Origin of the sequence: Rhodococcus sp. 66b, assembly GCF_002076325.1 — a bacterium.
In the GTDB taxonomy this organism is placed as follows: domain Bacteria; phylum Actinomycetota; class Actinomycetes; order Mycobacteriales; family Mycobacteriaceae; genus Rhodococcus_F; species Rhodococcus_F erythropolis.
The window spans coordinates 1-56037 of sequence record NZ_MUZB01000016.1 but is presented as its reverse complement, the minus strand read 5'-3'; the positions used below and the strand labels follow the sequence as shown (position 1 = coordinate 56037).

At 60.0% G+C, this 56037-nt stretch carries 59 protein-coding genes and 2 pseudogenes (1 of these 61 only partly in view); 26 read left to right on the top strand and 35 right to left on the bottom strand.

The annotated features are described in order from the left end of the window. A protein-coding gene (locus B0E55_RS25825) for a GAF and ANTAR domain-containing protein (protein ID WP_080910750.1) crosses the window boundary here: on the top strand, window positions 1-720 show its 3' portion. The gene continues 48 nt to the left of window position 1, outside the view; only the last 720 of its 768 coding nucleotides appear in the window; its start codon lies off the left edge, out of view; its stop codon occupies window positions 718-720. A gap of 349 nt (window positions 721-1069) precedes the next feature. Here the strand turns inward: B0E55_RS25825 and B0E55_RS25820 are convergent, their stop codons facing one another. Next, window positions 1070-1825, bottom strand: a complete 756-nt coding sequence (locus tag B0E55_RS25820; protein WP_192713074.1) for an ANTAR domain-containing response regulator — start codon at window positions 1823-1825, stop codon at window positions 1070-1072. Between the two features lie 1013 nt (window positions 1826-2838). Here B0E55_RS25820 and B0E55_RS25815 point away from each other — a divergent pair. The 3 genes from B0E55_RS25815 (at window position 2839) to B0E55_RS25805 (ending at window position 4401) form a co-directional block, all read left to right on the top strand. After that, window positions 2839-3300, top strand: coding sequence for an Hsp20/alpha crystallin family protein (locus tag B0E55_RS25815; RefSeq protein ID WP_080910748.1), 462 nt, complete (start codon window positions 2839-2841; stop codon window positions 3298-3300). Window positions 3301-3472: 172 nt separating this feature from the next. Continuing rightward, entirely contained in the window at window positions 3473-3820 is a 348-nt protein-coding gene (locus tag B0E55_RS25810) for a hypothetical protein (RefSeq protein WP_080910747.1), read from the top strand. Window positions 3821-4101: 281 nt separating this feature from the next. Continuing rightward, complete coding sequence (locus B0E55_RS25805; RefSeq protein WP_080910746.1) at window positions 4102-4401, top strand: hypothetical protein; 300 nt, start codon at window positions 4102-4104, stop codon at window positions 4399-4401. Between the two features lie 332 nt (window positions 4402-4733). Here B0E55_RS25805 and B0E55_RS25800 read toward each other — a convergent pair whose 3' ends face one another. From B0E55_RS25800 to B0E55_RS25790, 3 genes are all read right to left on the bottom strand, one after another. Further along, on the bottom strand, window positions 4734-5597 hold the full coding sequence (locus B0E55_RS25800) for a phytanoyl-CoA dioxygenase family protein (protein WP_080910745.1): 864 nt from the start codon (window positions 5595-5597) through the stop codon (window positions 4734-4736). Window positions 5598-5838: 241 nt separating this feature from the next. Beyond that, window positions 5839-6141 (bottom strand): hypothetical protein, encoded by a 303-nt coding sequence (locus tag B0E55_RS25795; protein WP_080910744.1) that lies wholly within the window; start codon window positions 6139-6141, stop codon window positions 5839-5841. Window positions 6142-6179: 38 nt separating this feature from the next. Continuing rightward, complete coding sequence (locus tag B0E55_RS25790) at window positions 6180-6851, bottom strand: GAF and ANTAR domain-containing protein (protein WP_108912741.1); 672 nt, start codon at window positions 6849-6851, stop codon at window positions 6180-6182. A 190-nt stretch (window positions 6852-7041) separates the two neighbouring features. On the opposite strand from B0E55_RS25790, the gene B0E55_RS31555 reads away from it, so the two are divergent. After that, window positions 7042-7293, top strand: a complete 252-nt coding sequence (locus B0E55_RS31555; RefSeq protein ID WP_133053443.1) for a hypothetical protein — start codon at window positions 7042-7044, stop codon at window positions 7291-7293. A gap of 697 nt (window positions 7294-7990) precedes the next feature. Here B0E55_RS31555 and B0E55_RS25785 read toward each other — a convergent pair. Beyond that, entirely contained in the window at window positions 7991-8617 is a 627-nt protein-coding gene (locus B0E55_RS25785; RefSeq protein WP_080910742.1) for an FMN-binding negative transcriptional regulator, read from the bottom strand. Between the two features lie 158 nt (window positions 8618-8775). Between B0E55_RS25785 and B0E55_RS25780 the strand changes: the two genes are divergently transcribed. Next, window positions 8776-10107, top strand: a complete 1332-nt coding sequence (locus tag B0E55_RS25780) for an aminotransferase class I/II-fold pyridoxal phosphate-dependent enzyme (protein WP_198538452.1) — start codon at window positions 8776-8778, stop codon at window positions 10105-10107. 636 nt (window positions 10108-10743) lie between these two features. On the opposite strand, the gene B0E55_RS25775 is transcribed toward B0E55_RS25780, so the two are convergent. Together B0E55_RS25775 and B0E55_RS31975 are read right to left on the bottom strand one after the other, a co-directional pair. Continuing rightward, the gene (locus B0E55_RS25775; protein ID WP_080910787.1) at window positions 10744-11349 is read right to left on the bottom strand and encodes a hypothetical protein; all 606 of its coding nucleotides are present in this window, start codon (window positions 11347-11349) and stop codon (window positions 10744-10746) included. 148 nt (window positions 11350-11497) lie between these two features. Then, on the bottom strand, window positions 11498-11653 hold the full coding sequence (locus B0E55_RS31975) for a DUF6131 family protein (protein ID WP_192713055.1): 156 nt from the start codon (window positions 11651-11653) through the stop codon (window positions 11498-11500). 591 nt (window positions 11654-12244) lie between these two features. On the opposite strand from B0E55_RS31975, the gene B0E55_RS25770 reads away from it, so the two are divergent. The 4 genes from B0E55_RS25770 to B0E55_RS25755 all read left to right on the top strand — a co-directional run bounded on the left by B0E55_RS25770 (window position 12245) and on the right by B0E55_RS25755 (window position 16778). After that, window positions 12245-12676 carry an ATP-binding protein gene (locus B0E55_RS25770; protein ID WP_133053442.1) on the top strand — a complete coding sequence of 144 codons (432 nt, stop codon included), beginning with the start codon at window positions 12245-12247 and terminating at the stop codon, window positions 12674-12676. Between the two features lie 722 nt (window positions 12677-13398). Beyond that, on the top strand, window positions 13399-15744 hold the full coding sequence (locus B0E55_RS25765) for an ATP-dependent DNA ligase (RefSeq protein WP_080910740.1): 2346 nt from the start codon (window positions 13399-13401) through the stop codon (window positions 15742-15744). 71 nt (window positions 15745-15815) lie between these two features. Then, window positions 15816-16478 (top strand): superoxide dismutase family protein, encoded by a 663-nt coding sequence (locus tag B0E55_RS25760; protein ID WP_080910739.1) that lies wholly within the window; start codon window positions 15816-15818, stop codon window positions 16476-16478. 72 nt (window positions 16479-16550) lie between these two features. Beyond that, window positions 16551-16778, top strand: coding sequence for a hypothetical protein (locus B0E55_RS25755; RefSeq protein ID WP_080910738.1), 228 nt, complete (start codon window positions 16551-16553; stop codon window positions 16776-16778). A 188-nt stretch (window positions 16779-16966) separates the two neighbouring features. Here B0E55_RS25755 and B0E55_RS25750 read toward each other — a convergent pair whose 3' ends face one another. Further along, window positions 16967-17734 (bottom strand): GAF and ANTAR domain-containing protein, encoded by a 768-nt coding sequence (locus tag B0E55_RS25750; RefSeq protein ID WP_080910737.1) that lies wholly within the window; start codon window positions 17732-17734, stop codon window positions 16967-16969. 177 nt (window positions 17735-17911) lie between these two features. Further along, window positions 17912-19378 carry an aminotransferase class I/II-fold pyridoxal phosphate-dependent enzyme gene (locus B0E55_RS25745; RefSeq protein ID WP_080910736.1) on the bottom strand — a complete coding sequence of 489 codons (1467 nt, stop codon included), beginning with the start codon at window positions 19376-19378 and terminating at the stop codon, window positions 17912-17914. A 147-nt stretch (window positions 19379-19525) separates the two neighbouring features. On the opposite strand from B0E55_RS25745, the gene B0E55_RS25740 reads away from it, so the two are divergent. Further along, the gene (locus B0E55_RS25740; protein WP_080910735.1) at window positions 19526-20578 is read left to right on the top strand and encodes a C45 family autoproteolytic acyltransferase/hydolase; all 1053 of its coding nucleotides are present in this window, start codon (window positions 19526-19528) and stop codon (window positions 20576-20578) included. Between the two features lie 33 nt (window positions 20579-20611). On the opposite strand, the pseudogene B0E55_RS25735 reads toward B0E55_RS25740, so the two are convergent. The 3 genes and pseudogenes from B0E55_RS25735 to B0E55_RS25725 form a co-directional block, all read right to left on the bottom strand. Next, a pseudogene (locus B0E55_RS25735) lies at window positions 20612-22406 on the bottom strand (molybdopterin-dependent oxidoreductase). Between the two features lie 45 nt (window positions 22407-22451). After that, on the bottom strand, window positions 22452-23168 hold the full coding sequence (locus B0E55_RS25730; RefSeq protein WP_080910734.1) for a GAF and ANTAR domain-containing protein: 717 nt from the start codon (window positions 23166-23168) through the stop codon (window positions 22452-22454). A 395-nt stretch (window positions 23169-23563) separates the two neighbouring features. Beyond that, window positions 23564-23764, bottom strand: a pseudogene (locus B0E55_RS25725) (hypothetical protein); the annotation flags it as partial. 281 nt (window positions 23765-24045) lie between these two features. Here B0E55_RS25725 and B0E55_RS25720 point away from each other — a divergent pair. Next, complete coding sequence (locus B0E55_RS25720) at window positions 24046-24282, top strand: hypothetical protein (RefSeq protein WP_080910732.1); 237 nt, start codon at window positions 24046-24048, stop codon at window positions 24280-24282. A 66-nt stretch (window positions 24283-24348) separates the two neighbouring features. On the opposite strand, the gene B0E55_RS25715 is transcribed toward B0E55_RS25720, so the two are convergent. After that, the gene (locus B0E55_RS25715) at window positions 24349-26121 is read right to left on the bottom strand and encodes a thiamine pyrophosphate-requiring protein (protein WP_080910786.1); all 1773 of its coding nucleotides are present in this window, start codon (window positions 26119-26121) and stop codon (window positions 24349-24351) included. Window positions 26122-26411: 290 nt separating this feature from the next. Here B0E55_RS25715 and B0E55_RS25710 point away from each other — a divergent pair, with 290 nt between their 5' ends. Beyond that, window positions 26412-26741: a hypothetical protein gene (locus tag B0E55_RS25710; RefSeq protein ID WP_080910731.1), complete on the top strand. Its 330-nt coding sequence runs from the start codon at window positions 26412-26414 to the stop codon at window positions 26739-26741. 4 nt (window positions 26742-26745) lie between these two features. On the opposite strand, the gene B0E55_RS25705 is transcribed toward B0E55_RS25710, so the two are convergent. Together B0E55_RS25705 and B0E55_RS25700 are read right to left on the bottom strand one after the other, a co-directional pair. Beyond that, entirely contained in the window at window positions 26746-27570 is an 825-nt protein-coding gene (locus tag B0E55_RS25705) for a SigB/SigF/SigG family RNA polymerase sigma factor (RefSeq protein ID WP_080910730.1), read from the bottom strand. Further along, complete coding sequence (locus B0E55_RS25700; protein WP_133053441.1) at window positions 27525-27950, bottom strand: ATP-binding protein; 426 nt, start codon at window positions 27948-27950, stop codon at window positions 27525-27527. Before B0E55_RS25700 ends, B0E55_RS25705 begins: the two co-directional genes overlap by 46 nt. Window positions 27951-28169: 219 nt before the next feature. On the opposite strand from B0E55_RS25700, the gene B0E55_RS25695 reads away from it, so the two are divergent. Both B0E55_RS25695 and B0E55_RS25690 read left to right on the top strand, forming a co-directional pair. After that, entirely contained in the window at window positions 28170-29204 is a 1035-nt protein-coding gene (locus tag B0E55_RS25695) for a Ppx/GppA phosphatase family protein (RefSeq protein WP_080910728.1), read from the top strand. 272 nt (window positions 29205-29476) lie between these two features. Further along, window positions 29477-29839 carry a hypothetical protein gene (locus B0E55_RS25690; protein WP_133053440.1) on the top strand — a complete coding sequence of 121 codons (363 nt, stop codon included), beginning with the start codon at window positions 29477-29479 and terminating at the stop codon, window positions 29837-29839. A 220-nt stretch (window positions 29840-30059) separates the two neighbouring features. Here B0E55_RS25690 and B0E55_RS32295 read toward each other — a convergent pair whose 3' ends face one another. Both B0E55_RS32295 and B0E55_RS25680 read right to left on the bottom strand, forming a co-directional pair. Beyond that, a complete protein-coding gene (locus tag B0E55_RS32295) occupies window positions 30060-30287 on the bottom strand; it encodes a DUF6480 family protein (RefSeq protein ID WP_080910726.1) in 228 nt (75 codons plus the stop codon). Window positions 30288-30433: 146 nt separating this feature from the next. Next, the gene (locus tag B0E55_RS25680; RefSeq protein WP_080910725.1) at window positions 30434-31087 is read right to left on the bottom strand and encodes a UdgX family uracil-DNA binding protein; all 654 of its coding nucleotides are present in this window, start codon (window positions 31085-31087) and stop codon (window positions 30434-30436) included. Window positions 31088-31301: 214 nt separating this feature from the next. Between B0E55_RS25680 and B0E55_RS25675 the strand changes: the two genes are divergently transcribed. Then, complete coding sequence (locus B0E55_RS25675) at window positions 31302-31913, top strand: flavodoxin family protein (RefSeq protein ID WP_080910724.1); 612 nt, start codon at window positions 31302-31304, stop codon at window positions 31911-31913. 160 nt (window positions 31914-32073) lie between these two features. Here the strand turns inward: B0E55_RS25675 and B0E55_RS25670 are convergent, their stop codons facing one another. Beyond that, entirely contained in the window at window positions 32074-33447 is a 1374-nt protein-coding gene (locus B0E55_RS25670; protein ID WP_080910723.1) for a cytochrome P450, read from the bottom strand. Window positions 33448-33709: 262 nt separating this feature from the next. Between B0E55_RS25670 and B0E55_RS25665 the strand changes: the two genes are divergently transcribed. Both B0E55_RS25665 and B0E55_RS32290 read left to right on the top strand, forming a co-directional pair. Further along, entirely contained in the window at window positions 33710-34138 is a 429-nt protein-coding gene (locus B0E55_RS25665) for a hypothetical protein (protein ID WP_133053439.1), read from the top strand. Between the two features lie 64 nt (window positions 34139-34202). Further along, a complete protein-coding gene (locus tag B0E55_RS32290; RefSeq protein WP_080910785.1) occupies window positions 34203-34457 on the top strand; it encodes a hypothetical protein in 255 nt (84 codons plus the stop codon). 961 nt (window positions 34458-35418) lie between these two features. On the opposite strand, the gene B0E55_RS25650 is transcribed toward B0E55_RS32290, so the two are convergent. From B0E55_RS25650 to B0E55_RS25645, 3 genes are read right to left on the bottom strand one after another with little or no spacing between them, the layout of a single operon-like run. Further along, window positions 35419-36138: a metallophosphoesterase family protein gene (locus B0E55_RS25650; protein WP_198538451.1), complete on the bottom strand. Its 720-nt coding sequence runs from the start codon at window positions 36136-36138 to the stop codon at window positions 35419-35421. Further along, window positions 36135-36398 (bottom strand): BON domain-containing protein, encoded by a 264-nt coding sequence (locus B0E55_RS31385; protein WP_108912739.1) that lies wholly within the window; start codon window positions 36396-36398, stop codon window positions 36135-36137. The genes B0E55_RS25650 and B0E55_RS31385 overlap by 4 nt, the downstream gene beginning before the upstream one ends. Before the next feature lie 34 nt (window positions 36399-36432). Beyond that, the gene (locus B0E55_RS25645) at window positions 36433-37050 is read right to left on the bottom strand and encodes a nucleotidyltransferase (RefSeq protein ID WP_108912738.1); all 618 of its coding nucleotides are present in this window, start codon (window positions 37048-37050) and stop codon (window positions 36433-36435) included. Window positions 37051-37695: 645 nt separating this feature from the next. Here B0E55_RS25645 and B0E55_RS25635 point away from each other — a divergent pair. Continuing rightward, window positions 37696-38748: an NAD-dependent epimerase/dehydratase family protein gene (locus tag B0E55_RS25635; protein ID WP_080910783.1), complete on the top strand. Its 1053-nt coding sequence runs from the start codon at window positions 37696-37698 to the stop codon at window positions 38746-38748. Between the two features lie 16 nt (window positions 38749-38764). On the opposite strand, the gene B0E55_RS32675 is transcribed toward B0E55_RS25635, so the two are convergent. Further along, on the bottom strand, window positions 38765-39067 hold the full coding sequence (locus B0E55_RS32675; protein WP_080910720.1) for a DUF3349 domain-containing protein: 303 nt from the start codon (window positions 39065-39067) through the stop codon (window positions 38765-38767). A 290-nt stretch (window positions 39068-39357) separates the two neighbouring features. Between B0E55_RS32675 and B0E55_RS25625 the strand changes: the two genes are divergently transcribed. Further along, entirely contained in the window at window positions 39358-39822 is a 465-nt protein-coding gene (locus B0E55_RS25625; RefSeq protein WP_080910719.1) for a DUF4383 domain-containing protein, read from the top strand. Window positions 39823-39892: 70 nt separating this feature from the next. After that, the gene (locus B0E55_RS25620) at window positions 39893-41377 is read left to right on the top strand and encodes an FAD-dependent oxidoreductase (RefSeq protein ID WP_080910718.1); all 1485 of its coding nucleotides are present in this window, start codon (window positions 39893-39895) and stop codon (window positions 41375-41377) included. 37 nt (window positions 41378-41414) lie between these two features. Here B0E55_RS25620 and B0E55_RS25615 read toward each other — a convergent pair whose 3' ends face one another. From B0E55_RS25615 to B0E55_RS25580, 8 genes are all read right to left on the bottom strand, one after another. After that, the gene (locus tag B0E55_RS25615) at window positions 41415-41627 is read right to left on the bottom strand and encodes a hypothetical protein (protein ID WP_080910717.1); all 213 of its coding nucleotides are present in this window, start codon (window positions 41625-41627) and stop codon (window positions 41415-41417) included. A gap of 198 nt (window positions 41628-41825) precedes the next feature. Beyond that, window positions 41826-42329, bottom strand: a complete 504-nt coding sequence (locus B0E55_RS25610) for a TspO/MBR family protein (RefSeq protein ID WP_372507624.1) — start codon at window positions 42327-42329, stop codon at window positions 41826-41828. A gap of 156 nt (window positions 42330-42485) precedes the next feature. Beyond that, window positions 42486-43043, bottom strand: coding sequence for a type 1 glutamine amidotransferase domain-containing protein (locus B0E55_RS25605; protein ID WP_080910715.1), 558 nt, complete (start codon window positions 43041-43043; stop codon window positions 42486-42488). Window positions 43044-43089: 46 nt separating this feature from the next. Beyond that, window positions 43090-43278 (bottom strand): hypothetical protein, encoded by a 189-nt coding sequence (locus B0E55_RS25600; RefSeq protein ID WP_029538629.1) that lies wholly within the window; start codon window positions 43276-43278, stop codon window positions 43090-43092. An 84-nt stretch (window positions 43279-43362) separates the two neighbouring features. Further along, a complete protein-coding gene (locus B0E55_RS25595; RefSeq protein ID WP_080910714.1) occupies window positions 43363-44199 on the bottom strand; it encodes a glycosyltransferase family 2 protein in 837 nt (278 codons plus the stop codon). Between the two features lies 1 nt (window position 44200). Further along, on the bottom strand, window positions 44201-45208 hold the full coding sequence (locus B0E55_RS25590) for a glycosyltransferase (RefSeq protein ID WP_080910713.1): 1008 nt from the start codon (window positions 45206-45208) through the stop codon (window positions 44201-44203). Next, complete coding sequence (locus tag B0E55_RS25585; protein WP_080910712.1) at window positions 45208-46332, bottom strand: glycosyltransferase family 4 protein; 1125 nt, start codon at window positions 46330-46332, stop codon at window positions 45208-45210. Before B0E55_RS25585 ends, B0E55_RS25590 begins: the two co-directional genes overlap by 1 nt. Further along, complete coding sequence (locus B0E55_RS25580; protein WP_070160372.1) at window positions 46329-47381, bottom strand: glycosyltransferase; 1053 nt, start codon at window positions 47379-47381, stop codon at window positions 46329-46331. Before B0E55_RS25580 ends, B0E55_RS25585 begins: the two co-directional genes overlap by 4 nt. 1044 nt (window positions 47382-48425) lie before the next feature. Here B0E55_RS25580 and B0E55_RS25575 point away from each other — a divergent pair. The 4 genes from B0E55_RS25575 to B0E55_RS25560 all read left to right on the top strand — a co-directional run bounded on the left by B0E55_RS25575 (window position 48426) and on the right by B0E55_RS25560 (window position 51631). Beyond that, window positions 48426-49886, top strand: a complete 1461-nt coding sequence (locus B0E55_RS25575) for an aminotransferase class I/II-fold pyridoxal phosphate-dependent enzyme (protein ID WP_080910711.1) — start codon at window positions 48426-48428, stop codon at window positions 49884-49886. A 487-nt stretch (window positions 49887-50373) separates the two neighbouring features. Next, entirely contained in the window at window positions 50374-50628 is a 255-nt protein-coding gene (locus tag B0E55_RS31965; protein WP_198538450.1) for a hypothetical protein, read from the top strand. A gap of 175 nt (window positions 50629-50803) precedes the next feature. Continuing rightward, a complete protein-coding gene (locus tag B0E55_RS31960) occupies window positions 50804-51112 on the top strand; it encodes an ANTAR domain-containing protein (protein ID WP_198538449.1) in 309 nt (102 codons plus the stop codon). A 90-nt stretch (window positions 51113-51202) separates the two neighbouring features. Further along, window positions 51203-51631: an ATP-binding protein gene (locus B0E55_RS25560; RefSeq protein WP_080910710.1), complete on the top strand. Its 429-nt coding sequence runs from the start codon at window positions 51203-51205 to the stop codon at window positions 51629-51631. Between the two features lie 140 nt (window positions 51632-51771). On the opposite strand, the gene B0E55_RS25555 is transcribed toward B0E55_RS25560, so the two are convergent. Beyond that, a complete protein-coding gene (locus B0E55_RS25555) occupies window positions 51772-52563 on the bottom strand; it encodes a SigB/SigF/SigG family RNA polymerase sigma factor (RefSeq protein ID WP_029256707.1) in 792 nt (263 codons plus the stop codon). Window positions 52564-52696: 133 nt separating this feature from the next. Continuing rightward, complete coding sequence (locus B0E55_RS31715; protein ID WP_153212855.1) at window positions 52697-52834, bottom strand: hypothetical protein; 138 nt, start codon at window positions 52832-52834, stop codon at window positions 52697-52699. A gap of 375 nt (window positions 52835-53209) precedes the next feature. Between B0E55_RS31715 and B0E55_RS25550 the strand changes: the two genes are divergently transcribed. Continuing rightward, the gene (locus B0E55_RS25550) at window positions 53210-53509 is read left to right on the top strand and encodes a MerR family transcriptional regulator (RefSeq protein WP_051119175.1); all 300 of its coding nucleotides are present in this window, start codon (window positions 53210-53212) and stop codon (window positions 53507-53509) included. Here B0E55_RS25550 and B0E55_RS25545 read toward each other — a convergent pair. The 3 genes from B0E55_RS25545 to nadE all read right to left on the bottom strand — a co-directional run. Continuing rightward, window positions 53488-53862: a hypothetical protein gene (locus tag B0E55_RS25545; protein ID WP_058037999.1), complete on the bottom strand. Its 375-nt coding sequence runs from the start codon at window positions 53860-53862 to the stop codon at window positions 53488-53490. The genes B0E55_RS25550 and B0E55_RS25545 overlap by 22 nt on opposite strands. 740 nt (window positions 53863-54602) lie before the next feature. Continuing rightward, a complete protein-coding gene (locus tag B0E55_RS25540; RefSeq protein ID WP_029538621.1) occupies window positions 54603-54902 on the bottom strand; it encodes a hypothetical protein in 300 nt (99 codons plus the stop codon). A 619-nt stretch (window positions 54903-55521) separates the two neighbouring features. Further along, window positions 55522-56037 (bottom strand): ammonia-dependent NAD(+) synthetase (gene nadE / locus B0E55_RS25535; protein ID WP_080910708.1); only part of this gene is annotated, 516 nt, incomplete at its 5' end.

Here is a 56037-nt window from a genome sequence, read left to right as displayed (position 1 = left end):
GAACGCGCGCGCGGTCGCGAGCCTAAACTCATCGATCGTCTCGAACGATCTCTCTCGACACCAGCGGGTTCGCCCGATCGGGTTGTGGAGTTGATGGCTCGATGCACGGTAGCGGCTGTGGATTTGGTTGTCGGTGTTGACCACGCCGGTGTGACAGCGTCCTTGGATAGTGAACCGTTCACCGTTGCCCCAACCGATGAACGTGTAGAGGACTTCGATCGCAAGCAATACCTTCTCGATGACGGGCCGTGTCTTTCTGCGTCGCGCACGGGACGTTCGGTACGTATGTCGGTCGAGCAATTAGGCATTCAATGGCCGGCTCTCGGTGTTGCTGCGCGTAATGCCGGTTTGACCGGTTTCCTTGCGGTACCGCTGTTCAACTCCGGATTGCCGGTCGGGTCGTTGAACATGTATTCGCATTCTGCCGTGGCGGACACGGACCGGGACCGCGATCTCGTCCTTGTCATTGCCGAGTACCTGGGAGCCGGACTCGATGCCATCGCAACAGACAATCGACTCGAACGCGCTGGCGCAGCGCTGCGCCGAGGAATCGCGTCACGCGCTGAGATCGAACGAGCGGTCGGAATTCTGATGGTGCGCCGAGACACCGATCCCGAGACCGCTTTTTCCGAATTGGAGGCTGAGGCGCGTCGCGAATCTCGGCACATACGAGACGTTGCACGTCAGACGATCATTTCGGCGGATGACGACCGCCCCTAGGGGCTTCAGATCGCGCAACCAGGACACCATGACCGGCGTTCCACGGAAGCCCCCGATGGGCGAAAGATCACCATCGTTCTGATGCGTCCGATTTTTCAAGTACACGCTCGTGAGCAGTGTCCTGCGTCTGCGATCAGTCTGTTTTGAATCACGTCCGCAACTGCCCCTTCCTACAGATGAGCCGGACTGTCACGAGCAAGAGTTCCCCGCTGTTACCTGTCGATAACTTCTTCGGCGACCACGACCGCCTCTGCCGCGCCCGCGGATTTCCATGGACGAGCTGTGCCCGACGAATCGGCACTCGAACAGACAGTCAGGAAAAGTACTTCGCCACAACACTCTTGGGCCATCACGTCTCGACGGTACGCACATTCGCCAACAAATCCTCTGCCACCGTCCACAGTTTCGTGTTGGTACGTTGGGATTTGTCGACCAACATTGCGAATGCCGCATCCGCATCGACACCATGCACCGCCATCAACACCCCCTTCGCCTGATCGATCACTGCCCGCGACTCGAGCGCACGCTCGAGTTGCGACGCCAGTTGCCGGGCACCCCGGTAACGTTCGGTGCTGCCGATCGCATAGCCGGCAGCGGTGGTGAACAAATTCATCAACGCCACCTCCGAACGAGCGAACCCGTCCGCACGGCTTCCGTACACGTTCACCGCCCCTGCACGCACTCCGGGCTCGAGCGGCGGCAGCGGGATCGACAGGAAACTTTCTACCCCGAACCGCCGCGCTTCCGAAGACAGGCCCGGCCACCGCTGGCTCGCCGCAACACGGTCCGCCACCACGATCTCTGCGCTCTCTGCGGCCTCGACACACGGACCTTCCCACGACCTGTACTGAAGCTCGTCCACCATGGCGACCTCGCGGGACGTCCGCGCCGCCGTCGAGGGTGTTCCTTCTTCGTCGAGGACGGTCACCCCTGCCATATCGGCATCCTCGATCAACTCCACCGCATGCTCACACAACCGCCGCAAGTACTTTTCGATGTGTTCGGCCGGATCCAGCGCCCGATACAGATCTTGTAACGCTTCGGCAGCAGCATCGAGCGGAGGAAACCAACGATCACCGCCCGCGGCGCTTCGCACGACATCCATCTCACACCTCATCCGATCCCACGAATGGCACACGACAAAAACGTGGGCAGGAACCGAATCCCGGTTCTCACCAGTGACGAATGCCCGGATACCACTGCCACAAAACTCGACAGGGATGCACAGGCCTTCGGCCACAAAAACCGAAAATGGTGGGTTCACCGGCGTCGAGGTGTGAGTGCCTGTCCGTGCAGGACGATCTTTCGAGGATGACCCCGGCGAGTGGACAGCCGGAAGTTAGGTCGCCGGGATGCGTCACCGAAAACGCTTCGAGTACGTCGGACCAGAGGTATCCCGCACGCGATGAGCGCAAATGTGTTCCGTTGATGCAATCCCTGGGCGCACGGAGTGCGTTGACGAACTCATGTGATGCGCGAACCAGATTCAACACACGCCGGCCGCGTCAGCGTAGCGACATAGCGTGGTGTTCACGCCACGGGTGAGGAGCGGAGACCTAGCTGATGACACCGCATCGGAGGCAGTGGCGGGTGGCCGCGGCCAGTGTTGCGGCGTTTGGATCCGGTTGGCGGAAAGCCGATCAGGCGGCCTCGACTTCCAATGTGTCGTTGCAGTGGTTCGTCGGTGTGGGGGGCTCATGCTCTATCGTTGCACGCACCCCTCCCGGATGCTCCAGTGCGCAAACCACATTCGGTGCACTGCCTACGTTGCGGCGCCATTCCAAGGCTGGCGCTCTGGCTCACTGGGTCAGGCTCAGATTCCTGTTCTGCTGGGCAGCAACATGATTCCACTCCGGTAAGTACGATCACGGTAGGCGTTGCTTGCGGGCCAAGTATCCGGCCACGCATCCCACTCCTGCGTCCACCAGGGTGGAGGAGAGCACCATGCGCCCGTGCCTGACCTGATGGCACGGGGGACCGTGACGGAGACCTCTCAGAATTGGCACTCTCAGTTGCAGAGTGCTAATTCGTGTGGTTATCATGTTCTCGCACAGTAAGTTCGGTCAACCGCCACAGTGGCGGAGACCTTTCTTTTCACGACATGGGAGGTGTGTTGCTGTGCTTCGTTTCGATCCTTTCACCGACATCGACGCGATCACCAAGTCCGTACTCGCCGCGGGAACCGGCAACGGACGCAGTCCACGGTTCATGCCGATGGACCTCTACAAGGTCGAGGACCAGTACGTCCTGCACGCCGATCTTCCCGGCGTCGACCCAGGATCAGTGGACGTCCGCATCGACGGCTCGACCCTGACGTTGACCGCGCACCGCACCGCCCTCTCCGAAGAGGGTGTGAGCTGGCTGGCGAGTGAGCGTTTCGCTGGAACCTTCAGACGGCAACTGTCCATCAGCGACGACATCGACGCCGAACAGATCGTCGCCTCGTACGACAACGGCGTGTTGACGGTGACCTTGCCGATCGCGGAGAAGGCGAAACCGCGGCGGATCGAGGTCTCCTCCGGACCGCCCTCACGTACCGAAACCATCGAAGCGACAACGCAGGTCCAGGTCGAAGCCTGATCCTACTGGCCCGGACAAGCGTTCCACGGTGGGGTGGGTTCCGAAGACATGCGTGCTCGGGGCTCACTCCACCGCCCTTTCGGTCCCACCCGCCGTTCGCCACCCACTTAGCCGTAGGCCGACCGGTACACCCTCCACACGAGAGAATCAGCACGAGAACCGCTTAGCTGCCATGACTGCATCAACCCTCCCTCCGCACGAACAATCCGACAACACGGCCAACACCGAATCCCGCCCGCACACCTCGCCTGATTGGTGGGATCACCACCGCCCGATCACCAGTGACGAATACAGCGACATGGCGTTGATGCTCGGCGCCCTCTCGATCCTGACGTTCTGGATGTTCGGCCTCGGCATCCTCCTTGGTGCCGCTGCCATCGGAACGGCACTGACAGCGCGCCGACCCAAGACACCCGGGCAGCACCCCAACGCCCGTCAGGGAATCGCCGGAGTCCTCACCGGCATCGCCGGTGTCGCTTTCGGCATCATCTTCCTCACCGCGGCACTCCCACACCTGTAGTGGAAAAAATAGGTGTTGTATCGCGGCAAAGTGCTCGCCCCACTAGACCCGGGTGATGATATCCATCGAAGCATTTCGAACCCTGACATGCCCAGACCCAGCTGTCGAATCCCTGCTGCGCACCACCGTAACGCGGCAAGCGCTCCCGAGGTAGCCGGATCAAACTGGTGGACTAGATGCACGAAGCATTCGCTAGGTCGAGGGCGCGAACACTCACACGCCAAAGCGATGCGCACCGCTATCGGAAGGTGAGTCGATCGGAGCGCATTACAGTTGCAGTCATGTCTGTGAACATCGACATCCGTTTCGGCTTGTATAGCCTCGCAGCGGAAGATGCGGCACTGGCCTACACGTTGTTCGAGCGAGCGATCAGGGAAAATCAACTCGAACGTGACGTGACCATCTTCAAACAAGAGAACGCCGACGGGACCCGCGACGTGTACGTCGTGTCGCAGCATCCCGTAATCTTCAGCGGATTCTACAAGTGGCGCTCTACCTTCGAGGAGTCATTGCAAAGCCGCGTCGCGGAGGCGATCCCACCCGCACGAGTGGCATTCGACTGGCAGTACCCCGATGAGTAGTGAGGTGGATCGAGGACCAGGACTAGACCGGCCGCTGATCGGACGAGCCCCTGACTGCAGCATCGGGGGAGAGTTGATGACCCGCTAATTCCATGTAACCGCACTACGAATCGGCTACACACGGCGCGGATCGTCTCCATTTCTCGGTGACGACAGACCCTCGGGGAGTGCCCTTCCTGACGCCGTCGGTGCGCACTGTTCTTACGTACAGCACGGCTGAGAAAACAGTCTCGGGCTAATACGGTCTGCCATCGACTTCGCCGCCAGGAACTGTGCGCCCATCTACTAACATCCCTGCCTTTCGGCCGTGAAACCTTCTGCGCTGCAGATTACTATGGCCGAAATGCCAGGAAGTCCGGTCGCGGCTCCGACCCGGAGAACGGCTTCCCGAGTGCGTTCTCGACACTGTTGAAAACGACGAATATGTTCGCCCTCGGCGCCGGAGAAAGGTTTCCCGACGACGCATGAAGAAGGTTACTGTCGAACAGGGTCATCGACCCCGCTCCTCCAGTCAGCACCTCAATACCATGTCGGTGGTAGAGCATGGTGATCATTTCCTCCGACGGGACACCGACACGCGGGACTTCTTCGACCAAAGACTCTTCGAAGTATCGATCCGGTGTCGCGCCTGCGCATTGAAGAAATGTTCGATGCGACCCGGGCATCACCATCAAGGGCCCGTTGAAAGAGTGATTATCGGTCAATGCGATCGACGCGCTCACTGCACGGGGTGTCGACATGCCGTCCTCCGCATGCCATGTCTCAAAATCGGCATGCCAGTAGAAAGCCCCGCCGTGAAATCCGGGCTTCGAGTTCAGTCGGCTTTGGTGAACGTAGACCTCGGAACCGAGTATCTCGCGCGCGAGGTCAACCGCGCCGGACTCCTCGACTGCGGCGTGGACCACCGGACTCAAGTTCAAGATATCGAAGATCGAGCGGACCGAGGTCGATGCCTTCTCACGCACGATTCGTTTGTCGTCGATCAGGGCGGGTTCGGCGCCCAGTCGCTGGACTTCACTCAGGCATCTACTGATGGTGTCCGGATTGAGGACGCCCTCGCGCACTGTGAACCCGTCTTGCTCGACATCGCGATGTTTCAGTCGCATCTGTTGGTTCCAGACGACGGGATCGGCCCGGTCCAGTTCGGCGGAGGCGGTTGAGATTCTTGTGGGATACCCATCATTGGTGAAAGTCATCAGTTCGGTCTGCTCCTCGTTACTCGACCCACAACCCTGCGTGATACGCACGCCAAGATCCCGGGACACATTCCTCTCTGGACGTCACACGAGACTCATCGTCTAGAACACTGCCGTCAGACGAGCCCAAATCCATTGAAAACCAACGGCTCTTGTCGATGGGAACCACTGGCATTAGATTCCGAGTACTGACCAGCTAGCACACGCGCAGCACCGCTGTAGCTTCAGCTCGGCGGCGAACTCATCGGACCGAAAACTGGTCAGCGTCCGGAGCGCTGTCGCGTAGGGAATTGAGTTGGGTGGCGATCGAGCTACGAATCTGCTCGGCATTGATCTTGAGGTCTCCGAACGGAATCGGATCCAGTGAAACACCATCGATGACCACTTTCCCGACAATTCCGACAACCGAACCGTCCTCGCGGTAGGCAATGGCCTGACCTGCAGCAATTACCTGTTCGATCACGGAGCCCTGATCGAACCCACGACCACCGCGATATACGAGAACGTCTGCGTCCTCGTCTCGAACCGACACGAACCAGTCCACTCTGCCTCCTCATTTTCCAACCAGGTGTTGCCGCGTTGTCAACCGCAGACGACATCGCGCGACATCCCGCCCTGCCACTTGTCAGTGTCGAAACGATCACCAGCGATAACGCCCTGCGCGATCGCAGTGATGCGGCGTTGCCGCGAGAACGCCCGCGCGCGAAGCCGCACCATCGCCTCGTCTACCGAAATCTTGTGGTACGCAGCAAGTATTCCGCAGGCGACATTCACGTTTCCACGGCGGAACACCCCGGCATCGCTTCCCGAGCTCAATACATTGCCTGGAGCGAGTTCGGCGAGCACTGCACGGGCGATCTTGTGTGCGAACAACCGACACGTCACGTCCTCATGCGCTGCAAGGACGGCCGGGGAACTTCCATAGAGCTCGAGTACCCCGAACGGTGACCCACCACCCCCGAGCGGGTAGGCATAGACCCTCGCCGTACCGAACCCCAACACCTGGGCTGCGAACAGTGGCCACCGCGCACGCGCCGCGCCTCCTGAAATGTCGTCGTGCAGTTCGGGGTTGTCGAAGCGGAAAGCATCCAGGCACGGGCCTTCCCCGAGAGTGAACTGCGTTTCGTCGATTTCCTCCGCGACGCCGTCGCTGGCGTACACGAGATCTCGCGTCGATGCGGTCGCGAAAACAGCGACACCGGCACCGTCGATCCCTGTCTCGCGGACGAGCTCACTGACGAGCTGTTTCGTCATCTCGAATGGCTCCGACGGAGGAAAACCCGAGGGAGAGAGCGAAATCGACATCGACGGACTTTCCCGAGCGTAAATCCGCTCGCGTTGCGTTGGTGCAGTTTTCTCCAAAACCTATTGGAATACGGCATCTTTCAGAATGCACATCCTCCCAAGTGCCATCGCGGCAGGGGGCAGCAGCACGTTGTCGGCAATGTATCGCAACACTGTCCGGCCCTTTTCTGACCCGGATGGCAAGCCTGATCAACTGCACCCATTTAGAGCTTCTTCCCTCATCTGCGTGCCTTCAAACAATCGTGGGTATGCGCTCAAGATCGAGACTATTCAGCAGCATCTTCAGGAGAAAGACGCGCAGCAAATGTCAGCAATACTCGGAAGCTGGCGCGCGGCCAACTGCCAGAATGGTACTGCTGAAGGTCAGCAATGGTGTGGTCGGGCGGCCTGACGGATTAGCCGTCGAAGGAGCCGCTCTTGTCCTCGGAAACGCATGTCCAACAATGCGCAGCGCTGATATGCGCCTACATCACCAACGACGATGAGGCATGCGAGCCCCTTCGGGACGCCACAGACGTGACATACTGGCGATGGTACGAATCTGCGACAATCTTGTGTGCGATAGTGCTGAACCTGATCGCATTCAATCTCGGCAGTCGCCGCTTCACCGTCATCGATCGCTCCGCCCCTGAGCGGCAGGAGAGCTTCCCGGTCGCAGATATTTACCGCACGCGACGACGGCCACGTAAACGGGCACTGACGTTGGCGATCCGCCCCCGACGGCACTTCCACCGCGTATTCGAGCCCGGATGCTCCATACGTTTGTCATCGAAACCTTCACCCGCGCAGATGCGCCCGTCTCCCTCCGTCGCCGCAGACGATGAAGGGTCGATTCATCGTCAGGACCGCGAAAACTTCTGCGCCCTTCTAACGGCGGGGCGGGAGGGTACACAACACGATCTGCGCCGCGTCGGCACGTTGACATCACCAACGTGGTTTCCTAAGCATGCTCATCGCGCTCGCTAGGCATTTCATCGCATGCCATACGCGTCGTCGGCCCGTTGCGCAGCGCGCGCCAACGCAAAACCTGGGGCACGGCCGGACCTCGGCGCGAGAGGGCGACTTCGCCGGCCCGCCGCCCGAAATGTTCAGGCCTCGTCGAGACCTGCGGCGATCATCGCTGCGGCCGTCTCTCGTTCGGAGTGTGTGCCTTGCTCCAATCCCCGGATGACGCCGGAGCGATCTTCAGGGGAGCGGTTCTGGTTCATCTTCGCCTTACCGTAGACGCGATCGATCTGCAGTTCGAGCCCCACAATTCCTCGTAGTTGCGCATCGATGAACTCCTTCGGTGCGTCGGTGACCGTCCACTGCTTCTGCCTACCGGACTCGTGCTGGGTGGTCAGCGCCGTAACATGCTCGCGCAACCATTGATCATCGTCATGCGTCACCAATTGCCCGTATATATAGAGAACTTCGTAGTTCCACGTCGGGACGACCTTTCCGTGCACGCGCTTGCTCGGGTAGTACTCCGGTGACACATAGGCGTCAGTGGCAGGTAAGACGATGACGGTCTCTCCCCCGTTTGCATATCGCCAGTGCGGATTCGCGCGCGCGATGTGGCCTTCGACCGAGTGATTCTCCGCGTTGTACCGCAACGGGATCGACGTCACTTCGAGGGATTCTGGGCCGGGGGTGATCAGGTGGCCGAAACCTCCAGCCCGCAACGAAGCATCGATCGCCTCATCCGAGAGACGAAACTTTCCGGGCAAGATCATGAAAACTCCTTGTCGTTCCTGTTCGCGGTGACTACTTCCGGCGATGTGTTCGCTAGACGATCCGCCGCACTCGTGCACTCAATCCAGCCAGCGCCGCTTGTCACGTGACAATCCAAACACGGGTTACTATTTTTGTCACGTGCCAATAAGATGACCAGGTGATCAACTCTGTGGCGGACCAGGTGAGGCTCTATGTCGTCCGCGGGACAGCGGGCGAGATTTCCGAGGGCATTCGCAATCTCATCAGTGCTGGGGTACTGGCTCCAGGGGATGCGTTGCCGCCCATACGGGCCTTGGCCGACGATCTCGAGGTTCACCGGAACACAGTTGCCGGAGCCTATCGCTTGCTCGTGGCGGCGGGAGTTGTGGAGACACAGGGCCGGCGCGGCAGCTTCGTGCGAGCCATACCGTTCCTGGAAGGAGAAGGCGGTATCGCTCTTCCTGGCAGCGTGGATCTCGCCAGCGGAAATCCTGATCCGGCATTGCTGCCTGATCTCAGAGCCTCGTTGGACCGGACCACTTACACGCCCCGGTTGTACGGCGCCGCAGCCACCGAGCCTCTACTCGATTCCTGGGCACGTTCCTCGATCGAGGACGAGGTTCCAAGGCCGTGCTCGATCACCATCACCAACGGTGCCGTTGACGCGGTCGAGCGACTGTTGACCGCTCATTTGACCCGAGGTGACGCCGTCGCGATCGAGGATCCGTGCTTCCTGGCGAGCATCGGAACGCTCAAAGCCAACAGCTTCCGAGCGGTACCGATGGACATCGACACTTCGGGTATTACCCCGCAAGGGCTGCTGCGTGCTCTCGAAAGTGGTGTGCGCGCGATTATTTGCACCCCTCGTGCGCACAACCCCACCGGGGTCAGCATGAGCGCCGACCGAGCGGCGATTCTCGGAAGCATCCTGGCCGAGTTCCCTCACGTTCTGGTAATCGAGGACGATCACTTCTCTGCCGTGTCCAGCAATCGGTACTGTCGGCTCGCTCCGATGAGCACGACGCGGTGGGCGCTTGTTCGTTCCGTGTCGAAATTTCTCGGGCCCGACCTGCGCGTGGCAGTGGTCGCCTCGGACCTCGACACCGGCATTCGGCTGAGCACTCATCTCCGGTCGGGCGCCAACTGGGTCAGTCACCTGCAGCAGCGCTTGAGTGCTGAACTGCTGAGTGATCCGACGGTGATCGACGGCCTCGCCAATGCTCGCGCTGTCTACGAGCGCCGCCGAACCCTTCTGAAATCTGCACTGTCAGAACATGATATCGAGGTTCCTGACACTTTCGACGGACTCAATGTCTGGGTTCCGCTGGATCGGGATTCCGCACCGATTGTCGAGCGACTCGCCGAGTCTGGCTGGCTCGTGCGGGACGGAAGTCAGTTCTCGGCGACGCCGGGTCAGTGCCACCGGGCACTTCGTGTGACCGCCTCCACCATCACCTCCGACCACGCGCGTGAGTTCGCGAACGCCCTGGCCGGAATCCTGAAGACCTGAGGTGGTCCCAGCGAGCCCGATACGGATTCGTTTGGTCACCGCAGTCTGCATGCCGATTGACACTCGTTGTTGGGCAGGATGGTTTGTAGGCCACTAACTGGCATGGGCCCTTTCAGCAAGTCTCGGCAATCCGAAATCCGCGAAGGACGAAACGCTTCGCGCCCGGGACCTTTCCCATGAAGGTAAGCTCTGCACGGGCGAGTCGAATATCGAATATGTCGTTGTCGATGTCGCAGCCGTCGGCAGACCTCGAACCCCCGAGAGCCTCAGCGAACAACCGTGTCCAGCACTTCCTCAAGTACGCTCAGTAGCGTTCTGGCGGCTGTTGCCGAGTCCGATCCACATCAATGAGGCGAATCGAAAACGACTGCGCCGGACCTGGGCGCCCTGATATCGGAAGCCCCCTCGCTGACGTGGGAGAACCCTTAGCGTGCACTCGCGCCATCACTGCCGCGAGCTGAATTGGGATTTAACTGCCCAGCACACAAAATCGTCTTTGCCGCTTCATTTCTTTCACCCGCGTGTAATGCTGCGGGCATGACGACGCTTGTTGTTTGCTGCCTCTGCCGGACAAGGACCGCAAAAAGGGACATCGAGCCCGGTGGGCGCCAGGAGTGAAACCTCTACAGAGAGCACTCATTCAGAGGAAGCGCTGCCAAACGGCACCTGTTCTCGTGCGCGTACAACATCACGATGACTGCGCAGCGACAACCGTCCGACCGCTGCTGCTCCGAGGAACAAGATCACCGCACCGAGACCCTCGAAGAATGCCAACTGCTGCACAGCCCTCATCGCGGGCTCGGTCGCCGACGGCGCCCCCACCTCCCCGAGATGCAGCACCGGCGCCAGTGTCGGGCCAACGATGAACCATGCGCCACCCACGACCGCCAACCACGCTCCGAGGCTGGCGACAGCGCGATTCGCACTCAGCAACAGCAAAATCCCACCGATGACAGTGACCACCCCGGGGAGCACTTCGAGCCAACCCCGACCCGAGGTCCACGTCCATGCTTGATCCGGCACGAAGGAGAACGAGAAGTACGGTCCCACAAAGGGAATGAGCGCTCCCCAGACCCCGAGGACAATCAGCAAGATGCCGCTGACAGCGCCCCGACTGCGCGGCACCCACATCCGACCGGGCGGCCTCACATCGTGAACCGTTCCGGTCACGGGCTCTCGGCCGTCCACTTCGTCGGCGCGAGCGTCCTCGCGCTCTTCTCGGGATGCCTTCCGATCGAACATGTTCCACTCCTCGCCCGTGACATGTGAGATGCGCAACGAACATGGGCTGCCCGACAACCGAGAGCCCTCCAACCCCGCCATCCTCGAGTTTGACTCACAATCAGACAATCGGATGTCGAGATCGGGCCTGGCGTCCAGTGCCGCAGGGTCAGTAATAGTGCCGGCGACCACCTACGGCATGTCCGGCAGCACCAAGCGCAAACAGAACGACCCCGACGACAACGAGAATGATGCCGATCGTCCACAGAACCGAGATCCCCGTCAAGAAGCCGACGATCAACAACACAACTCCAAGAATGATCATGGCATCCTCCTTCAGCCGATCACCCCACCGAGGGCGACGTACCCGCTCGCCATACTCCTCAAACAACGTCGACTTCCCTAGCAGCACTGTGAATTCCTACCGTCCTCCCGCCATTTGCGGACCGCCGAGTCTGCGTTGTCTGCTGAGATCGGGTCGTGGATTTTGTCCCGCGTAGGCGGATCACTCGTCCTCGGACTCGAAATACGACCCCTTCACCCATCTCCCGTGCACCGCACTGATTCGAGCTGCGGCAAACGAAGTTCGTACAGGCAGACGTACCAATGGCTAACTCGATGAAAAACACAGTTGCACAGGGGGTACTCGCGGTGCCAATACCGGCCGACTGCCTGCGCGAGATCAACTGCCACGTGAGCATGAAGGAACCGTCACGCAAACCTACCGAGCAGTAATGAACCGGGACACTCGCAGCGCTCAGGGGTATCCACTCAGTCCATGCCGGCCCACTGTCCACGAGTTTGGCGCCGACGTCCTGCGGGTATTTGAACTGCGGTTGCGTGTCCCATTTCCAGGGCGCTACACGCCATCGCGGAGCCGCAACGCCTATTCTCAGGTAACAGGAGCATGGTTCACGTGACGTCTTTCGAGCGGGCGAAGGTTTCACCTTTGTTCTCCCCCTCTCTCGCGATCCCAGCCTCCGCTGACCAACTGCCGGTCCTGCGAGCCACCGTGCGCACGGTCGCCGCCCAATGTCGCCCTTCGTTGGACGCACTGGCGGATCTGGTCCTCGCCGTCAATGAGGCCGCGACCATCCTCATCAACCACGCAGGACTGTCGAGCGTCCTGGTGTGCGCCTTCGCCAACGTCGCAGAGCCCACCAGGCTGCGAATCACCCTCAGCGCCAACATCACCCTTCCAATCGATGCCAGCATTTCCTCATTCGAATGGTTCGTTCTGAAGGCGCTTGTGGACCACGTCGGACTCGACCAAAAACCTGGCACCAGCGGCGGTGGTGAGCTGTCCGCCACGATCATCATGGAGAAAGCCCTTCAGACCGGCCCATGAACACATGTCTCACACCGGAGCCGATCCGCAATCACCAGAGAGAATTTGGTGCCGCTCCATCGTCGCGACTAATCCTTTGCAATGTCGGAGCGAACTCCAGAGTCCTTGCAGACCATGAGATCCGCAATCGGCATGCGCGCTACACCCAGTAACCCCGCCGTCCACCCCAGGACGCCCGCCGTCCACCCCAGGACGATGGCCACACTGCATGCGGGAAGCCCCCCGAATGCACCCAGTCTGCGTGTTGCGGCGCGCCCGCCGTTCGTGGCTTACCTCGCTGCACTCCGCTGCAGCAGCCAATTTTTCAGAAGTTCCGCAAGGATGATGTTCAGGAGGCGACAGAACAGGTTCGGGCAACATCAGCAGCGGCATTCGGCGCGTGGGATACATTCCCCTCACCGCCGACGCCTTTCTGCGTCGTAGTCCTTTCACCGGGAAAATGACGAAATGTGTAGCGGGCACCTCGTTTCCCCAGAATATATCGCCTCGAGCTTCGCGATCCTCGGATTCGGTCCACACCAGAAGTTCGACATCATCGGGACCCGTTGGCCACTCCTTCACACCATCTCCTCGCCTGGCGCCCGGGCCTTTCGAGTGTAAAACGCGGGCAACATACGCCTGCATGACCGACTTTCGCACCCTTCCAGCGTGTTTCGTTGTGCGTGGATCGGCTACCACTTCCACATAGGAAACCGAGGACCGCAAGGAGGTAGATTTCCGCGATGCCGGCAACAATGATCGATGGACACAGACTCAACCTCACCCATCTCGACAAGGTGCTGTACCCCGATACCGGGACGAGTAAAGGTCAGGTGATCGAATATTTGAAAGAGATCGCACCGGCAATGTTGCCTCATCTCTCGCAACGTCCCGTCACAAGGAAACGCTGGCCCGATGGTGTCGACTCGGACTACTTCTTCGAACGGCAAGTCCCGCCATCAATACCGCAATGGGTGCCGCGGTTCTCTGTGCACCACCAAGACCGCACTGTCGACTACCCCCTTGTCGATTCGACTGCAGGCTTGGCTTTGATGGGCCAACTCGCCGCGCTGGAACTTCATGTGCCGCAATGGACTGTCGTCAAGGGTAAGCCAGGCCCAGTTACCCGGTTGATCTTCGATCTCGACCCTGGCGAGGGTGTGGAACTCTATGACTGCGCGCGCGTTGCCCTCGCAGTTCGAGAATATCTCACAGCAGTAGGGCTGTCGTCGTATCCGGTGACCAGTGGGAGCAAAGGCATTCACGTGTACGCCGAGCTGATCACGACTCTAGACTCGGAACCGTCGCAGTTCGCCCAGAAGCTCGCCAAGCAACTCGCCAAGGACTGGCCGGAGCTGGTGACCGCGACCATGGCGAAAACCGAACGTTCAGGCAAGGTATTCGTCGACTGGAGCCAGAACAACCCTGCTAAGACGACCGTGGCACCGTACTCGCTGCGGGGTCGAGCCGAACCGACTGCCGCGGCGCCCCGGGATTGGTCCGAACTCGAAGAGAAAGGCCTGCGCCAGTTACGTTTCGACGAGGTACTCGAACGATGTCGAAGCGACGGCGACCTGTTGCCGAAGTCTCTGGACTCGCTCCGCACCTATCGATCCAAACGTCATCGAGGCCAGACACCCGAGCCGATGCCAGAACAGTCGACCGACGGGCACGGGTCGGATTCCCCCGACGAACCCAGCTTCGTCATCCAGGAACATCATGCGACCAACCTGCACTGGGACTTCCGACTCGAACACGACGGTGTTCTCGTCTCGTGGGCGGTGCCGAAGGGGGTCCCGGCCAAACCGGGAACCAACCGTCTCGCCGTTCAGACCGAAGACCACCCGCTCGACTACCGGATGTTCTCGGGAACCATCCCTGACGACCAGTACGGAGGTGGACGGGTCGAGATTTTCGATTCCGGTAGTTATGTCCCGATCAAGTGGGAAACGGGGAAGCTGGTATTCGAACTCCACGGCGACCGGATACGTGGGCAGTATGCACTGATCAATACCAAGGCCGATCAATGGTTGATGCACAGGATCAAGAAGGCCGACGAACGGCCGATACCTTCCGGCGATGGCGAACAGCCGTCGAAGGGGGCGACCGAACACGGTGCCCCACCACGCGGTCTGCAGCCGATGCTCGCCACCCTCCGTCCTGCTGATTATCTGGAGACCCTGGCCGCCGGCGAGTGGTCCTTCGAGGGCAAATGGGACGGAATTCGGGCGGTCGGTGAAGTATTCGACGGAAAACTTCGACTGCACAGCCGTTCTGGGCTCGACCTGACATCCACTTATCCCGACCTCGCTTGGATCGGCCCGGCTCTCGGCGAACACGCCGCAGTCCTCGATGGTGAGATAGTCACACTGGACGCGCACGACGTCACGAGTTTCGCTGCTCTGCAGAACCGAATGGGCCTGCGACGAGCAGCCGATATCGAACGTGCGGCGAAAAAGTACCCCGCGGAGTTTTTCGCGTTCGACATCTTGTTTCTCGACGGAACTTCACTGATGAAGAAGAAGTATGTCGATCGGCGCCGAGTACTGGACGAGCTCGTCGCCTCGTGCGAGGGGCTCACCGTGCCCGCTCGGCTGAAGGGCAATGGCGAACACGCCCTGGACGAGAGTCGCCGCCGCGGCTGGGAGGGAATCGTCGCCAAACGCAATGATTCCCCGTACCTGCCAGGCCAGCGTGGACGATCCTGGGTCAAGGTGAAGAACCAGCGCACCCAGGAAGTCCTGGTCGGTGGCTACCGGCCGGGCAAAGGTGCTCGCGCCAACAGCCTCGGTTCGTTGTTGTTGGGTGTCCCCGACGAGGACGGGCTGCGCTACATCGGCCGGGTCGGTACCGGATTCACCGAATCGGCGCTCGAAACCTTGAGCCGCACGTTGAAACGCATGTCGCGCAAAACCAGCCCCTTCTCGGCCGAATTGAAACCCGCCGAACGAAAGGACGCAGTGTGGGTGACGCCGCGGCTGGTTGGCGAGATCGCGTTCACCGAATGGACGACGGCAGGTCTGGTCAGGCATCCGACGTGGCGCGGACTGCGACCGGACAAGGGTCCGGACGACGTACGGTTCGAATAAGCGCCGGCATCCTCAGCGAGGGAAAACCGCGGGCGACGAATGGGTGCGGCGCGAGCGGGTACTGCCAAATCATGCAACCACGACGGACGGATCTACGCCGCTCTACAATTGTCACAGGCCTCTTCCTCGTCGCGCTGGTCGCGGCCGGATGCGGCGGTAGTGACGACTCGACCAACGACAATGCCACTGTCGAAACACCACCCGCTCCGCTAGACCTGACAACGACGGTTCCCAGTTTTCTTCCGGGTCTCGACGGTGACGTGTTTCGGGCACCCGGTCAGGCGAGTGACGACGACGCTTTCACCTACGACGAGGTTGTCGTTCCTGTGGGGTCTGCGGTCCACGTCGAATCCGAGAACGAGGGTGGCCGCACGACCGTCACATTCGAGGTCTCCGGGCTTGCCCCCGAGCGCGATCTGGGTGTACACGTGCATACACGGCCGTGCGGCCCGAACCCGGCGGACTCCGGGCCGCATTATCAGAACAACGTGGATCCGGCGGCAGCCGCCCAATCACCATCGACCGATTCGGCGTACGCCAACCCTTCCAACGAGGTTTGGCTCGACATCACCACCGATGCGAACGGTAGTGCTCACTCGTCAGCCACGGTCGACTGGAAGTTCCGCGAAGGTGAGGCGCGGTCTGTGGTGATCCATGCCGACCGGACGAAGACGGCGTCGGGAGAGGCGGGCATGGCAGGTAATCGGCTCGCATGCATCGACGAAGACTTCTGAGCAGGCGAAGTCTTCTACACGCACTGTCAACCGTTAGTGCACCACCGCGTGCGCAACGAAAGGGGAACCTCGATGTCCGAGTCGAAGAAGGACCCATTCCGCCCGTCGTCGAGTCGATCCGAGCAGCACGACGGCTCGACCCCTGCGGAGAAGGCAGCGATTGACCAGGATCTCAGCGAACTCGTCGACAATCTCGAGGAACAGGTGGCCGCGGAGCGTCATCAGGAGGGTGTCCCGGGCAATCGTGCCGACCGCAAGGACAGCCCACCCATCGACACCGGTGACAGGGCGCCCGACTGACGAATGGTTCCGATGATCCCCAGCACTGGCTGAGTTCGTCGACGGAAGCAACGCCTCCCCGACTGGCCCTTTCACGCGTGGGAGGGAATCAAGCGGAGGTCGCCCGGCAAGACCGGCCGGGGCGAATTATCGCCACTCTCATGTCGCGGGCCGGCTCCATCGCGCTCCGGAGGGCGATGTCCCACCGATCACTGCGTGGTCAGCGATTTCACGACCTCTGCTGCGAGCACGGCCACCCGGATGTTCCGCTGCTGGGACTGTTGCACAAGAACCTCGAATGCCCGATCCTCACTAATCCCGTGCAGCGCCATCAACATCCCCTTCGCCTGATCGATCGTGGCTCGCGTCTTCATCGCCGCTCGGAGCCCGTCGACTTCGGACCGCCACTGCTCAGCCCGACGCGCATTCCACACCGCGCCCTCGACCGCGGCCACAAAGACCTGCAACAACACCTCGTCGATCTCCGTGAAACCGTGATCACCGAAACCGTACAAATTCAGCGCACCTACATGACGCTCGTCGATTGTCAACGGAGCCGACAGGAAACTCGCCACGCCCATCCCCGCAATATTCGCCGCGAACTGCGGCCATCGCAGCGCCGCATCCTCTACCCTCACTCGCACCACTTGACGAGTGCGGGCAGACTCCAAACACGGGCCCTCGTCAGCGCGGTACTGATCGATATCAACGTCCACTGCTCGCTCGTCGGTGCACGCCACTGTCTCCGGCTGGCCGGAATCCGCAGACAATGTCGTCACACCAGCCATGTCTGCACCTGGAATCGTCGCAACAATCTGAGCAGACACTGCTTGCAACAGCGTCGACAAATCCATCGACGTCCGCAGTAGCGCACCGAAACGCTCCAGCGCCTCGGCAATCTCATCGGAGTGGTACGGGCGCTCCGCAGTGATATCTACTAACGACGTATCGGAAGCTGAATCTTCGGAAAGGGTCATGACCGTCCTGTCCCGCAGGAATCAGGTCCTGCGCACACTCGAAAGTGGCGGCGCTGGCTTCACCGATACACCGACCATACCCTCAAAAACCGATAAATTGCGACAAAAGGTGAAGGTCCTCGCCATTGATGCAGGGTCGCGGATGTTGACGAATGTCGAACGAGATCGCCTGGCGAATCAGGCTTCTCGGACCACCCGGATGTGTCGGAGGGAACCATCGGCGGCGTCGGGTATCTCCATCCCCGCGTCGACTCCCGTTCGCAGGTAGTCGATTACGGACCGGCCGAGCCGTTCTCCCGGCACGACGGCGGGAATACCGGGCGGATACGGCGTCAGCTGTTCGGCGGCAATACGCCCATCCGTTCTTCGTGCCTCTATCATCTCAGTGGGCCCGAAGAAGGCATCACGCGGCGACATCACGGACTCGAGTTGCAACTCGCCGGGGTTCGGCAAGAACATTTTCGGCGGCGGATCGAACTCGCCCGCAACACGTGCGATCGACGACAGGGACGCGATGAGTCGGTCCGCAGTGCTCTCGTCGTCGGCCATAGACATCGTGGCCATGACGCGTCGGTGATCATGCATACCCAGGTCGAGGTGACAGTGCTCGCGCACCCAGTCTGTGCACTGGAATCCGGATATCCCGAGCTCGCTGACGTCGACAAGAATTTGCAGCCGGTCCAGATCATGTGACGCTTCCTCTCCGAGCAGTCGCCCTTCGAGCACATTCAGGCCATCGATGTCGGCGATCCGTTCCCTGGTGCGTTGGGCGAGGGTCAGAGCTCGGCCGAGTAGATCCCTTCCTTGTTCGACCATCTGTCTGCGCCAACCGTCGATGGCCGCGTACAACATCACGTTTGGACTTGTTGTCGTCAGCAGATCTGCGCATTGCGACAGGTGAGATTCGTCGACGAGATCCCCCTGGAGGTGATAGACGGATCCTTGTTCGAACCCCGCCCCCATCTTGTGGACACTGACCACACAGACATCGGCGCCGGCATCCATAGCCCATGTCGGAAGGTCCTCGTGGAAGGGCAGATGCGCACCCCACGCCTCGTCCACGATGAGTGGCTTACCTCGCTCATGGCACACGTTCGCGATGGCCTCGATATCCGCACACGTCCCGTACGGGCTGGGGCTGACGATCAACGCACCGGCCGCATCGGGGTGTTTCTTCCACATCGCAAGTACCTCGTCCGGCGACGGCGGGTGGGAGAAGTGCATGTCTTCGTCCCATCGTGGTGTGATCCAGCGAGGCGTCACCCCGCTGAAGATCAGGCCGGCGACGATGGATTTGTGTGAATCACGGGAGACGAGCAGCCCTCCCGGATCATTTCCTGCCACGGCCAGCATCGCCGCTTTGACCGACAGCGAACTACCGCAGGTCGAGAAAAAGGCACGCTCTGCCCTCACTGCCTCGGCCATCAACTGTTCGGCTTTGGACAAGTACCCGTGGCGGGACTTGCGGTCGTCCAGACCACCGGAAGCCAGTACGTCGGAACGGAATACGTCGGGACCCAGTACCCGAATGACCCGACGGTCTGCACCGCGACCCTGCCGGTGTCCCGGTGGGGAAAATCCGTATCGGTCGAGTCGGTGGTACTCCTCCAACCCGTCCAGAATAGGTGCCTGCGACTGGTCCATGTACAAGGCCTACCCGTTGACGTCGCGTCTTGAACAACTGTCACCACCGCCTCGAAGTTGTGGACGTTGACCGTGAGGCCTTTCACCACGAAACATTCTCTGTCAGTCTGTTTTACAGGGAGGTTCGCGTCGAGAGGAGTCCATCCGATGACGGTCATCGAGTGCGCGGGAAACGGACGGACACGTGGGCGCGCCCACGGTGAGCAAGCACGCGAGATGATCCACGCTGCGCTCGCGCGATGGCGGGAAGGTACAAGCGCTCACAGCCGGGAGCACCTCACCGCGAACGGACTGTTGGCGACCGTCGAAGCCTCGGTGCCGGATTTGGCCGAGGAGATGCGGGGGATCGCGGAGGCCGCCGCCGTCCCCTTGCCCGAAGTCCTTGCGTACAACTTTATGGATCAACAGTGGTGGATACACCACGAGCACCTCGAGCTCGGCTGCAGTGTTCTCGGGCAGGTCGGCGAAGGTGGCGTGTTCCTCGCCCAAAACATGGACCTGCCGGATTTCATGACTGAATCGCAGGTAATACTGCACGTCAGTCCGGAGTATGGCCCCAACGCGCTCGTGCTGAGCTCGGCGGGAATGATCGGACTGACCGGCGTCAACGATGCGGGCGTCGGTGTTTGCGTCAACGCGCTTGGCATGTTGCGCCACAACGAGGTCGGATTACCTGTGGCGACGGTCATCCGAGGGGCGCTTGCGCAGGTTTCGCGCGATCGTGCCGTCGACTTCTTACGCCGCGTCTCTCACGCGAGCGGGCAGCACTATGCGGTGGCGGACGCGCGGGGTTTCCACGGTGTGGAGTGTTCAGCCTCGAAGGTTCGAGACAGTACCCTGCCAGATTCGCGGATGGTGCTGCACACCAATCATTCGCTGTCGAACGACGATATCGATCTCGTTGCCGAACGAGAACTGACCGATGAGGGACGGATCGCCGATTCCAAGATTCGGATGGATTTTCTGACGTCGCACGCGGTCAGTGCTCGCGACGGCGAGTCTGCACAACGCATTCTCGCCGACCGCAGCGCGCCACTGTGCGTAACTCCTCGCTTCGGCCGCCGGACACAAACTTTCGGGGCTGTCGTCTTCGAGTTTGTAACCACTCCACCAACAGCGCGATTCTGCCTCGGTTTGCCGGACCGGGAGCCCTGGATCACGCCGAGTTGGAGTGAGCCTCGGACGGTGGAGACACGCTAGGAAATCACGGCCGCATGGAGGTTGACCGACGACCTAGAGCGGAGGACCGAGTCGTTGGATACGGCAAGCGGCAGTCTTGAAAATGGGCTGCGTGGAAGCGGGATCCCAATCGGTGACCGTCATCTCGTTCGCCGCGCGCCGATGTACGTGGCGACCCGATTCCGAACGCGGAGTGTCCCAATATCCGTAGTGGAACGGCACGAAGATCACCCCTTCGCGGATACCGGTGATACGCGCTTGTCCTTCGATGATGCCCCGCCGTGACATGACCGCGACGAGATCGCCTTCGTCGATGCGATTGCGGAGCGCATCACCCGCTGAGACCTCGACCCATACCTGCGGTGCGGCGGCTTGCAATTGCGGAACGCGGGCAGTCTTGGTTCGCGTGTGAAAGTGGTATAAAGTCCGGCCCGTGATGAGCGCGTATGGGTACTCGTCGTCTACGTGTTCGCGAGGTGGAACGTACTGTGCTGCTTTGATCATCGCTTTGCCGTGTGGGTTACGGGTGCGGTATTCCTGCGCATCGACTGGCGCGCCGGTAACCAGATTCTTGCCGTAACTTTCGCAGTAGGCGGGCGCGGCAAAGAACTGTCCGTCGGTGTACAAACGCTCGGTCCCGTCGGCGTGCTCGCCATCGCACGGCCATTGAATGCCGCTTCCCCCTCGCAGACCCTCGTATGTGAGCGCGGTGTAGTCGCACGGGCGTCCGGCGCTGCATTTTTTCCATGCTTCGAAGGCAGACTCCGGATCGTGCCAGGGCGGAAATGGATCGCCGTCCTTGTCGCGGAAAGCCATACGCCGCGCGTAGTCGAGGAAAATTTCGAGGTCGGCTCTCGCTGCACCTGGCGCCTCGACCGCTTTGTCCGAAATGTGTACGGTCCGATCGGCATTGGTAAAGGTTCCAGTCTTCTCGCCCCAGGTCGATGCGGGAAGAACCACGTCGGCGAGTTCGGCGGTTTCAGTGAGAAAAATGTCCTGTACAACAAGAAGAAGACGTTGCTGCGCCAGGATTGATCTGATCCGATGCAGCTCGGGTAGGGAGACAGCCGGATTGGTCGCACTGATCCACAGCATGCGAATCGCGCCTTGTTCTGCATGTTCGAATATCTTCATCGCGTGCGTCGGCGGTCCGTCGTGCTGCATCCGCCGGACGTCCAGGTTCCACAGTTTGGCGAGTTCTGCGACGTGCTCGTCGTTCGCCCAGTTCCGAAACCCCGCCAGGTCTCCGTTGGCGCCACATTCTCGTGTGTTCTCAGCCGTGGGCTGCCCGTTCATCTGCAGCAGCCCGCATCCGGGGCGACCGAGCATGCCGCGGATGATGTGGATGTTGTTCACTTGCACTGCCGCTGCCGTCGCCTGGTGCGATTGGTAGAACCCTTGCAACACTGTCGACAGTAGGCGCTCGGCTGTGCCCAATAGTTGCGCTGCTCGACGTACATCCTCTTCGGAGACACCGCAGAGTTTCGCGACGCGCTCGAGTGTGTACTCCGAAACGCAGGCGACAAGGTCGTCGTAGCCGACCGAGTGATCGTCGACGTACGTATGATCGACCCAGCCTTGCGCAATAATAATCCTTGGGCCCGAGCCGACCGTGGTTCACCCTGTCGTCGACGCGACCACGCACACCGACGATCCGAGCGTCCCGAACCGCAATATCCATGGCGTCGCCGTTGCTGTGTAGCAGAGATGCAGATTGCACCCAAGTCTCCACATCGTCTACCTCGATGCCCGGGGCCAGGCAGATATCGGGACGCGCCGGCCACCGATCTCCCGCTCGGTACGGTGTCCGATCCCCCCAGGGTTCAGCGATCCGGTCTTGTTCGGCCATCCTGGGTTGCTACCCCGCGCCAGAAGGACGGAAACCAAGGGATATTCATGTATCGCCGCGGATGCCAGTGTGCCGACTGCTGTCGAGATCGAGGCGCTCTCCTCGGACGATCTCGAGCGCAACGGCGGTGATCCGACGATGCTGAGAGAACGCAGCAGATCGCAAACGTACCAACGCTTCTTCCACTGGAACACCGAGCCGTGCAGCCAACATTCCGGAAGCAACATGTACATTCCCGCGTCTGAAAACCTTTAGATCAGTCCCGGAAATCAGTGCGTACGCAGGGTCGAGTTCCGCCAGTACTGCATGGCCGATCGACTCTGCATACAACCGGCATGTCGCGTCATCGGTCGAAGCCAGGGACACCGGGGAGCGCCCGTACATTTCCAGAACCCCGAACGGCTCACCCCCGATGGTCAAGGGGTACGCGTAAACGCTCGCCGCCCCTAAAGCCAGGACTTGGCTCGAGAAAATTGGCCACCGATTCCGTGCTTCTCCGCTGGCTATGTCGTCATGAAGTTCGCTGTGTTGAAAGCGGAACGCGTCGAGACACGGCCCCTCGCCGAGGGTGAATTGAATTTCGTCCAATTCCTCAGATACGGTATCGGTCGCGTACACGAGATCGCGCGTGGACGCCGATGCAAACACCGCGACACCGGCTCCGTCTACCCCGGTGCACTGGACAAGTTCGTCGGACAGGCGTTTGGTGACGTCGAATGGCTGTGGCGGTGCCTGCACACGACGGGCAGGGAGATTTGGCATCAAGGCGCCTAGTCCCTGTCTGCAGGGTGCGTGAGAAGGTTACGTATTCGACGATTGGCGTGTGAAGGAGACGGCACATCAGCTCGATTCGTCATAGTCTTCCCCTTCCGCTTGATCTGGTTGTCGGGTGACGGACTGCACGTTACGGGGATCCGCATCGGGATCATCCGACGGATCGTACGGTTCTTCGGAGGGATTATTCGGTTTTTGATTCACGACTCTCTTTCCCCTTCGATGTCCGACTTCTCGCCCTGGCGTTAATTCCAGGGCGGCGCAGTCTTGTTGCCAGAAGCTTCATTGTGGAGCGGACCTACCCGCATCTTGCGATCGTCAATCACGCGATCGAATCCCGGACGACAGGCACTCACCCATGCGGCAATTCAACGACCCTCGAGCACATCCGGTTCTTCTTCCTCGAGTTTCTGATCCAACGATTCGCCCTCTCGCGCTTCCCGAGGCGTCGTGCCGAATCTGTCGGCTTCGCTCCACGTCTCGGGTGGATCTACGACGTCGTCGCCGTCTTTTTCTGGTACCTCGTCGTCGTCGACGCTTTCGCTGACATTCAGCGTGTCGCCGGGACCATCTTCGATGCTCATTCACTTTCCTTCCGCATTTCGCCGGTGGCGTGAGACCAATTTCGAGGCGGCTTCCTCGGCTGTTTTCTCAACCGGAGGAAGCCTCAGGCGCGGCGATACCGAACTGGGGTCGCATGGGTCTACCGTGCCTTGGACTTCTTCTACCCCGGGCAATCCGATGTGACACACGCCTGCGCCATTTCCACGACGTCGATATTCGTTTGGCCCAGTCCCGCGTGGGTACGTGTCCTGCGGGCAGGAGTCATCCACCCCTGAATCCCCACTTCGATCAAGGAGGACCGATGACTGAAGAAACCGGTACGGTGACCGGCACGAAAGACAAAGACTACAACCTGATTTGGTTCGTCGAAGCATCGTTGAGTAACGCGCTACGAATGGAGACCTACATTCGAGACGCGGAACGTGACGGCGATGACGAACTTGCGGACTTCTTCCGGCGAGCACAGACGGAAAGTCGAAAGGGCGGCAAGGAAGGCAAGAAACTGCTCAGTGCCAGGCTGGACGGCTCGACCATTTAGACGGGCACGGCGTTCGACAGGTGCTGCGCGTTGCATGCGGCTAGGGCTCTTGTCTCGTGCAGCTCCTCAGGACTCGGCTTCCTCTTCACCGGATCGCTGCCTGTCCAATTCGTCTACAGCGTAGTCGGCGCCTTCGCGGCGAAGCGCTTCTCTCATTGTTCGAGCTTTGTCCTGCGAAGCGCGAGGAGGAAGCAGAGGAGTATTCGGATCGACCATGGCTTCGATGACGACCGGTCTTTCCGCCTCCAGCGCCGTCCTCCACACAGATTCGGTGTCCTCGCGCTTGTGTAAACGGATTCCGCCCAGGCCGAGTAAATCGGCGTACTCGGCGAAGTTGAAAGACGGAACTTCCTGGGACTGACTGAAACGAGTGTCTCCTTCCATCTCCCTTTGCTCCCAACTGACTTCAGCCAGATCACCATTGTTGAGTATGAGCACTACGAATCGTGGGTCCGCCCACTCCCGCCAGTGACGTGCCAGCGTGATCAACTCGGAATTTCCACTCATGAGCATCGCCCCGTCGCCGGCCAGCGCGACGACCGGGCGGTGCGGATGGGCGAACTTCGCGGCCAAACCGTAAGGCATCGCCGATCCCATGGACGCGAGTGTGCTCGACAGGTGGGCGGGAACTTCCGCGGGTAGGGGGAGGAATCGGGCATACCAGTACACCACCGATCCGACATCGACCGCCACAAGAGCGTCTCGCGGAATGCACGAAGCAAGCGTTCCCACAACAGCCTGCGGATTCAACGGTGTCCGGTCTCGAGACAGGCGATCGTTCGAAATCGCTCTCCAGTTTTCGATCATGGTTGCAACGTCGTTGCTCCATTGCTTCTCGCGGTGACGAAGAAGCGGTAGCAACATACGGAGAGACTCCGCCGCATCGCCGACAATCGGTACTTCGATATCGTATTTGGAACCCACATTGCGAGCGTCTATGTCGATTTGGACCGCACGAGCTTGCCCTGGAGCAGGATAGAACTCAGTCCATGGATCGTTACTTCCGACGATCAGGAGCGTGTCGCATTCGCTCATGAGATCCGCTGCGGCTGTGGTCCCCAGATGGCCCATAACACCGCATGACCATGGTGAAGTCTCGTCGACGACTGGCTTTCCCAATAGCGATGTTGTCACTCCTGAGCTGAGTAGTTGTGCTGCCTCGGCGATTTCGGCGCGCGCTCCGCGTGCGCCTTGCCCGACCAGCATCGCGATGCGTTCGCCACCGTTCAGTAGCGCGGCCGCCCGAGTCACGTCCGCTGCGGTGGGAACCACGCGCGGAAAAGTCACAACGGGAGCGCTTGGGACGATGCCGTGGCTGTGCGGTTTGTTTTTTATCTCGTGTTGTTGCACATCGTGCGGAACTATGACGCAGGTAGGGCTGGAGGTCGCTATGGCTGTGCGGAAGGCGTTGTCCAGCACTGCTTCCAGTTGCTCCGGGGTGGAAAGGGTTTGCGAGTACTGCGCGCACACGTCTTTGAACAGTGTCGGCAAATCGATCTCTTGCTGGTAGCTGCTGCCCCGCGCCGTCAATGCGACCTGTCCGACGATTGCAACCACCGGTTTACGATCGAGCTTTGCGTCGTACAGCCCGTTGAGGAGATGGACGGCGCCGGGCCCCTGGGTGGCAAGACAGACGCCGACTTCCCCGGTGTACTTGGCATGACCAACTGCCATGAACGCTGCCATTTCCTCGTGTCTGGCTGTCACCAGCTCGATTCGGTCGGTGGCGCGGCTCAGCGCAGCCATGATCGGGTTGATTCCGTCCCCTGGGTATCCGAATATCCGCGGCACTTTCCATGCCAGGAGTCGGTTGACGATCCCGTCCGCGACGTTCGGCATTCGATCACCTTCTTCCGTAGCTCGCTTCTCGGGGACTACCCAGCGAACGATGAAGTACACGAGCAATTCTCGGCCGTGGAATGTGTACTTTTCATGTCCACCGGGTAGCTGCCAAATGTTTCCGGCAGAACTTTCCACGCAGGAGTCATGATGATCAGCCACCGCCATCGATCTTTGGTAGTCCGACTACAGTTGCCCGTCGAGTGTGATTCGACAATGCGCAACAGCCTCCCGTTCGAGACTTCGTATCAGCCCGGACGCCGTGCAGCTCGACTTGCCGGAGTTGCCGAATGACTTTCAGCGCTCCAACGCGGAAGGGAGTTGCGGTCGAAACTGTGACGGTTCGTGCTGCTGTTTGCGGCGACGGCATCACTGACGTGCCCTTCCAGGAAGTGGTGACCCGCATTGGGAAACTGTTGACCGCTGCGGGTTTCAGGATCGTCGACGCGGAGGGAACGGGTCCGGCGTCAGAAGTGTACGAAGATTATGTGCTCTCGCCGGAAGGGCATGTACGAGTGATGCATGATGTGAGTTGCGGCGCCGTTGAGGTGAGTGTCGCCATCGAGTATGTCGGGCGCGAGGTCGCATCCTTCCTGCGAACTCGCTTGGCCGAGCCGTAGTTCCTCATCGAGAGATGTTTCCTCCGAGAGCCTTTCGCAGTGTTTCGAGAGATTGAGCAAGCAACCGCGATACATGCATCTGGGAGATTCCGACTTTTTCGGCTATTTCGGTTTGGGTCAGTTGACCGAAGAATCGGTAGACGAGAATGGTCCTCTCCCGCTCCGGCAGCGCAAGAAGTGCCGGCCGAAGTGTTTCGTGAGTGTCGATGCCGTCCAAGGCTGCGTCGAAGTCCCCCAGACTGTCTGCGAGGGACGCCCCGTCAGCAGAGAAGGCGGCATCGAGCGAAGCGGCGTGGTACGAGTCACCGGCCGCGATGATTGCGGCAATCTCACCGGGTTCGACGTCGATCTGCGCAGCGAGCTCGGGAACGGTTGGCTCACGGCCGAGACTTTGGGTGAGGGCAGCCCCCGCTTTCTGCAGTGCGAGATAATTTTCCTGCATCGAGCGTGGAATCCGAACGTCCCACCCCCGATCGCGGAAGTGCTTGCGGACCTCCCCCATCATCGTCGGGATGGCAAACGACAGAAAGTCTCTACCCTTGTCCAAGTCGAATCGATTTACGGCGTTGACAAGGCCGACACTGGCAACTTGAACGAGGTCTTCGTGGCTTTGACCGCGCCCTCGGTACCGGGTGGCGATGTTCTCTGCAATGGGCAGACACGACTCGATAATATGCACTCGGAGGCGCTCACGTTCTGGGGCGTCCTCCGGCAGAGCAGCCATCTCCGCGAACAAGCCGATGACGTGTGCGTAGTCTTTGCTTTCTCTGGCTTGAGGCGTCGTCAACCGGGTTGCACCGCCTTTCCCAGCATGATGGTGACCAGCCATTCTCCATCGATCGGTGTGGGTACCTGTTCGATTGCCACGTTGTCGACCAGCGTTCGGAGAACGATGCGCCCGAATGATGAGGAACTGTTACTGATGGGTCGCAAGGTAGTGGCCGTCAGGCCGATTCGCAGCTGATGGTCAGTGTCGACGGCGAACGTGCACATCAGGGTGCTTCTCGGGGCCGCGTAATTGACGAGAGTGCTTGCAGCTTCATCTGCAGCCAGCACAAGGTCGGTCAAAGCATCCAGGGTAAGTGGATAGTGTGCGGCAGCGGTCCGCACGAGGGCTCGGAGTACGCCGAGGTGCTCCGGAGACGCGTCGATGGTCAATGAAGCAGAAGGTGAAGTTGACGTATCGATCGCCCGTTCGTAAGACATCACGTGTTTGCGCTCCTGTACCTGCTCGGAGAACGGCCGGTCCGACTGGTCCTGGTCGCAAGCCAGATTCGGTTCCCGATATTTCAGCTACCCAGCAACCAGAACTCCAAACTCGGCTTCTGTCGCTGCCTCGACACCCAACGTGGACAAAGCTTTTCGACGTCTGCGGCTTGTGGCATCCAAGTGAGTGTTTAGTTCTCGGCCCTGGGGTACCCGCTGTCTATGCGGCTAGGTGTGTTGGATGTCGGGTCCAATTCGGCGCAGTTGCAGATCGTGGAAGCGACTGCCGGTGCGCCCCCGCTTCCCTTGCACGCACTGAAAGCTGCCACTGGGCTGGGTGAGTCGATCGACGCCAGTCAGTGCCTGGATGCCGGCGGGATAGATCGAGTCTGTCGAGCCGTGACGCAGTCGTTGCAGTCAGCGCATCGGTACGAGGTCGATCAAATCTACGTGTTTGTGACGGCCGCGATCCGAGATGCAGCGAATCGAGAGGAGATTCTTGACAAGGTAGCGTCCGAATGCGGATTGCGACCCCAGTTCCTCACCGGACTGCAAGAAGCGCGCTTGACGTATTTCGCGGTGCATCGCTGGTACGGGTGGTGCGCGGGTCGACTCCTGGATCTCGACATAGGCGGTACGACTATGGAGATCACCCTCGGCCGCGATGCTGCCCCGGAGTTGGCTGTTTCGCTGCCGCTGGGGGCAGGGCGGCTCACGCGGACATTCTTCGACGCCGATCCCCCATCTCACAAACAAGTAAAGGAGTTACGACGGTATGTGCGAGCGTCACTACGCGAGACAGCGGACCGCTTGTTGTGGGAGGGAAAGCCTCAGAGAGTTGTAGGCACATCGAAAACTTTTAAGCAGTTGGCGCGCCTGACCGGAGCACCACCGCAAAGAAAGGGCCCGTTCGTACGAAGAACATTGTCCCGCAAGGATCTACACGGGTGGGTGCCACGACTGGCTGCGATGACGACTGAACGACGTTCCAAACTGCAAGGAATTGCCAGATCGCGCGCGCACCAGATCGTGGCGGGAGCGATCGTCGCCTACGAGACCCTGTCCGCACTCGATATCGACGAGGTGGATGTGAGCCCATGGGCGCTGCGAGAAGGTGTGATATTGCAACATCTTTCGGCAGTGTCAGACCTTCGAAACGAACTTCCCCTCCATGCACTTACCCCCAAGCCGCACCTGGACGGCGCCTCGATCACCGTCCTACCGGGCGTAGACGCACCTCTCGACTCCACACGCTGAACATTTTGAATGGCTGAGTACCTGCAAGTGTTTCGAAACATTCAGTCGGGTTGGGATTGCAGTGCGCTGCACGGTATCGACCCGAGCACTAGGGTGCAGGTGGTGCGGGGATGCGGCGAACGAGCACGTTCGACGGTCACGGAACACCCTTCGCAGGTAGTGCAAAATCAGACACACACATTCGCTAACGAGGTCTCGTCCCGTTACCAGCTCGAATTCTGTGAGGGCGCTTATCATCCCGTGGAAATCGCCTTAGACGAAAGAGGATGACAATGACAAATGACGTCGAGAAAAGGTGGAACGCCAGAGCTACGTCACGTTGCGCGCTGGTGCACGCAGGCGTGTCCATTGCCTTCGCCGCAATCGTCGCAGCGCTCGCACTCGTCTGGATGGCGAACCGGCCGGACACCTGTCACGTTCGCGAACTTCCAGCATGCACGGATACAGAGCGATTTGCTCTGGCAATCGTGCCTGCTGCGGTTTTGCTTGTCGGCGGTTTGTCGGCACTGGTTCGAGCTTACCGTGCATGGAAAAACCAACGCCCGTGGCCGATCTGGCAAGGAGTCGCGTGGGGGCTGCTCACGCTCATGATGATCTATCTGCTCGCATCCATGCGTTTTCTGATGGTTGGCTAGCGGGGCCCAGCACCCATGTCCTGGCTACGCGGCTCGCCAAACTTGTGCGAACAGCCGAGGGCGTCGATCGTGGCTGGGGGTGGTCGTCCGATGCGGATATGAATCCGCAGCGTGTTCCTATACAGCGCCAACTGGGCGACGTTGCACGATCGACAGCATGGAGGGAAATCTTGCTGAGACATAGGCGCCTGTGTCCGAAACTCGGTGGCGTCTGAACCCCCTACACGAGTATCGCTACGGCGACGACGACGAACACAAGCACAATAACCCCGATTGCGATGACCGTCCCAATGCCCATCAGCGGGAACTTTCCGGCGGGCGAGGGTTCCGGAGAAGACAAACCGGAAGTTTGTGCAGCATCAGGTGGTGTTCGCCCGGGCGCAACACCTCCGCCGGGCTCCAAGTCAGGGGTGTTGGCGGGATCTGGTTCTGGCGGTGTAGCGATCACTTTTCCTCATCTCCACGGGATTATGTTCGGGCGGACCCGAGGCCCTTTCCTTGCGTAGTCGTGGTGCTACCCGATTGACCGAAAAAGTACTCCGTGCCAGGATGTGATTCAGTCCCGTTTCTCTTCGCCCCCTCCGCTTCGAACCTTTATCTCGGCGACTGACACGAAACCATCGCGGCTCGAAGGTCGGTCACCAGGTCGGCGAAAGCCCGTTCACGCTCATCACGTGCCCCCCGGAGAATCGAAGAAGGATGGACGGTCGCAAAGACGAACGGATCGCAGTGCACGCCCAGTTCCGGCATCAGATGGTGCCTTTCTCCGCGGTGTGCCGTGACACGAAAGTCTCGCGCGATCAGCGACTGCGCCGCCGTCGCCCCCAGGCACACAACAACATCGGGTTCAACCGCGTCGATCTCTGCCACGAGCCAAGGACGGCATGCGTCGATCTCGCCGCGCCCGGGCTTCTTGTGAATACGACGCGTTCCACGCTCAGCCCGTACGAATTTGAAATGTTTGACCGCATTTGTCACATACGCCTCGCTGCGATCGATGTCCGCTGCGTCGAGCGCCCGCTGCAGCAGTTTGCCAGCGGGGCCCACGAACGGCTTACCAGCGTTGTCTTCCTGGTCACCGGGCTGTTCCCCGACGAGCATCAACGTGGCCGCCTTCTTTCCATTCCCGAACACAGTCTGGTTGGCCTCGCGGTAAAGGCCGCAGCCGCGACAGTTCGACGCAGCGGCTTTGAGTCTGCGTAGGTCCCGACTGTCCGGCACGAATTTGTCTGCACCACCGTCATCCATCCTGGCTCCCTTCGGGTTTCACCACTGACAAAACGGGTTCTCTCGACGGGCGGGTTGTGCTATCGAGGCATGCCCTGACGCGGTCTTCTGTAATCCAGCAATCCTGCGACATCGTTCGAAGCCAAAATATCTGCAGAACCACACTTCGACCCGCCAGAACCAACAAATTTGTCGCCAGTGTGTGGAGAAGGCAGAGGCTGGGTAGTCGCCCGTCATGAACTCCTTGACTGCTCTCGCTTTGACTTGCTCCTTGAAACCTTCGCCTGCACGGTCGAGTAGCGAACTCATTGCCGAGCAGCTCCTCTCCGAATTTCGCGAAGAGGGCGTGAGCTGCAGTTCAATTCGACTCGTGGACCATGACATTCGACCCGGAGTGGAAATCGACATGGGCGGGGGCGATCAATGGCCTCGAATTCGGGCACAAATACACAATGCAGACATCTTGCTGGTTTCGACCCCCACATGGCTTGGTCAAATGTCGAGTGTCGCCAAGCGTGCTCTCGAGCGTCTCGATGCCGAACTCTCCGAAACAGACGACCGTGGTAGACCTGGCATGTTCGACAAGGTCGCAGTAGCAGCAGTAGTCGGTAATGAGGACGGGGCACACGCCATAGTTGCCTCACTCTTTCAAGCTCTCAACGATTGTGGCTTTTCCATACCGGCACAGGGGTGCACCTACTGGAATGGCGAGGCGATGACACCCGGGGACTACAACGACTTGGAAAGCGTGCCCCGGGCCGTAGCATCCGCCAACTCCACCCTCGTGCGTAACGCCGTGCACCTCGCGAAAGTCCTTCGCCAACAACCGTATCCGGTAGAGGATTGACGGGCCAGAGATTCAGCGTCGTGAGACCGAAGTCTGCAAAATCCTCTGGCGCGGACCAACTTCTGCGCTGGCCAGTAACTTCGGCTCCCCCTCGTCGCAATGGTCAGCATGAGCCACTGCGTTTCGTTCCAGAGCCACAGCGATTCAGTGGTCGACCACGCTAGCGCCGTCTTGCCGGTTTCGTACGAAAACGAAGACTGTAGTGATTGAGTGTAGCCGGCACAGCCGCGTCTGCGGTCAAACCAGTTCTCGGGTCGAGTTCGAAGGTGTTTCCGCGCAGCAGGTTTGCCAGTGCAGTCGTAGCGACGAAGAGAGCGAAGTTCTGCCCTGGACATACGGCAGGTCCGCCGCTGAAGGGCATGAACGCTTGCGTATCAGCACGGCCGTCGAGCCAAGCGTCAGGGGTGAACACGTCGGCAAACGGCACATTTTGCGGATCCCGGTGAAATGCTGCGGTCAGGATGATGAATGCACTGTCGGTAGGAATTTCGGCGACACCGCGTTCGGTCGGCCAAGTCGTCGGAGCGATCGAATCACGCAGAATTACAGGCGTGGTCGGCCATAGCCGCGCGGATTCCAAGACGCACGCGCGTAAGAACGGGTATCGGCTGGGGTGTCGGGGATCGGTCTCGTCGATTTCTTCCAGTGCGCGTGCCCGTTGTCGCGGGTGGGTCGCAAGGAGCGCCAGCGCTCGAATAGTGACGATGCCGGCCGCATCGAATGCGAACAGCCAATGGGGCACCTGCCCAATCGGGTCGACCGAGGGTGCAGCGGATGTCTGATTGACTGCCGCGATGAGACTGGGCATTTCAGCGCGTGCTGCGTACTGATAGAGACTCTCGATGAACCGATCCCGCAATCGGCGACGATGCGGAAGGAAGTAGGACCAGTTGCCCTGCGACCTCAGGCGCCAAAGTTGGTCGGTGACAGAATTGTCCTCGCGTGCGGACGACCCCAGCACCAGCGAGCGGACCAGATTCCACCAGGCCGGCAGAAAACTACCCGCATCCAAATGCCCGCGCGCACGTGCGAGCTCGTTGAGTTCGCCGGTTTCGCTGACCACGGTTTCGGTCATTGCTCCAGCGAGATAGTGAAGTGGTTCGCCTGTCTCGAGAACGGATTCGTTGAAAGCGCGTCGAGCGACCCGCAATCGGCCCCGAGTTACGAGAACTCCATGAGGTTGAAAAGAACTGAGTGCAGCGACCTTTTCGCGGTTTGCCGGGGAGAACGGATCCGGTGTCTCCTCGAGGACGCGACTCGCGTCCTCCCTGTCGAGCAATACTACGACTCGGCGACCCGGTAGATCGAGCAGCAGGGGGCCAGATCCGAATTCCTCGCGAAGTCCCGATACGAGTCGTGGAGTCGAAGCATCGGCTTGCACTTTTTCCAGCAGCGGCAACGTCGAGTGCCTGCGAGCGATGGCGCCGGCTACCACTGACGGGCCCGCTAGTTGCATCAAGAGTCGCACTGCCCGGATACCAGTCACTGTCGGCACGCTTACTGATGTCGTCGCCGTGGTTTCGTTGGTAGTCATGGGTTGGTACCTACCCGATGGCACCCTCACCAAACCCTCGACAATTCCCGGGCATGGCGGGTTCGATCGCCGAGAATCGGTTGAGCGCCGGACCTCGATCCTACGAAAGTCACTGCGTCTCAGCTGTTTACGAGGATTCCATTGTTTCCAGTATTGAGCCACGCGAACGGCGGGTAGAAATCGATGGCTTGGGGTAACACCGGGGCATGACCACCCGCAACGCACGAAGCCTGAAACTCAATTCCGCTTGAACGGAGCAGACATGAAGAGGATAATTTGCGCAACGATACTCGCGGGCACCCTGATATCGACTGGAGCCTGCGGAAACAACGGTGGAAACGAAGATACGAATGCCACTGCGTCGATTCAGAACATGACCCCCCCGACCGGCCAAGTCACCGACGAGGAGACTTCGACGTCCGGATCCGCCGATCTGGGGACCCTTGATGAAGCGAAACTGACTTCCTTCGTCGTTGCATTCCGAACCGGGTATTCAGAACTCGCGGAAGAGCGTGACGATGAGAGCATCAAAGTCATAGTCCTGCAATCATGCGATGCCATTGGAGCCGGAGCCGATGAGCAACAAGTCACCGAGCAGGTCCGAACGCTCGCCGCACACAACGGCAATGAACCGACGCAAGCTCAAGCTGAACAGATCTATGACTTGGTTACACCTGCCTGTCCGTCGTGACAATGACCTACAGGCTAGCCGACCAGGAGAGGTAAGCGAGACCGTAAAAGAGAAGGAGAATTTCGTGGCTAAATGTGAAACCTGTGGCAATGAGTACGATCGAACCTTCACTGTGACACGCGGAGATCGCACCGCAACATTCGACAGTTTCGAATGCGCGGTACAAGCCCTGGCTCCGCAATGCGCCCACTGCGGCTGTCGCATACCCGGGCACGGTATCGAGGTGGACGAGACGATATATTGCTGCGCCCATTGTGCAAGAGAGAGCGGTCACGACGAGCCAACAGACCGCGTCGCCGCCGGGAGTCGTCACAGCTGACAGACAGAATCAGCAAAGTTCGAGTCGGACGGACCATCCGTCGATCTTCGGCGAATTTTGCGACGTACCAACTCGATGAGAAGGGCTCGGGCGTTGTCGGTGCCCGCGAACGCCGTACCGAATCATCGAGTCTGTCCGGACGGTTGACCGCGCGCGAAATTGTGATGCCCGCGTCATATGCATCGACGGCACGGGGATTGACGTAGCACTCGCGTGGGCCGGCGCAATGCCAATCCCGGCACCTCGCGCGAAACACTGCAAGTCGGTTGGCTTCTGCGTTTTTGAAACTCTGGGGGGCTTTGCTCGGCAAAGCCAAAACAGCGGCCACCGTCGGATGCCACGTTTCGGGGCTTTCCACCGAGTAGTCCTGACAACCAGCGATTTAAATCGAGCACTGATATTTCTCGGCGGTGACAGCGTCCACCGCACTGCATTCTCGATAGACGGGAAGACACGCCGAGCCATCCTCATTCAACGAAGGGTGCATAGCACGTTCGCAAACGGGCAGTTCGACAATCTCCACAGCTCCGCGAATGCCACTCTTCGCTGGAAAGATGAGCTCCACAGCGCCTTTCGAGGTCTTTCGAGACCTGTGCGTGCTCGCACAGAAGACTGGCTACGCCGTACGGAACCATCTCTTCGACATATTCTCGTTCACAACCGGGAACTCCACGGTCGAGAACCCTCAGTGCCACCGCCTCAGCACGCTCTCGTCCAGTGCCGTGCTACCGCAAAGTTTCGATCGGATCGGCGGGCGGAAGTCGGGCACACTCCTTGCCACTCGGAATATCCGCTCGTGGTCCTTCACGTCGCGCTCGGTCCAGCACATGGGAGAGTAGATACTTCGCGTGAAATCGAGCAGTCAGAGTGCTGGTTTCGCAGGGGCCCCGACCTGGTGTTCGCATTCAGGTCGAAGGGCGCCTGTTCGGATATTCGACTCGACAAATTACGGTCCAGTACGTCAATCGGGCCGACCAAGTCCGTATACCGTGTAAGCGGCGCGGATGACGGGTTGCGCGACATTGCGAACCCGTACGCCTCCCGGCGTCGTTCCACGCTCACATCCCGCGTGAGCGTGACCGTGCAGGGCGAGATCCAGATGAAACTCGTCAATCGGCTCCCCAAGTAGATAGGACCCGAGGAACGGATAGATTTCAGGCGGCTCTCCATGCAAGGTGTCACTGACCGGCGAGTAGTGCAACAAGGCAATTCGGACGTCAGCTTCGAGTTCGGAGACGGTCGAGCGGAAGCGGTCCGCCACCTCGACGGTATGCCCCGCGAAGTTCTTCATCTGAGGTTCGCCGAACACACTGGCGCATTTTCCCGCGAATCCCCCACCAAATCCCTTTGTGCCGGCGATCCCCAATGTCTGCCCATCGATATCCATCGTGACCGATTGTCCCTCCAAAACTGTGATACCTCGCCCCACCAAAACTGCTGTGACATCTTCAACCGCATCACTGTGGTAGTCGTGATTGCCGAGCACGGCGATCACAGGAACGTCGAGTTCGCCGAACTCGTCAGCCACGACCTCAGCCTCCTCGGCTCCGCCGTGACGGGTGAGATCGCCCGCGAGCAGTAGCACGTCCGCATGAATCGACACCTTCTCGAGAGCCGGGCGCATCTCTCCCCGGGAGTCCACACCGAGATGGATGTCACCGACCGCCGCAATGCGTATCACGTCAAGTCCTCGCATTCAGGCTGGGGTTCCGCAGAGCTCACCACGTGGATGTCGTTGTGCACCTGCACGTCCGGATAAATCTCCGCGACGATTGATTCGAGTTCGTGCTTACGATGCTGCGTGCTCACTTCGCCACTGAGATGAACGGTCTCTCCTCGAATCGATACCCTCACACCAAGTTCAGAGGTTCGGGGGTCCTCCGCGAAGACTCGTCGAATGTGAGCCACCACATATTGAGGTAGCCGAGATTCGAACTCCATCGCATCCTCCTAGTCGGCTCGTTACGCCTCTGTCCTACGAGGACTTCGGCGAGGCAATGGACAGATCGTCGAGCAGGCCCAGGAACGCCCGTGCATACGGAGACGATTCGGTCTTGTCTGCCACCTCTGACCAGTCGACCTGCTCACGCAAGTCCCTCGCGATTTGGAGCATCGGAACAAAATCACATCGGTGAGCGTCGAGGACGTTCAGTTTGTCGATCATCAGGTCCGTCGCGGTAACCACCGGAGCGTGTGCTGAACCTATTCGCATCCGTGGCGCACGCGCGAGCAATTCGTCTGTGATTTCACGTCCTGACGCGGAGAAGATCAGGTCAACGAGAATGTCTCCGTCATAGGCTTTGACCAGCCAGTCCTCCGGTGGGTCCACCCGTCTCATGCCGTTCTGTTGCAGTACTGCAAGTGCTGGGGCGACGTCGGTCCGCCGCAGAAAAATATCAACGTCGTGACCCGAGGGCGGTCCGCCCCGCGCGTAAACAGCGCAGCCTCCGGCAACGGCGAACGGGATCTCGGCGTGGGTCAGCGAATTAACCACACGTGTCAATGTCTGCAACAACTCGTCCATCGACACAGTGTTGCGCGGTGGGAAGTACTCGACCGGCGGTGGCCGGTGCCGAGTCGGTTCGGTGGTCATTCATGAGCGATACCCGATCCTGACTTTGTAAACCGGCTACGGGCAGCGCAGCTTTCGGTCACGATCGCAGCGTGAGGCCGTGAGACGGTTGGCATGCAGCTATCGCCCCATTGGGTAGCCCGAACCCCATCAGTACCGTGACAGATCTCGTCGATGTCAACGTTCCTGGGCGTACCGCGTACGACCAGTGACCCATATTCGGGCCGATTCCCACCATCTCAGGGGTACGTGAGATGAGTCAAGACGATGTGTCACACATTGGATCGTCGAGATATGAAGCCAAGTGGGAGAATTCGACGCCCTCATCGCCGGACAGCACCCTTCCGAGCCCGTTCCATGGAAATCCGGCGCAGGTCCAACCACGCTGAGGTGATCACCTTCCACCGTTTGGACGATCGCCGGACGCGGGTGACAGCACGGATGGAATCGACCCGACCGATTCTGGAGGACGTCGCCGAAGAGGTCGGAATTCTCTCCGTGGCGTCAAGACCGACATAGAGAACTTCAAGGTGCTCATCGAGTTGTGGACACGAAACAGGCGTCCGGCGCGGGAACATCGAGCCCGGCCTCGATTCGCCCCGACGGGGCCTGATTGTCCCTCTGTTAGGTCGTTTACGACGTTCCAGCTCGGGTACTGCCCGATCTATGAGCGGATTACGGGTCGTGGTCACGGGTGCAACGGGCAATGTCGGTACCAGTGTCATCAAAGCACTGAGTGCGGTAGAAGGCGTCGAATCGGTTTTAGGGTTGTCGCGTCGTCCTACCGACTGGACTGTACCCAAAACACGGTTCGCTGTCTCGGACGTTCGTCGTGACAACCTCGAGTCGCAATTCGAGGGCGCGGACGTAGTGATCCACCTGGCCTGGCTGTTTCAACCGGCGCGACGTCCCGAAATCACCTGGGAGAACAACGTCTCAGGGTCGTTGCGAGTGTTTCGTGCGGTCGCCCAGACGGGTGTCCCGGCATTGATCCACGCATCCTCGGTCGGAGCATACTCGCCCGGGCGCAATCAACCGGCGGTATCGGAGGACTGGCCGACACACGGGTGGCCTGGGGCTTCTTACCCCCGCGAAAAGGCTTACCTGGAAAGGTGTCTCGATATATTCGAAGACCGTCACAGGACCCGCGTCGTACGCATGCGTCCAGCATTCATATTCCAGAAGAGTTCCGCCACGGCTCAACGACGGTTGTTCGCAGGTCCGTTCCTGCCCGGCTCACTTGTCAGTAGTTTCTGGATACCGGTCTTGCCGCAGCTTCCTGCGTTGTCAGTGCAGGTGGTTCATTCATCCGATGTCGCCGACGCCTACGTGGCAGCGACTTTGGGCGAGCAGCAAGGCGCATTCAACCTGGCAGCGGATCCGCCCGTCGGTATGAACACCCTCGCAGATTTGTTCGACGCACGCTTGATCGACCTTCCGGAGCCCGTAATCCGGGCGGGCCTTTGGGCGGCATGGCATGCACACGCTGTCCCATCTACTCCGGGCCTCTTCGACACCGTGATGCAGATTCCGACGATGGATTGCTCGCGCGCACGTATCGAGCTGGGGTGGCTACCCACTCGAAGTCCCAGCGCCGTTCTGCAGGAATTTTTCGAGGGGCTTAGAACGGGTGCTGGATGGCACACTCCCCCACTCGCGGGTGACGGGCCTGTCGCCAGGCTTCGCGAAATCGCGACCGGACTCGGATCCCGCGCTTGAAAAGACTGCGCAACAGCTAGTTTGGGTGGAAGATGTGGCGGCTGAAATAGGTAACACGGCCTACTCCGTCACGTGGGTCAGACTGCGTCAAGGACCAACCACCTTCGTCGAGCCGACAAGACACGCGCTCTATGTCCTCCTCGGACGGTTCTTCGCGGATGGAGCCCACTACGACTTCCCGGACGCGCGCGCAATTGATGTGCCAATCCGGAGTTTCAGAAGCACGCTCGACAGAGAGCGCCACCACTTGGTCGATCTCGTCATTGCTCAATCCACGACGCAGGACGGATAGTAACGCGAAATCCTCGTTCTCAGGGATGTCCTTCGGATCGCTGCGAAAGCTCTCGAGTACGGCTCTCGATGCGTGCGCCTACCCCTCAGTTCACAGCTTCGACGCCACAGAATCAAGACAGCAAGGACGATACAACACGTGCTTCCTCGGCCTTGCACACGGCCGAGAGTTGTTTAGGCCCCGCGGTGATTGGGAATTGTCCCACGGCAGCCACACGAAAGGGTGACACGAACCACCGTAGTCGGCCACGTCTACGGAGCGTGCGTCACAACGTAAGTCGTAGGCGACAGCGGGACCGAAACAACGAGAGGAACATCATGGCACAGCGAAATTTTCGTCGCACCTATTCAGCAGTACAGATAGCCGCGGCGGCCGTGGGTGCGGTGTTTTTACTAGTCGGAATCCTCGGCTTTATTCCCGGTGTGACAACCGATTACGACATGCTGGCCGGAGCGGGTCATCATTCAGGTGCGAAGCTTTTCGGGATTTTCGAAGTCTCCGTTTTACACAACGTGGTTCATCTGGTCTTCGGTGTGGCGGGTGTGGCGATGGCTCGTATGGCTCGCACCGCACAGGCATATCTCATTGGCGGCGGAATCATCTACTTGGCGTTGTGGATCTACGGGCTGCTGATCGACCAAGACAGTTCCGCCAACTTTGTTCCGGTCAACGATGCCGATAACTGGTTGCACTTCGGACTCGGGGTAGGCATGGTGGCACTCGGATTCTTGACTCCCCGTCTCGCGCGGCGAGAAAGCCGCACGGACAGCCCGATTCGGTGAAGTCTCCGCAATTGCGACGAGATGCCGGCGGCCACGTTTCTCATACGGTAGCGATGGGCAACCGTCGGTCATGACCTCCCTGTGGCTCGAAGGGGCGCGCCCCGAGTACTCATCCGAATTCACCGAGCGCGAATACGACACCGTTGTCGTCGGGGCCGGTATGACTGGTGTGGTTACGGCTTTGCTGTTCGCACGGGCCGGTCATGAGGTGGCGTTACTCGAATCCAGGACCGTCGGAGCTGTCACAACCGGCAATACGACTGGCAAGATCAGTTTACTCCAAGGCACTCGACTTTCGAGTATTGCAAAAAAGCACTCACCGTCGGCGGTGCGCTCCTACGTCGAGGCCAATCGGGAGGGACAGCAGTGGCTGCTGCGCTACTGCGCCGACAATTCTGTAGCAGTGCAACGTGAATCAGCTTTCACGTACACCACCAGCACCGACGGAACCGTCTCCCTACGGGAAGAATTGGATGCAGCGCGTGCGGCGGGCCTCGATGCACACTGGACCGACGCGGTCGAATTACCGTTCCCGGTGGTTGGCGCGCTCCGCTTGGATGATCAAGCGCAGTTCGACGCAGTCCAGGCACTCGACGCGCTGATCCGGGAATTCGTTCGGCGGGGTGGGACCTTGCACGAAGGGACCCGGGTCAGGACCGTGCACGGCAATCGTCATCGACGTTCGGTGCATACGAACCACGGCGTAGTCACCGCTGCTCGAGTCGTGATCGCCACGGGAACACCAATACTCGATCGAGGCGGATTCTTTGCCCGCTTGGAACCACAACGCAGCTACGCAGCTGCCTTCGCAGTTCCCGGCGATATTCCACGAGGAATGTACCTATCTGTCGACGAACCGAAACGGTCAATTCGTTACGCTCCGCGCAATGACAGCAACTTGCTGCTCGTCGGTGGTAACGGGCATCCCGTCGGGCGCGCAGCATCGCCGTCACAGTGTCTGCAAGAGTTGATCGATTGGACTGGCAAGACCTTCCCCGGCGCCGAACTGACCCATTCCTGGTCTGCACAGGACTACCGGCCTGTGAACGAACTCCCTTATGTCGGGGAACTTTTGCCGGGAGATCCCTCGCTTCTCATTGCCACCGGTTACGCGAAGTGGGGAATCACCAACTCGGTCGCTGCCGCGCTGGCACTGGTCACGAGCGTCCTCGGTACCGGAGCGCAGTGGTCGGCAATCTATTCGCCGTGGGATTGGAATCAAGTATCGGGAGTGCCCCATGCTGTTCGGGTCAATGCTGAAGTGGCTGTTCACCTAGCGGGCGGCTGGGTAAAGCCTTTGTTCGATCGACTCGCGCGCAAGAACCCGGGATCCGACAGCCATGGCCAGGTCGTATGGGAAGGGCTTACGCCTGTTGCCCGAAGCACTGTATGCGGAGTGACGCAGGAGGTGTCCGCGGTATGCCCACATCTCGGCGGCATCGTGAGTTGGAACGATGCCGAACGATCTTGGGATTGTCCGTTGCACGGATCACGCTTCACCGCGAGCGGTGAGCTTCTGGAAGGTCCTGCAACCGAAGATCTCTCACCTTCGTGAGCTGGATCGCCCTCAGCTCATTCCACGGCCTCTCGCTCTAACAGGCATGGTGCTTTCGGACAGTTCCGCGATACCCACCATTCGGCAATTTTGTCGGATACAGCGTTCCGTCGCCAGCATATCGCTCGACCTTGACCCCTTCACTCACACCGTGATTGGCTTTCGTGGCCTCCTGGATTGCCTCATTGTCCGATCCGAAATACTCGTCGAGAGTCGAACCGTCCGGCATCGTGACCCGATAGAGGTCCATCTCGTCATCCTTGCTTCCGCATCATGGTTGGAACGGGGTACGTCGTTACGGCTCGCGCTTTCCTGTGAATCGTTTGCGCGCGACTACGAACGCGACTGCACCGACCAGAATAAGAATCACCAATATCTCCATGCCGGACAACTACCCGATCCCGGCTGAAGGCAATCATCGGTCCCTGAGACTCGTCCATGAGCCCAATTACCGCCGGTTCTCAAGCCAAACAGCTGTGGACAAGACCGTCGCAAATGCACACCAAAACGGGTACGGCGCCAATGCCACTCCCGCCGCTCGTCTGATCGGAAGTGTTCGTCGCGCCAACTCTGCGCTGCTTACAGTCAGGATGGCTGCGACGACGGCTGCTGTACGAAGTCGATGCGAGCGGAAGAACACCCAACTCCAGCCGGCGTTTACGAGGAGGTTGATCGCCAGTACTCGGGTGTAGTCGCGAGCGGCGGTCTCGTCCCCCTTCTCGGTGAGGCGCGCAAGAGTCAGCGCCGTGCTGACTGCGATGTCGGCGTACAAAACAGTCCACACGACGGGGAAGGCAACGGGTGGCGGCTGAAATGAGGGCTTGCGCAGCTTCTCGAACCACGCGCTTTGTGCTGGTCTCCCCGATGCAACTGAGCCGACGACGGCGGCCGCCGTCGTCATTGTCGCAGTGCGCGGTAGCCATTTCCTGAAGGAGCGGCGACTCTCGGGCATTGGTCAACTCCTGGCGCCTAATGTTTTGACGATACTTTGAAGGCACAACCACTTTGAGCGTCTTCGGCACTCCATCGGTACTCGCGTCGGGCGGTCCGCTCTTCGCCGCACGAGGTGATGATCGCGATTTTTCGTCCGATCACCATGTCAAGGGTTTCAGACAGTCGCAAGTGTATCGGTGAGTTTCGCGCAGAACGCGGGTAAATCATCGGGCTTGCGGCTCGATATCAAGGTATTCGGGCCAGAAGTACAGACCACGACTTCTTGGTCTACCCACGTGCCGCCGGCGTTCGTGATATCGGTGCGCAAACTAGGCCACGAGGTCAGTGTACGACCGGCCACCACGCCGGCTTCGACCAGCGTCCACGGTCCGTGGCAGATTACTGCGACAGGCTTTCCGGCATCGAAAAAACTCCGGGCGAACGCCACGGCGTCGGGATTCATGCGGAGAAAATCAGGGTTGGCCACACCGCCCGGCAGGACGAGAGCGTCGTATTCGGACGACTCCGCCGACTCGACCACCGCGTCCACGTCGAAGACGTCAGCTTTGTCGAGATGGTTGAACGCCTGGATGGTGCCGGATTCTGTCGAAACAATCGACGGCTGAGCGTGTTCGGCAACCAAAGCGTCCCAGGGATCCGTCAACTCGATCTGTTCGACTCCCTCCGTCGCCACGAGGAATGCCACTTTCTTCCCTGTGAGTTGTTGACTCATGCTTGAACGTCCTTCCTCATCTTCGTCGCATCCGTTGAGCGACTGCTCAGCTGGATGCGCCCTCGGTGTCGTCGAAGAACGACCATTCGCCATCATGGTGAACTTCCATACGCCATCCCAGTTCCGAGTTGTCGGCGCGGGCATCTACAAACCAGGCATGGGCGTCGTCGGCGCTTTCGATGTCGCGCGTCGCGGTGACGTCGCCTGCAGGATTGATCACTCTGTATGTAGCCATTCGGGTCGGCTTCCCCAGTCGATGTTTTCTTAATCATCCGTCGGGATGTCGTGGTAGATCTGCACCACGGTGGTTCACGAAGCTCTAGTTCCGAATCCGCACCCAGGTTTGAAGGTCTGGTCGGTACTCCACGAGACCCCTCTCTTCGAATGCGTCGATCCATCCTTGCATCGGCCACTGCCCCCAACGCTGATGAAACACCTGCGCATTGGTCAAGATGTCGTCAAGGTGCTCGATGGGTGGATCGGACACGTGGTGGAATTGATGGTAGGCATCAGCTCCTCCGACCCAGGTCAATTTCACGCCCTTGTCTCGGGCGGACCAGGCGAAATCGGTGTCCTCTCCGCCGTACCCGCGGTATTCCTCGCAGAAGCCTTGCAAGGCAAGCCATGTCGGTACAGTGACCGCGAACGATAACGACCAGAAGAGATTGAAGTCGTCCCCGTGGAGGACCGTCCCGGCGGGGGGCGCTGGCCTTGCTGGATGTGGATTGTGCAGCAGTGCCATCTCATCCGGAGTAATCGGCGACGACAACGGCTGCGTCAAGTAAGTAACCGGTCCGCAGAACAGTGAGGCAGTAGAATTCTCCTCACTTGCCGTCTCGTGATATCGAGCGAGCAGTGTTGGCGCCGCAATGCAATCGACGTCGAGAAATACAAGCAGCTCGGCTCCGTGACATCGAGCTTTCGCTGCTCCAATGTTTCGGGCACGGGCGAGCGGAAGAGGATCCCCTTCTGGAACGTCGATTTCCACGACGTGGGCGGAGCTTCTCTCTTGCGCGACTATGTTTTTCACCGTCTCGTCGCCCATCGCGACGATGACGTGCGAGTACGGCAGGGTCGTACTGGCAGCGAGGCCACGCAGGTGCATTCGCAAGTGCTCGTGGCGCCCGTGCACGATCGTGATTACCGCTGTCCTCACGTCAGCGGGCCGTGTGCTGTCTCGCGACTGACTCGATGACTCGCGCCGCGCGGTCAGCAGCACCCGTGGTCCGCCACTTGGACCAGCCTGCGCGATCGAGAGCCTGCGCCTGCGCGATCAAATCGGGCCAGGATTCGAGTGCCGGCCATTCCTTCAGCGTCACGGCGAGATTGTGCATGGACAGAGCTCCAGCGGTCGCGACCTGTTCTCCGAAAGGACGTTCTTGTGCGATCACGATGGCAGGCTTACCGGCGATCGCGATGTCGGCCACCGCGTTCTGGCCTGCGTGCGAGACCACGATATCGCTCGAGCAGATGTCCGGCCAGGGATCTGCAACCCACGTCCCTCCCGGCAATCCGATCCCTGTCCAGTGGAAGGAACGATGCTGCGCCGCAGCAGCTTGAACGTCAGCGTTCGAGACCGCTGATCCGCCGGCGCCGCTCAACACCACAACTCGAGGAGACAGGGAAGTGTCCACGGTCCGAGATACGCACTCCCGATCCTCGAAGCGGCTGATACCTCCCACGTAAGTCGTCTTGTGCGCATGGGGGTGGAGCCAAGTCGGGTCGTAGACCTCGTGGGGCCAGGCGGCGATGATGTGATCAGCAAGTCGATACGCGAGCTGGTGGGCGGCGTCGGTCCTGTCGCCTGGCATCGCCACTACGATGACGGGGACACCCATCAATCGAATGAATGTTGCAATTTCGACGGATACATCCACGACAACGGCATCGGGACGCGCGGTCGCTACCCAACGGGCGACTCGGGCCATCCGAGAACGTAGCCCGGTTTCGTGGATCGGTGCCCAATGAAGAGCATCGTTGGCCGTGGGGTCAACCTCGTGCGCGTCGCCGTAGTCGAGTTGCAACTGAACATGGTCGTCGAAGGCCTCCACTGCAACTGAATGGGCACTGGTGAGCGCGGTGACGTCGAGGCTCAGTTTTCTCGCGATCGACGCGGCACGGGTGAGATGGCCTCGCCCGTGATGGTGGATGTAGTAACCGATCATCAGCTTGCTCGACGCGTTGTGGCAGCGGGTGCCGCTGGGTGTGTATCGGACTGTATTGGAGCAGAGCAGATTTCGTCGTACAGTGCGACATACCGGTCCACCATTCTTCGTTCCGAACAGTGGTTCACAGCTCGCGCCCGAGCGTGCTGTCGAGCCAGCTGTTTAGCCTCGCCGATCGCGACGGACAGCGCAGCCACATCGTCGGCTGGGACCAACCGACCGCAATCCGGCGTGAGTATTTCCGGTATGCCACCCCGACTGTAAGCCACGACCGGGGTACCGCAGGCAAGCGCCTCGGCGACGACCAACCCGTAGGGCTCGTCCCACTGCGGGGTCACAAGTGCCACTGCAGACGTCCCTACCGCGTCAACAAGATCGTCAGTCATCAGATGACCGAGGTATCGAACAGAGCCGCCGAGGTGTGGTTCGATTCGCTCTCTGAAATACGTATGGTCACTGATCGGCCCGGCTAATACCAACGGCATACCGGCTTCCCTGGCGGCCACAATCGCATGGTGTGCACCCTTTTCCGGAACAAGGCGCCCAAACCAGATCAGTCGATGCCCGCCAGGTCCCTCACTCCATTGATCGGTATCGACTCCGTTGTGCACGACCTCGACGTCGCCGGCTGCCTGTTTCCATGAATCGGCGGTGAAACGACTCACTGCAGCAAACCGGCCAGGTGACCCCCCTGCCGCGATTGCTGATTCCAGCCACGGAGTCGGCGGCGTGTGCAAAGTGGTGAGCACAGGAGCACTCAGCGTGGAAGCCATCGCCACTGGGAGGTAGTGCAGGCTGTGGTTGTGGATGACGTCGAAGCTCTCCGTATAGTCACGCGAGAGGCGGAGCATCAGGTCGAGATAGGCATGGTGTTCTTGCATGAAATACTCTGCCGGCATGGAGATGTCAGTCCTGGCCGCCGTGCTGATGCGGGCTGGACGGACATCGATCAGCTCGCAAGCGAGTTCCGGATCCGAACCATGCCCGGCGAAAAGCGTGACATCGTGGCCGGCTTTTCGCAGAGCTGCGGCCAGGTGCCATACGTGAGCTTCGAGACCGCCGGCGAACGGTTGGGTGACGGGATAGCGACTCGATGCGATCAGAGCTATGCGTAACGCGCTCATGCGAGAGCCTTTTCATAGATTTCGCGGTGAGCAGAGGCAAGAAAACGACGCTGCCTGGCACGCATTCCCACGGAAAGACGCACGGGCTCTGCCGAATACAATTCGCGAACGCATCGATCCAGCGACTCCGGGTCGAAATGATGCTCGTCGAACCCGTAGATTTTGCAGTCCTGTTGTTGTGAGTAGAACCCACAGCTGGGAGCGATGACGGATGTCCCGAGGTCGTAACATGCCTCCAGCCATCCAGAATGCGTACCAAATCGATACGGCAAGACCGAAACCGACAGAGACATCAGATATCGCCACAGCTCGTCGTCGGTGAAATACGGATGTACCACGACCTCGACACCCGGTAGATCCTCGTATTCCAAGAGTTTCTTCGACGCCTGCGGTGCATACCAGTGATTGTCGGGATCGAAGATCTCATCATGGATGTTCACCACCAATCGCGCACCGGGCAACGTCGCAATCGTCGAGCACAGAGTGTTCAACACCGGAAAGGGATCCATGTTGGGACGCAGGCTTTTCACGTGCACTCCCACGGTGAATTGTGTTCCAGGAGGCCGCGCAAGACCGAATTTGTCCAATTCGATCACATGAGGATGAGGCAGCACTGTGCATTCTCTCCCCCAATCATTCGCAACCGATGCCGCCGCCCCCGGTGTCAAGGTGATCAGGGAGTCCGCCGCCGGGATCAACACGTCCAGGATCTCGCGGTGCGGCTCGGGATCGGGATGGTGCGGATTTCGCAGGTCATGCACCGTATAGACCAAGGGGATTTCGTGACTGTGTAACTCGTGAACGATGTCCTCCATAACCTGCGGTGCGATCGCGTCGAAACCGAAGTGAACATGGAAAAGATCAAATAGGTGATGATGCTCGCGGATCCATCCCGGATCGAGCATCACGGGAGGCCACCAGCCGCCGGGAACCTTGCGGCCATCTGCGGGGATCGGATCGTCAAGACGAACGACGCCGTCCGTTCCCATGTGCGGTGCCAGATGCCGTACGTACACGTGCGATGCAGGAACAGACGCAACCCGAATCACGTCTGCAGTTGCGGCCACGTCGTCAACTCGAACCACGTCGACTTGTGTAGGCAAATCAAAATCGGTCGACAACCGATCGCCGGGACGTGCTTGCCCGTTCATCTCACTCCTTGCATCAGGTCAGGGCGCGCTCGCGCCGAAGAGACGAGAAGACGGCTGTTTCTCGCTTCAACGGCTGGTTCCTCAACCGCGATACCTCATCACCATATCGTAGATGCGTCTGTTGGATTGGGTTGAGGCGGAACGTGTTTCGTGCCGCGCGCCTGAACGCGACGGGCACACTTCCCGGGGTCGACCTAGCGTTACCCATTTTTCGCGTAACTCACACAAGCGAAGAGCATCCTGCGATTTGGGCTCACCCGAAGCCGCGTTTCATGCACGCGCCTCATTCTCGAAATCGCAGTCGCCTCGGCCGCCGTGACAATCGCTTGGTGCCGGGAGCGCTCGCCAACGGATGCTGATGCTGGTGAAGAACAGCTCACCTGTACGGCTCGTTGTTTCGTGTGGAGTCGAAGGGCGTGCCGCGGAAGTGAACATTCGGCAGTCAGGCTGGTCGACGCACTTTCCTTCGTCCACAGATGGTCCGAGGTGGCCGCCCGTCGTAACTCGATCCGATCACAGCGATTACAAAACAGACTGGCGTCAGGCACATAGTTTCGGCGTGGTCGTAGGATCCGCAGCGGGTCCATGGCAGACGAACGTGATTTCGTCCACAAGATGTCGGCCTACGAAGTCAGTTTCCCGTGTGTGAAGTCCAGATACCGGCCCGCGACGACTAAAAACAAGGCAGAAACGAACCATATTGTCTGTCTACTCCGGTGGGTTGTCCGGTGATTCGGCAGGATCGATCAACTCACTGTGCCGAATTTAGTCCCGCGTGCCAATTCTCGAGATAGAGCCAGGGGCGCGGGTATCACGATTCCTCCCCGCCTCCCGTGCTGAGTGGCTTCGGGTCATCTTTAGAGCGGCAGGTCTCGAGGCAGAAGGAGCCCAGTGTGACGTTTGTTTCGATTGTTTCCATCGAGTGCGGGGTAGTCCCGCCGCATGGATCAAAACCGAGCACCGTTATTGGAGGCCCTTGAGCAGTACCGTCGGTTGGATCGATACGGGTTCACCCCACCGGGGCACAGACAAGGGCGCGGCACGGACCGGCGGGTACTCGATGTACTCGGGCGGGAGCCGTTCCACGACGACGTTCTCGCTACGTCCGGCCTCGACGACCGCCGATCGTCGAACAACTACCTTGCAGATGCCGAACGATTGATGGCCGATGCGGTGGGCGCGGACTATGCGTTCTTCTCGACCTGCGGTAGTTCACTGTCCGTCAAGGCAGCAATGATGGCAGTCGCGGGCAACGATCCCGGTGGGCTGCTGCTCAGTCGAGACAGTCACAAGTCGATCGTCGCGGGGCTGATCTTTGCCGGCATCACTCCCCGATGGATAACCCCGCAATGGGATGCTGCGCACCACATTTCGCATCCCCCTTCCCCTTCCCAAGTGCGCGACGCGTGGGAAAAGAACCCGGACGCGGCGGGGGCGCTGATCGTCAGCCCGAGTCCGTACGGCACCTGTGCAGACCTAGCCGCGATCGCAGACGAGTGCCATCGGAGGGGTAAACCCTTGATCGTCGACGAGGCGTGGGGTGCACATCTCCCTTTTCACGAAGGATTGCCCACCTGGGCAATGGATGCAGGAGCGGACGTCTGCGTGGTCAGTGTGCACAAGATGGGGATGGGTTTCGAACAGGGGTCGGTCTTCCACGTCCAGGGAGATCTTGTCGACACTGCTCACCTGTCGGCGTGCGCCGATCTGTTGATGACCACGAGCCCCAACGTCATGATCTATTCAGCTCTCGACGGATGGCGCCGTCAGATGGTCGAGACCGGACACGAGTTGTTGGATACAGCGCTGACACTGGTCACCTCGCTTCGTGACGACATCGAACAACTCCCAGATCTCGAGGTCCTCGACTCTGAATTGCTGGGCCACCAGGCTTCCCACGACCTCGACAGAATGCAAGTGCTGATCGACGTTTCACGGACGGGAGCCACCGGTTATCAGTGCGCGGATTGGCTCCGAGCTGAACGCTCGATCGATGTAGGCATGAGCGATCACCGGCGCATTCTCGCGACCGTCTCCACCGCAGACGATCGCGAGACCACCCGACGACTGCTGGACGGCCTCGAAGCTCTCTGCGGCGCAGCACCAAGTTTCCCCGACACCCCCCGCATCGAGCTACCCTCTCCTGCGAGCCTTCAACTCGAAACTGTGTCATCGCCACGCGAGGCGTTTTTCGGCCGAACAGAAATGGTCCCGGGTGCACACGCTGCGGGACGTATCGCCGCCGAGCAACTCACCCCGTACCCACCCGGAATTCCGGTCGTGGTGCCCGGAGAGCGCCTCGACGCGGACGTCATCGGCTACCTTCAGTCCGGGCTGCGCGCGGGTATGGCCGTGCCCGATGCCACCGACTCCTCACTCGATTGCTTTCGGGTGATGGTGTGACGTGCTCCCGATTCGATCGTGCGCCCCCTGGGATCCGCTAGATTCGAGGAATGTGACGGTGTTGATGGTCAGTTGCCAGGTGTCGATAGTGCCCAACAGGAAGAACGACGGAGCCCAGAGCACCACGATTATCACGCACACCACGAAAACCATGCCTGTGAGGTGCACTGACGTAGGTGGCGAACCGGTCGAAGACGGAGAGTTTCGTCGATACCTCGGATGGAAATATCACGTCCGCTTTATCCGACGAGTTCTCGCTCGTTGCCTTCTCGTTCCCTCCGTTCATCTGATTGTCCTCTCGCCGGAACATCTTCCAGTACCGCTCACTATCGCCCCAGGGCGCTTGTCCCCTACGTCTATATCGCCGCCCATCCGGTCCATCAACCCGGGGTGGCCCTGGAATCGTCAAATCTTGCACTACAGAACGTAGTTCAGGAGTTACTGGCGGCGGGTCGGACCGGCACCGATTATGCATGACAGCCCAGACATGCGACCGGGTGCCGGTCCATGCGCGACGGCGAGCCCACCAGCTCCGACGCGCAGCATCCGCGCTGCGCCTGCGCTCGGTGGTGATGCCCAGGCAGTTCGGCGGGCAAACATCGCTGCATCGAGCCCAGAGTTGGGCGAGGAACGAAAGGGACATGGTGCACCGGACGACATGGGCGTGGGTCCGACGACGGAATCCGTTGCGCTGCAACGGGTGGGAGGATTCCTCTATCGCCGCGCCGGCGAGTGGAAGTAGTCGGATACACCGCTACGAACCCGGCGCCATCACCCCCGCCACGGAATTGCGTCTCTCCCAGAAACATTCCGGGGATCGGCCTCATGTCGCTGGGACGTTGGAAGCGCTCCGCACTTCCGGCGGCTCGTTCAGTAGCCGGCACCGCATCGTCGACACTAGAGGAACGACGCGCTCGGTGGTGATAGTCGGCGAACGACTGGTCGACGAGTCCGGCGAGATCATCGGCAGTTCCGGCTTCTACGTCGATGTCACCGAAACTATCGATGACACGGTCACGGAATCGGCGAACCGGGCATTCAACGTCCTCACCTGGCATTCGCAGGAAACACTCGTGAAAGTTCGTGATGTCGCAGAAAAGCTCCTCACGGGGCTGGCAACGGACTTGCACATGGCCGACGCCGTACCAACACACTCCGACCACGCCCCTGCTGGGTCTCTGACAACGGCGTTAAGCTCGATGTTTGGCGGCACTTCAGTTGGGTAGCTGAGTGCTGATCATCCTTCTCGAATGCGGCTACCAAGATCCCACCAATGGGGTTGGCTGCATCCGATTAAGTACAGGAGCAAATCTCACGTGACGTCCTTCGCGCGGGCGATCGTTTCCCCGGTCGCCGTTTCACCTTCACTGTCCGTCTCTGCATCACCGGATCAACTGCCGGTGCTGCGATCGCTGGTGCGGACCGTGGCCGCGCACTATGCGCTCTCGTTGGACGCGTTGTCCGATCTCGTACTCGCCGCCGACGAAGCAGCGACCATCCTCATCGGCCACGCCCTCCCCTCCAGCACCCTGACGTGCACGTTCGGCGACGATACTGCCGCTGCGCAGGTGATCCTCTCTGCGGCAACAACGGGTCAGATCACCACGAGCGCTTCGTCCTTCGGGTGGCGCGTCCTCGAGACCCTGGCCGACGAAGTGGTCCTCGAGGAGCTCCCGCCTACCGCACCCGAGGAGAAGTGGGCTGTGACAATCACACTGACCAAGGTCTTGCAGGCAGATTCTTGATCCCGCGCGCGGAGGAGGGCAACGAGTAAGCGCCGGCCACCGGACAGTTGGTGTGTCTCGTCGCCGTAACCGACGACGCGTCCGATCACGAGTTGCCTTGTACCGGGATCAACACGAGTCCACTTTTCTTGGCATCCAGCTCACGCTGCGACGGCGGCCTCGAGCGCTGCGAGGGACTGCGTCCGTCGGAGCGCTTTGAGCGATTGTGCAAGCAGTCGGGAGACATGCATTTGCGAGAGACCAACCTTCTCGGCAATTTCCGCTTGGGTCAGTTCACCGAAGAATCGGTAGAGCACGATTGCGCGTTCTCGTTGAGGAAGTGCGAGTAGTGCCGGTCGGAGCGTTTGTTGGTTGTCAATGCCTTCGAGGGCAGAGTCGAAGTCTCCCAAGGTGTCTGCGATCGTCCGTCCGTCGTTGACGGTTGCGGCGTCGAGGGACGCAGCGTGATAGGAATCGCCGGCGGCGACGATCTCCGCGATCTCGGCAGGTTCCACTTCGAGTTCTTTTGCCAGTTCCGGCACGGTGGGTTCGCGTCCGAGGGCTTGGGTGAGGGAAGAGCGGGCCTTGTTGAGCGCGAGATAGTTTTCCTGCAACGAGCGCGGAACACGGACGTCCCAGCCGCGGTCCCGGAAATGTTTGCGCACTTCACCCACCATCGTCGGAATCGCGAAGGCTAGGAAGTCTTTGCCCTTGGCGAGATCGAAGCGGTTCACCGCACTGACCAGACCGACGCTGGCGGCCTGTACGAGGTCCTCGTGGGCTTGTCCGCGACCGCGGTATCGCAAGGCGATGTTCCGGGTCAGTGGTAGACACGACTCGATGATCTGCGCGCGTAGACGCTCGCGGTGCTCGTCGTCGTTCGGTATTGAAGCCATCTGTTCGAAAAGGGCCGCAAGGTGCGTGTAGTCGGCGTCTCGCGTGTGGGTGCTCATGAGAATGCCAACCCCTTTCCCCTTGTCATCGCCCTGGCAGAGTGCCGAAGGACAGTGGCCCCTCGCTGAGGTGAAGACACCGTCGTGTTGTCGGAACGGCGTACAGATCGTGTTGCCGACATCGTCGTCTCCTTCATTTTCGGGTGTTGATCGGCAGAACGCTCCAGAAAACCATCGCCGCGGCCCGAGCGAACACAGGCCCGCAGAGCGGCCCCAGCGCCGGGCAGGTGATGCCGTCGCCGCCGCGGGCGGTGGCCATGGCAGTGGTCATTCGCGCTCCCGAAGTGCGAGTGCTCCAGCATGCATCTAAGTAATTGACTGTCATAAATCTATATCAGCCGATGCAGATAAAAGGCAACAGGTGGAACAGTGATCGACCGACCGCAATACGACTTCCGGGCCCAGACGTGCCCACTTATGCACGAAACCAGCATGCGCGGAATCTTTTCGGCTCCTTTCCCGGCGAGATCGGGTTCGCACGTCAGATGAAATCTGTGGCGTCGGAGATCAGGTTTTAGGTGCGGGAGGGCGGGGGGCGGCGCACCAACATGTTAAGGTCGAGAGATATTCGGCTGGGTTAAAGGAGAGTGCTGAGGCATTGAAGGATCCAGCGCACGCCCACCGAGGGGTCTACGGAATTTCCGTGATGTCGGAACTGTCCGGAGTCGGCCCACAGACATTGAGACTCTACGAACGTCGCGGACTGTTGACTCCCGCACGCACCAGTGGCGGGACGCGGCGTTACAGTGCGGCGGACCTCGACAAACTGCGCCGTATTACCGCGTTGATCGGCGACGGAATCAACTTGACCGGAATCGGTGTCATTCTCTCACTTGAAACCGAGAACGCGATCCTGGCTGAGCGGATCGCTCAGCTGAGCGAAACGGCCGTGGACACACCACCGGAAGTCACGCCCGAGACTGTTCAGCCCAGTTCGCGGGTGTAACGAATGCTGCCGAATTCCGCGTCGGCAACGACGATGTTTCCGTCAGATTCAAGCTGTTCGACCGCGGAGTCGAATGCGTCGATGAGCCATGGCTTCTTCGCTTCGCCGAGCAGCGTGTCCGTACCGTCGTCGCCGGTTTGAAAGATACGCACCAACCAGGATTCGCTGGCGTCAGGTTCGTCCCATAGTCCTCGCGGAGCGTTCGTGGCCAGGACGTAGCGGTTGTACTCGAGGTCGACGCGAATAGCGTAGTGGCCGTCCACATTCACGACGTTGGCAGGTCGTTGGGACGCCGCGGCCAGTGCAGTCAATGCGTCGTCGTACATCTCGGAAAACTTCTTCGTAAGAGGCATGCCGTCCTACCCGTGCTTGACACCGCCATGCACCGGGCACGGCGTGCATACGATCAGTTGCCCGGCAACGACCGGAACTGAGATGCATCCTAACCCTGCGCAACTCACCCCATGGGGGCATCCCACTCGGTGATCAACACCCGATCGAGCCGAATGCCCGTATGGGTCCAAACACTGTCCGAAACTGGACACCGATCTCAAGACCAAGCTCGGCGTCGCTGACGCTGGGATACCCGAATGCGATCACATCGCCGGTGTGCCGTCGAAGACCACCTCGCCGGCTACGTCGACAACCTAACCGTCCTCGCGGTGAGCGATGGCCTGACCCGGGTGGATCACGTGCTCGATGGCCGTCGAACGATCATGCCCCACAGCACCGCGGTATAGGTGAACTCCGGCCTCTTCTCCCTCACCGATAGGAACCAGTCCACTAGTGTCCTCCTCGTCTCCGTCTTATGCGACCTGAGCAATTTTCTTCCGCTTCGTCAGTGTGTCCACTCACTCAACGGCAATCGCCGTGACGCGAACATCGGGCGACTGAGATTGTTCGACGAGGATTGTTCGATGAGCCCCCGAACGGGGCGCTCCGGCCGCTCAGTCGAAACGAAGCGCGGTTATTCACTTAGAGGACGAACGAAGAGCTCGCTCAGCGTCCCCTGAGTACGGTGCCAATCGATCCGGACTACGCCTTTGGTTCTGTTTCGGCGGTCTACTTCTCGACCAGCGCCCGGGAAGATCGCTCAATGACCCTCTTGGTCGAGAAGTTCGCTGCCTTCCAATCGCTTGACCCGCCGATGTTCCATCAAGATTGCCAGGGCACCGACGACGAAAGAAATTACGCACACACATCCGGCGATGACCGCCCACCCACGAAATCCGTAACCTGCTGCCACCAAAGTTAATCCGAGAGTTGCCAATCCGAGGCCGATCAGCAGGTACCCGGGATAGTTGCGCCCGTCTGTGATCGCCTCCCCGACGTGCGATCGATTCGTGCGTTCATTGTCCACATGGACAGGGTCGATTTCATTCGGCTCAGCCACAACACACTCCGTCCCAGCAATCATGACAACGTGTCACCAGCCCTCGTTGTTCGTTCGCAACGCACGTACCCCGGTCATGCGCGGATGAAACAGTCAACTCCGCAACAAGGGAGGGCATCACACCCAGGAACCGTACGGTTGGCGTGGACGAGCCGAAGAGGCTCCAGCGACCTCGCGGTGATCGGATGATATGGAGCCTGCGTGCAATCACGTGCTGTTTGCACCGGGGAGCGACTTTTCCGCGGACATGCCATTCTGGGGTCGGCACCAGTTTGTGGGACCCGAACCGCTTCTCTCGATCGGCACGCCTGCCCTTCGTCAGGCGTGCTGGCAGGAGCGCATCAGTGTGCGTGTGACTGCAACATCGCGCCAAGTACCTCTGTTTCGTCCTGAACGGCACTCGCGTTCTTCGAACTTCGCTACCGGGGTATGCTCGTCGAAACCTGTAGCGCCGCAAGGCCTGCCTCGTAGTTTCACCCGCTCGGTGCCGCGCAATAGCGGTTCGAGTAGATCTAGCTGTCGCGCCCGGAACAATTGCGGGGTGACGCTGGATCGTCGCGATTCAATCCGCCGATTAGACAGCTGCGGATCGAACTGTGCCCCCGACATCGTGTTGCGTTCAGTGCCACCAGGTATCGAAGGGTGTGACCGGCACCGTGCGCTTGTGACGAGTGTTGATGAACATCTTCTCGAGCTTTTCGGCTACCTCGGAGGAAACGTCCTTTCCTTCGAGGTAGTCGTCTATCTGTGAGTACGTGACGCCGAGGGCAACTTCGTCGGGCAGCGCGGGTCGGTCGTCCTCGAGGTCGGCGGTCGGAACCTTGCGCCACGTGCTCTCCGGTGCGCCCAATTCCTGCAGTAGCGCAGCGCCCTGGCGTTTGCTCAGGCCGGTGAGCGGCGTGATGTCGACGCCGCCGTCACCGAATTTCGTGAAGAAGCCGGTAATCGCTTCTGCCGCTTGGTCGGTACCGATCACCAGGTAGCCGAGCTGACCGGCAATCGCATATTGAATGACCATTCGTTCGCGCGCCTTGATGTTGCCGCGGACGAAGTCGCGCAGTTCGCCGTTCCCCAACGCCTCGGAGGCCTCACGGGCTGTGGCGTCGGCGCCAGGCTTGACGTTGACCGTGAGAGA

Coding starts and splice junctions, on each gene's coding strand:
- B0E55_RS25820 (WP_192713074.1), bottom strand. CDS start 1,825: ATGGATGTCGTGCGAAGCGCCGCGGGCGGTGATCGTTGGTTTCCTCCG.
- B0E55_RS25810 (WP_080910747.1), top strand. CDS start 3,473: ATGACTGCATCAACCCTCCCTCCGCACGAACAATCCGACAACACGGCC.
- B0E55_RS25805 (WP_080910746.1), top strand. CDS start 4,102: ATGTCTGTGAACATCGACATCCGTTTCGGCTTGTATAGCCTCGCAGCG.
- B0E55_RS25800 (WP_080910745.1), bottom strand. CDS start 5,597: ATGACTTTCACCAATGATGGGTATCCCACAAGAATCTCAACCGCCTCC.
- B0E55_RS25790 (WP_108912741.1), bottom strand. CDS start 6,851: ATGACGAAACAGCTCGTCAGTGAGCTCGTCCGCGAGACAGGGATCGAC.
- B0E55_RS31555 (WP_133053443.1), top strand. CDS start 7,042: ATGTATCGCAACACTGTCCGGCCCTTTTCTGACCCGGATGGCAAGCCT.
- B0E55_RS25785 (WP_080910742.1), bottom strand. CDS start 8,617: ATGATCTTGCCCGGAAAGTTTCGTCTCTCGGATGAGGCGATCGATGCT.
- B0E55_RS25775 (WP_080910787.1), bottom strand. CDS start 11,349: ATGTTCGATCGGAAGGCATCCCGAGAAGAGCGCGAGGACGCTCGCGCC.
- B0E55_RS31975 (WP_192713055.1), bottom strand. CDS start 11,653: ATGATCATTCTTGGAGTTGTGTTGTTGATCGTCGGCTTCTTGACGGGG.
- B0E55_RS25765 (WP_080910740.1), top strand. CDS start 13,399: ATGCCGGCAACAATGATCGATGGACACAGACTCAACCTCACCCATCTC.
- B0E55_RS25760 (WP_080910739.1), top strand. CDS start 15,816: ATGCAACCACGACGGACGGATCTACGCCGCTCTACAATTGTCACAGGC.
- B0E55_RS25755 (WP_080910738.1), top strand. CDS start 16,551: ATGTCCGAGTCGAAGAAGGACCCATTCCGCCCGTCGTCGAGTCGATCC.
- B0E55_RS25750 (WP_080910737.1), bottom strand. CDS start 17,734: ATGACCCTTTCCGAAGATTCAGCTTCCGATACGTCGTTAGTAGATATC.
- B0E55_RS25745 (WP_080910736.1), bottom strand. CDS start 19,378: ATGGACCAGTCGCAGGCACCTATTCTGGACGGGTTGGAGGAGTACCAC.
- B0E55_RS25740 (WP_080910735.1), top strand. CDS start 19,526: ATGACGGTCATCGAGTGCGCGGGAAACGGACGGACACGTGGGCGCGCC.
- B0E55_RS25730 (WP_080910734.1), bottom strand. CDS start 23,168: ATGCCAAATCTCCCTGCCCGTCGTGTGCAGGCACCGCCACAGCCATTC.
- B0E55_RS25720 (WP_080910732.1), top strand. CDS start 24,046: ATGACTGAAGAAACCGGTACGGTGACCGGCACGAAAGACAAAGACTAC.
- B0E55_RS25715 (WP_080910786.1), bottom strand. CDS start 26,121: ATGCCGAACGTCGCGGACGGGATCGTCAACCGACTCCTGGCATGGAAA.
- B0E55_RS25710 (WP_080910731.1), top strand. CDS start 26,412: ATGACTTTCAGCGCTCCAACGCGGAAGGGAGTTGCGGTCGAAACTGTG.
- B0E55_RS25705 (WP_080910730.1), bottom strand. CDS start 27,570: ATGGCTGGTCACCATCATGCTGGGAAAGGCGGTGCAACCCGGTTGACG.
- B0E55_RS25695 (WP_080910728.1), top strand. CDS start 28,170: ATGCGGCTAGGTGTGTTGGATGTCGGGTCCAATTCGGCGCAGTTGCAG.
- B0E55_RS25690 (WP_133053440.1), top strand. CDS start 29,477: ATGACAAATGACGTCGAGAAAAGGTGGAACGCCAGAGCTACGTCACGT.
- B0E55_RS25680 (WP_080910725.1), bottom strand. CDS start 31,087: ATGGATGACGGTGGTGCAGACAAATTCGTGCCGGACAGTCGGGACCTA.
- B0E55_RS25675 (WP_080910724.1), top strand. CDS start 31,302: ATGAACTCCTTGACTGCTCTCGCTTTGACTTGCTCCTTGAAACCTTCG.
- B0E55_RS25670 (WP_080910723.1), bottom strand. CDS start 33,447: ATGACTACCAACGAAACCACGGCGACGACATCAGTAAGCGTGCCGACA.
- B0E55_RS25665 (WP_133053439.1), top strand. CDS start 33,710: ATGAAGAGGATAATTTGCGCAACGATACTCGCGGGCACCCTGATATCG.
- B0E55_RS31385 (WP_108912739.1), bottom strand. CDS start 36,398: ATGGAGTTCGAATCTCGGCTACCTCAATATGTGGTGGCTCACATTCGA.
- B0E55_RS25645 (WP_108912738.1), bottom strand. CDS start 37,050: ATGACCACCGAACCGACTCGGCACCGGCCACCGCCGGTCGAGTACTTC.
- B0E55_RS25635 (WP_080910783.1), top strand. CDS start 37,696: ATGAGCGGATTACGGGTCGTGGTCACGGGTGCAACGGGCAATGTCGGT.
- B0E55_RS25625 (WP_080910719.1), top strand. CDS start 39,358: ATGGCACAGCGAAATTTTCGTCGCACCTATTCAGCAGTACAGATAGCC.
- B0E55_RS25620 (WP_080910718.1), top strand. CDS start 39,893: ATGACCTCCCTGTGGCTCGAAGGGGCGCGCCCCGAGTACTCATCCGAA.
- B0E55_RS25615 (WP_080910717.1), bottom strand. CDS start 41,627: ATGGACCTCTATCGGGTCACGATGCCGGACGGTTCGACTCTCGACGAG.
- B0E55_RS25610 (WP_372507624.1), bottom strand. CDS start 42,329: ATGCCCGAGAGTCGCCGCTCCTTCAGGAAATGGCTACCGCGCACTGCG.
- B0E55_RS25605 (WP_080910715.1), bottom strand. CDS start 43,043: ATGAGTCAACAACTCACAGGGAAGAAAGTGGCATTCCTCGTGGCGACG.
- B0E55_RS25600 (WP_029538629.1), bottom strand. CDS start 43,278: ATGGCTACATACAGAGTGATCAATCCTGCAGGCGACGTCACCGCGACG.
- B0E55_RS25590 (WP_080910713.1), bottom strand. CDS start 45,208: ATGATCGGTTACTACATCCACCATCACGGGCGAGGCCATCTCACCCGT.
- B0E55_RS25585 (WP_080910712.1), bottom strand. CDS start 46,332: ATGAGCGCGTTACGCATAGCTCTGATCGCATCGAGTCGCTATCCCGTC.
- B0E55_RS25575 (WP_080910711.1), top strand. CDS start 48,426: ATGGATCAAAACCGAGCACCGTTATTGGAGGCCCTTGAGCAGTACCGT.
- B0E55_RS31965 (WP_198538450.1), top strand. CDS start 50,374: ATGCGACCGGGTGCCGGTCCATGCGCGACGGCGAGCCCACCAGCTCCG.
- B0E55_RS25555 (WP_029256707.1), bottom strand. CDS start 52,563: ATGAGCACCCACACGCGAGACGCCGACTACACGCACCTTGCGGCCCTT.
- B0E55_RS31715 (WP_153212855.1), bottom strand. CDS start 52,834: ATGACCACTGCCATGGCCACCGCCCGCGGCGGCGACGGCATCACCTGC.
- B0E55_RS25550 (WP_051119175.1), top strand. CDS start 53,210: ATGTCGGAACTGTCCGGAGTCGGCCCACAGACATTGAGACTCTACGAA.
- B0E55_RS25545 (WP_058037999.1), bottom strand. CDS start 53,862: ATGCCTCTTACGAAGAAGTTTTCCGAGATGTACGACGACGCATTGACT.